This window comes from Leptospira sanjuanensis, assembly GCF_022267325.1.
In the GTDB taxonomy this organism is placed as follows: domain Bacteria; phylum Spirochaetota; class Leptospiria; order Leptospirales; family Leptospiraceae; genus Leptospira; species Leptospira sanjuanensis.
The window spans coordinates 3,339,751-3,396,490 of sequence record NZ_JAIZBG010000001.1 but is presented as its reverse complement, the minus strand read 5'-3'; the positions used below and the strand labels follow the sequence as shown (position 1 = coordinate 3,396,490).

The 56,740-nt window shown below is 46.6% G+C and carries 56 protein-coding genes and 1 pseudogene (2 of these 57 running past the window's edge); 22 read left to right on the top strand and 35 right to left on the bottom strand.

The window, feature by feature from the left end:
* Positions 1 to 4,682, bottom strand: partial view of a beta strand repeat-containing protein gene (locus LFX25_RS15415; RefSeq protein WP_238731624.1) — the 5' portion only. 997 nt of this gene lie to the left of the window's left edge; the window shows 4,682 of its 5,679 coding nt (coding positions 1–4,682); it begins with the start codon at positions 4,680 to 4,682; the stop codon falls past the left edge of the window.
* A 471-nt stretch (positions 4,683 to 5,153) separates the two neighbouring features.
* On the opposite strand from LFX25_RS15415, the gene ygiD reads away from it, so the two are divergent.
* A complete protein-coding gene (gene ygiD / locus LFX25_RS15410) occupies positions 5,154 to 5,924 on the top strand; it encodes a 4,5-DOPA-extradiol-dioxygenase (RefSeq protein ID WP_238730997.1) in 771 nt (256 codons plus the stop codon).
* 4 nt (positions 5,925 to 5,928) lie between these two features.
* Here ygiD and LFX25_RS15405 read toward each other — a convergent pair whose 3' ends face one another.
* The 4 genes and pseudogenes from LFX25_RS15405 to LFX25_RS15390 all read right to left on the bottom strand — a co-directional run bounded on the left by LFX25_RS15405 (position 5,929) and on the right by LFX25_RS15390 (position 9,777).
* The gene (locus LFX25_RS15405; protein ID WP_238730996.1) at positions 5,929 to 7,440 is read right to left on the bottom strand and encodes an HTTM domain-containing protein; all 1,512 of its coding nucleotides are present in this window, start codon (positions 7,438 to 7,440) and stop codon (positions 5,929 to 5,931) included.
* A complete protein-coding gene (dprA, locus tag LFX25_RS15400; protein ID WP_238730995.1) occupies positions 7,364 to 8,380 on the bottom strand; it encodes a DNA-processing protein DprA in 1,017 nt (338 codons plus the stop codon). Before dprA ends, LFX25_RS15405 begins: the two co-directional genes overlap by 77 nt.
* Positions 8,377 to 9,246: pseudogene (locus LFX25_RS15395) on the bottom strand (tetratricopeptide repeat protein); the annotation flags it as partial. The gene dprA and the pseudogene LFX25_RS15395, both read right to left, overlap by 4 nt.
* A gap of 183 nt (positions 9,247 to 9,429) precedes the next feature.
* Positions 9,430 to 9,777: a DoxX family protein gene (locus LFX25_RS15390; protein WP_238730993.1), complete on the bottom strand. Its 348-nt coding sequence runs from the start codon at positions 9,775 to 9,777 to the stop codon at positions 9,430 to 9,432.
* A gap of 141 nt (positions 9,778 to 9,918) precedes the next feature.
* Between LFX25_RS15390 and LFX25_RS15385 the strand changes: the two genes are divergently transcribed.
* From LFX25_RS15385 to LFX25_RS15375, 3 genes are all read left to right on the top strand, one after another.
* Entirely contained in the window at positions 9,919 to 10,365 is a 447-nt protein-coding gene (locus tag LFX25_RS15385) for a GNAT family N-acetyltransferase (RefSeq protein ID WP_238730992.1), read from the top strand.
* A 327-nt stretch (positions 10,366 to 10,692) separates the two neighbouring features.
* Positions 10,693 to 11,730 carry a cadherin-like beta sandwich domain-containing protein gene (locus tag LFX25_RS15380; protein WP_238730991.1) on the top strand — a complete coding sequence of 346 codons (1,038 nt, stop codon included), beginning with the start codon at positions 10,693 to 10,695 and terminating at the stop codon, positions 11,728 to 11,730.
* Between the two features lie 81 nt (positions 11,731 to 11,811).
* Positions 11,812 to 12,558: an LIC_13076 family protein gene (locus LFX25_RS15375; RefSeq protein ID WP_238730990.1), complete on the top strand. Its 747-nt coding sequence runs from the start codon at positions 11,812 to 11,814 to the stop codon at positions 12,556 to 12,558.
* Positions 12,559 to 12,634: 76 nt separating this feature from the next.
* Here LFX25_RS15375 and ispF read toward each other — a convergent pair whose 3' ends face one another.
* From ispF to LFX25_RS15355, 4 genes are all read right to left on the bottom strand, one after another.
* Positions 12,635 to 13,120 (bottom strand): 2-C-methyl-D-erythritol 2,4-cyclodiphosphate synthase, encoded by a 486-nt coding sequence (gene ispF / locus LFX25_RS15370; RefSeq protein ID WP_238730989.1) that lies wholly within the window; start codon positions 13,118 to 13,120, stop codon positions 12,635 to 12,637.
* A gap of 121 nt (positions 13,121 to 13,241) precedes the next feature.
* Complete coding sequence (locus LFX25_RS15365; RefSeq protein WP_238730988.1) at positions 13,242 to 14,135, bottom strand: hypothetical protein; 894 nt, start codon at positions 14,133 to 14,135, stop codon at positions 13,242 to 13,244.
* A 128-nt stretch (positions 14,136 to 14,263) separates the two neighbouring features.
* The gene (nadA, locus tag LFX25_RS15360; protein WP_135573879.1) at positions 14,264 to 15,238 is read right to left on the bottom strand and encodes a quinolinate synthase NadA; all 975 of its coding nucleotides are present in this window, start codon (positions 15,236 to 15,238) and stop codon (positions 14,264 to 14,266) included.
* Positions 15,235 to 15,750 (bottom strand): hypothetical protein, encoded by a 516-nt coding sequence (locus LFX25_RS15355; RefSeq protein ID WP_238730987.1) that lies wholly within the window; start codon positions 15,748 to 15,750, stop codon positions 15,235 to 15,237. Before LFX25_RS15355 ends, nadA begins: the two co-directional genes overlap by 4 nt.
* A 172-nt stretch (positions 15,751 to 15,922) precedes the next feature.
* Here LFX25_RS15355 and LFX25_RS15350 point away from each other — a divergent pair, with 172 nt between their 5' ends.
* The 4 genes from LFX25_RS15350 (at position 15,923) to LFX25_RS15335 (ending at position 17,841) form a co-directional block, all read left to right on the top strand.
* Entirely contained in the window at positions 15,923 to 16,990 is a 1,068-nt protein-coding gene (locus tag LFX25_RS15350) for a lipoprotein LipL41 (protein WP_238730986.1), read from the top strand.
* Positions 16,968 to 17,351, top strand: coding sequence for a LipL41-expression chaperone Lep (lep, locus tag LFX25_RS15345; RefSeq protein ID WP_238730985.1), 384 nt, complete (start codon positions 16,968 to 16,970; stop codon positions 17,349 to 17,351). The genes LFX25_RS15350 and lep overlap by 23 nt, the downstream gene beginning before the upstream one ends.
* 65 nt (positions 17,352 to 17,416) lie before the next feature.
* Positions 17,417 to 17,647, top strand: coding sequence for a hypothetical protein (locus LFX25_RS15340; RefSeq protein ID WP_319937424.1), 231 nt, complete (start codon positions 17,417 to 17,419; stop codon positions 17,645 to 17,647).
* Positions 17,644 to 17,841, top strand: a complete 198-nt coding sequence (locus tag LFX25_RS15335) for a DUF2283 domain-containing protein (RefSeq protein ID WP_238730983.1) — start codon at positions 17,644 to 17,646, stop codon at positions 17,839 to 17,841. The genes LFX25_RS15340 and LFX25_RS15335 overlap by 4 nt, the downstream gene beginning before the upstream one ends.
* Before the next feature lie 109 nt (positions 17,842 to 17,950).
* Here the strand turns inward: LFX25_RS15335 and ftsZ are convergent, their stop codons facing one another.
* From ftsZ to LFX25_RS15320, 3 genes are read right to left on the bottom strand one after another with little or no spacing between them, the layout of a single operon-like run.
* Complete coding sequence (gene ftsZ / locus LFX25_RS15330; RefSeq protein ID WP_238730982.1) at positions 17,951 to 19,162, bottom strand: cell division protein FtsZ; 1,212 nt, start codon at positions 19,160 to 19,162, stop codon at positions 17,951 to 17,953.
* Between the two features lie 26 nt (positions 19,163 to 19,188).
* Entirely contained in the window at positions 19,189 to 20,418 is a 1,230-nt protein-coding gene (gene ftsA, locus LFX25_RS15325) for a cell division protein FtsA (RefSeq protein ID WP_135573873.1), read from the bottom strand.
* Position 20,419: 1 nt separating this feature from the next.
* Positions 20,420 to 21,166 (bottom strand): cell division protein FtsQ/DivIB, encoded by a 747-nt coding sequence (locus LFX25_RS15320; RefSeq protein WP_118955043.1) that lies wholly within the window; start codon positions 21,164 to 21,166, stop codon positions 20,420 to 20,422.
* Between the two features lie 266 nt (positions 21,167 to 21,432).
* Between LFX25_RS15320 and LFX25_RS15315 the strand changes: the two genes are divergently transcribed.
* The 7 genes from LFX25_RS15315 (at position 21,433) to kdsB (ending at position 26,828) form a co-directional block, all read left to right on the top strand.
* Positions 21,433 to 22,233 (top strand): MlaD family protein, encoded by an 801-nt coding sequence (locus LFX25_RS15315; RefSeq protein ID WP_238730981.1) that lies wholly within the window; start codon positions 21,433 to 21,435, stop codon positions 22,231 to 22,233.
* A gap of 327 nt (positions 22,234 to 22,560) precedes the next feature.
* Positions 22,561 to 23,661 carry a glycosyltransferase gene (locus LFX25_RS15310; RefSeq protein ID WP_238730980.1) on the top strand — a complete coding sequence of 367 codons (1,101 nt, stop codon included), beginning with the start codon at positions 22,561 to 22,563 and terminating at the stop codon, positions 23,659 to 23,661.
* A gap of 5 nt (positions 23,662 to 23,666) precedes the next feature.
* Positions 23,667 to 23,891: a flagellar FlbD family protein gene (locus tag LFX25_RS15305; RefSeq protein WP_118964293.1), complete on the top strand. Its 225-nt coding sequence runs from the start codon at positions 23,667 to 23,669 to the stop codon at positions 23,889 to 23,891.
* A gap of 6 nt (positions 23,892 to 23,897) precedes the next feature.
* Entirely contained in the window at positions 23,898 to 24,680 is a 783-nt protein-coding gene (locus LFX25_RS15300) for a motility protein A (protein WP_017810132.1), read from the top strand.
* A 15-nt stretch (positions 24,681 to 24,695) separates the two neighbouring features.
* Positions 24,696 to 25,523: a flagellar motor protein MotB gene (gene motB, locus LFX25_RS15295; protein WP_118955051.1), complete on the top strand. Its 828-nt coding sequence runs from the start codon at positions 24,696 to 24,698 to the stop codon at positions 25,521 to 25,523.
* A gap of 40 nt (positions 25,524 to 25,563) precedes the next feature.
* Complete coding sequence (locus LFX25_RS15290) at positions 25,564 to 26,088, top strand: flagellar basal body-associated FliL family protein (RefSeq protein WP_010573664.1); 525 nt, start codon at positions 25,564 to 25,566, stop codon at positions 26,086 to 26,088.
* A complete protein-coding gene (gene kdsB / locus LFX25_RS15285) occupies positions 26,088 to 26,828 on the top strand; it encodes a 3-deoxy-manno-octulosonate cytidylyltransferase (protein ID WP_238730979.1) in 741 nt (246 codons plus the stop codon). The genes LFX25_RS15290 and kdsB overlap by 1 nt, the downstream gene beginning before the upstream one ends.
* Here the strand turns inward: kdsB and LFX25_RS15280 are convergent.
* The 4 genes from LFX25_RS15280 to LFX25_RS15265 form a co-directional block, all read right to left on the bottom strand.
* Positions 26,821 to 27,159 (bottom strand): STAS domain-containing protein, encoded by a 339-nt coding sequence (locus LFX25_RS15280; RefSeq protein ID WP_118955053.1) that lies wholly within the window; start codon positions 27,157 to 27,159, stop codon positions 26,821 to 26,823. The two genes, kdsB and LFX25_RS15280, sit on opposite strands and share 8 nt — an antisense overlap.
* 49 nt (positions 27,160 to 27,208) lie before the next feature.
* Entirely contained in the window at positions 27,209 to 27,424 is a 216-nt protein-coding gene (locus tag LFX25_RS15275) for a hypothetical protein (protein WP_238730978.1), read from the bottom strand.
* 90 nt (positions 27,425 to 27,514) lie between these two features.
* A complete protein-coding gene (locus LFX25_RS15270) occupies positions 27,515 to 27,931 on the bottom strand; it encodes a c-type cytochrome (protein ID WP_238730977.1) in 417 nt (138 codons plus the stop codon).
* 118 nt (positions 27,932 to 28,049) lie between these two features.
* Positions 28,050 to 28,406 carry a Zn-ribbon domain-containing OB-fold protein gene (locus tag LFX25_RS15265; protein ID WP_238731623.1) on the bottom strand — a complete coding sequence of 119 codons (357 nt, stop codon included), beginning with the start codon at positions 28,404 to 28,406 and terminating at the stop codon, positions 28,050 to 28,052.
* 152 nt (positions 28,407 to 28,558) lie between these two features.
* On the opposite strand from LFX25_RS15265, the gene LFX25_RS15260 reads away from it, so the two are divergent.
* On the top strand, positions 28,559 to 29,605 hold the full coding sequence (locus tag LFX25_RS15260) for an AraC family transcriptional regulator (protein ID WP_238730976.1): 1,047 nt from the start codon (positions 28,559 to 28,561) through the stop codon (positions 29,603 to 29,605).
* A 98-nt stretch (positions 29,606 to 29,703) separates the two neighbouring features.
* Here the strand turns inward: LFX25_RS15260 and LFX25_RS15255 are convergent, their stop codons facing one another.
* The 4 genes from LFX25_RS15255 to LFX25_RS15245 form a co-directional block, all read right to left on the bottom strand.
* Positions 29,704 to 30,213, bottom strand: coding sequence for a sterol desaturase family protein (locus LFX25_RS15255; protein ID WP_238730975.1), 510 nt, complete (start codon positions 30,211 to 30,213; stop codon positions 29,704 to 29,706).
* Between the two features lie 192 nt (positions 30,214 to 30,405).
* Positions 30,406 to 30,528, bottom strand: a complete 123-nt coding sequence (locus LFX25_RS20820) for a hypothetical protein (protein ID WP_255717830.1) — start codon at positions 30,526 to 30,528, stop codon at positions 30,406 to 30,408.
* A gap of 278 nt (positions 30,529 to 30,806) precedes the next feature.
* Positions 30,807 to 31,871, bottom strand: a complete 1,065-nt coding sequence (locus tag LFX25_RS15250) for an Lsa36 family surface (lipo)protein (RefSeq protein ID WP_238730974.1) — start codon at positions 31,869 to 31,871, stop codon at positions 30,807 to 30,809.
* Positions 31,872 to 32,064: 193 nt separating this feature from the next.
* On the bottom strand, positions 32,065 to 32,832 hold the full coding sequence (locus tag LFX25_RS15245) for a beta-ketoacyl-ACP reductase (RefSeq protein ID WP_238730973.1): 768 nt from the start codon (positions 32,830 to 32,832) through the stop codon (positions 32,065 to 32,067).
* A 160-nt stretch (positions 32,833 to 32,992) separates the two neighbouring features.
* On the opposite strand from LFX25_RS15245, the gene LFX25_RS15240 reads away from it, so the two are divergent.
* From LFX25_RS15240 to LFX25_RS15225, 4 genes are all read left to right on the top strand, one after another.
* Positions 32,993 to 33,700: an alpha/beta hydrolase gene (locus LFX25_RS15240; protein ID WP_238730972.1), complete on the top strand. Its 708-nt coding sequence runs from the start codon at positions 32,993 to 32,995 to the stop codon at positions 33,698 to 33,700.
* Positions 33,697 to 34,371, top strand: coding sequence for a hypothetical protein (locus LFX25_RS15235; protein WP_238730971.1), 675 nt, complete (start codon positions 33,697 to 33,699; stop codon positions 34,369 to 34,371). Before LFX25_RS15240 ends, LFX25_RS15235 begins: the two co-directional genes overlap by 4 nt.
* Positions 34,372 to 34,675: 304 nt before the next feature.
* Positions 34,676 to 35,101: an FxLYD domain-containing protein gene (locus LFX25_RS15230; RefSeq protein WP_238730970.1), complete on the top strand. Its 426-nt coding sequence runs from the start codon at positions 34,676 to 34,678 to the stop codon at positions 35,099 to 35,101.
* Between the two features lie 23 nt (positions 35,102 to 35,124).
* Positions 35,125 to 35,934 (top strand): prohibitin family protein, encoded by an 810-nt coding sequence (locus LFX25_RS15225; protein WP_238730969.1) that lies wholly within the window; start codon positions 35,125 to 35,127, stop codon positions 35,932 to 35,934.
* Between the two features lie 135 nt (positions 35,935 to 36,069).
* Here LFX25_RS15225 and LFX25_RS15220 read toward each other — a convergent pair whose 3' ends face one another.
* From LFX25_RS15220 to LFX25_RS15195, 6 genes are all read right to left on the bottom strand, one after another.
* On the bottom strand, positions 36,070 to 38,295 hold the full coding sequence (locus LFX25_RS15220; RefSeq protein WP_238730968.1) for a WGR domain-containing protein: 2,226 nt from the start codon (positions 38,293 to 38,295) through the stop codon (positions 36,070 to 36,072).
* A 174-nt stretch (positions 38,296 to 38,469) separates the two neighbouring features.
* Positions 38,470 to 39,186 carry a phosphate signaling complex PhoU family protein gene (locus tag LFX25_RS15215; protein WP_118955070.1) on the bottom strand — a complete coding sequence of 239 codons (717 nt, stop codon included), beginning with the start codon at positions 39,184 to 39,186 and terminating at the stop codon, positions 38,470 to 38,472.
* A 57-nt stretch (positions 39,187 to 39,243) separates the two neighbouring features.
* Positions 39,244 to 39,675, bottom strand: a complete 432-nt coding sequence (locus tag LFX25_RS15210) for a PRC-barrel domain-containing protein (RefSeq protein WP_238730967.1) — start codon at positions 39,673 to 39,675, stop codon at positions 39,244 to 39,246.
* Positions 39,659 to 40,114, bottom strand: coding sequence for a hypothetical protein (locus LFX25_RS15205; RefSeq protein WP_238730966.1), 456 nt, complete (start codon positions 40,112 to 40,114; stop codon positions 39,659 to 39,661). Before LFX25_RS15205 ends, LFX25_RS15210 begins: the two co-directional genes overlap by 17 nt.
* 70 nt (positions 40,115 to 40,184) lie before the next feature.
* Positions 40,185 to 40,607, bottom strand: coding sequence for an MAPEG family protein (locus LFX25_RS15200; RefSeq protein WP_238730965.1), 423 nt, complete (start codon positions 40,605 to 40,607; stop codon positions 40,185 to 40,187).
* 166 nt (positions 40,608 to 40,773) lie between these two features.
* Positions 40,774 to 41,322, bottom strand: coding sequence for a hypothetical protein (locus LFX25_RS15195; RefSeq protein WP_238730964.1), 549 nt, complete (start codon positions 41,320 to 41,322; stop codon positions 40,774 to 40,776).
* Positions 41,323 to 41,629: 307 nt separating this feature from the next.
* Here LFX25_RS15195 and LFX25_RS15190 point away from each other — a divergent pair, with 307 nt between their 5' ends.
* On the top strand, positions 41,630 to 42,718 hold the full coding sequence (locus tag LFX25_RS15190) for a WD40/YVTN/BNR-like repeat-containing protein (protein ID WP_238731622.1): 1,089 nt from the start codon (positions 41,630 to 41,632) through the stop codon (positions 42,716 to 42,718).
* A gap of 65 nt (positions 42,719 to 42,783) precedes the next feature.
* Here the strand turns inward: LFX25_RS15190 and LFX25_RS15185 are convergent, their stop codons facing one another.
* The 9 genes from LFX25_RS15185 to ppk1 all read right to left on the bottom strand — a co-directional run bounded on the left by LFX25_RS15185 (position 42,784) and on the right by ppk1 (position 56,068).
* Positions 42,784 to 44,013, bottom strand: coding sequence for an imelysin family protein (locus LFX25_RS15185; RefSeq protein WP_238730963.1), 1,230 nt, complete (start codon positions 44,011 to 44,013; stop codon positions 42,784 to 42,786).
* Complete coding sequence (locus LFX25_RS15180) at positions 44,010 to 45,533, bottom strand: di-heme oxidoreductase family protein (RefSeq protein WP_238730962.1); 1,524 nt, start codon at positions 45,531 to 45,533, stop codon at positions 44,010 to 44,012. Before LFX25_RS15180 ends, LFX25_RS15185 begins: the two co-directional genes overlap by 4 nt.
* Positions 45,534 to 45,568: 35 nt before the next feature.
* On the bottom strand, positions 45,569 to 46,882 hold the full coding sequence (locus tag LFX25_RS15175) for an imelysin family protein (RefSeq protein WP_238730961.1): 1,314 nt from the start codon (positions 46,880 to 46,882) through the stop codon (positions 45,569 to 45,571).
* A gap of 355 nt (positions 46,883 to 47,237) precedes the next feature.
* Positions 47,238 to 49,721, bottom strand: a complete 2,484-nt coding sequence (locus tag LFX25_RS15170; RefSeq protein WP_238730960.1) for a TonB-dependent receptor family protein — start codon at positions 49,719 to 49,721, stop codon at positions 47,238 to 47,240.
* Between the two features lie 240 nt (positions 49,722 to 49,961).
* Positions 49,962 to 50,591 carry a hypothetical protein gene (locus LFX25_RS15165; RefSeq protein ID WP_238730959.1) on the bottom strand — a complete coding sequence of 210 codons (630 nt, stop codon included), beginning with the start codon at positions 50,589 to 50,591 and terminating at the stop codon, positions 49,962 to 49,964.
* Positions 50,572 to 50,934 (bottom strand): transmembrane 220 family protein, encoded by a 363-nt coding sequence (locus tag LFX25_RS15160; RefSeq protein ID WP_238730958.1) that lies wholly within the window; start codon positions 50,932 to 50,934, stop codon positions 50,572 to 50,574. The genes LFX25_RS15165 and LFX25_RS15160 overlap by 20 nt, the downstream gene beginning before the upstream one ends.
* Entirely contained in the window at positions 50,916 to 52,499 is a 1,584-nt protein-coding gene (locus LFX25_RS15155; protein WP_238730957.1) for a bifunctional GNAT family N-acetyltransferase/carbon-nitrogen hydrolase family protein, read from the bottom strand. Before LFX25_RS15155 ends, LFX25_RS15160 begins: the two co-directional genes overlap by 19 nt.
* Positions 52,499 to 53,917, bottom strand: a complete 1,419-nt coding sequence (locus LFX25_RS15150) for an FAD-binding oxidoreductase (protein ID WP_238730956.1) — start codon at positions 53,915 to 53,917, stop codon at positions 52,499 to 52,501. The genes LFX25_RS15155 and LFX25_RS15150 overlap by 1 nt, the downstream gene beginning before the upstream one ends.
* A gap of 12 nt (positions 53,918 to 53,929) precedes the next feature.
* Complete coding sequence (gene ppk1, locus LFX25_RS15145) at positions 53,930 to 56,068, bottom strand: polyphosphate kinase 1 (RefSeq protein WP_238730955.1); 2,139 nt, start codon at positions 56,066 to 56,068, stop codon at positions 53,930 to 53,932.
* 441 nt (positions 56,069 to 56,509) lie between these two features.
* Here ppk1 and LFX25_RS15140 point away from each other — a divergent pair, with 441 nt between their 5' ends.
* A protein-coding gene (locus LFX25_RS15140) for an Rrf2 family transcriptional regulator (protein ID WP_238730954.1) crosses the window boundary here: on the top strand, positions 56,510 to 56,740 show its 5' portion. The gene runs 213 nt beyond the window's last position; 231 of the gene's 444 nt are visible here — the first part of the coding sequence; the start codon lies at positions 56,510 to 56,512; its stop codon lies beyond the right edge, outside the window.

Genomic DNA, 56,740 nt, shown 5'->3' with positions numbered 1-56,740 from the left:
ATCCGATCGTTCAAAACGGTGATCGACGAAGTTCCCGCAGTAACCGTTCCGGTGATCGTTCCCATATCGATGTATTTGAAGTCCAAGCCAGAATCGGTATCGGAAGAATAGTAGAGATAATTAAAGTTCTCCGCGGATCGGGAGCCCGCCATCAGGATGTGAGCCGTTCCACCGAGTGAACCGGTTGCGAATACTCCCCGGCCGTCTTCGTTATCCGGACCGCAGCCGTTCGCCTGATTCGCGTTATTGAGAGTGCAGCCCGTATGACCGATCGTCACGTATGGAGGAACTCCGATTCCTCCGTCCCTCGTTGAAGCGCTGTTAGACGATACGTTCGAAGTTCCGGAAGAGGAAGTCGTATCCTTGGTAAAGGAGAACGATACCGACTCCGGAGAAGTTCCGTCGTAATTAAAACGAACCGCTTGGTTTCCGTTCGTGTTCGGCCCGATATAAATCCGATTGTTGTATCCCGTGAGATAACCGAAGGAAGAATCGTCGGCAAACGGATTGGTCGCAACGGGGCCGTCCGTGAAGTTTACGGGAGAACTTCCGCAACCGATAAAGCTCGTTCTATCCTTCGGAGAAGATTGTAAATTCTCCGTATCGGATGAATTACGAATCGATCCCCAAGACGTGTTGTCGAATCCGTCTCCGTCCAAGTTGTTCGCGGCGATGATCGTATATTGACCGCCGGACTGAGACAAGGAATGCGTAATACAAACTTTGGAGGAATCCGCGGCAGCTCCGCCGCAAACGCTTCCGTCCAAAATTTTCGCGCTCGTGATGTTTCCTAAAGAGGAAACTCCCGTAAATTTATACCGAAGTGCGCACTGTGTTTGATTGGAACATTCCGCGGACTTAGCGACATCGGCTCCCGCGAACAACGGTTTGGAGAAGGACACGATCACTCTTCCCACCGTGTTGCAGACCGCGCCGGAGATTTTGAGTTGTTCCTGTCCCGTAAAATCGGCGTTATTCGGACAACCCAAAAGATTCGGAGCGAAGGAAAGATCGTGGACACCTGCTTTGTTTACGACAAGCGTATATGTTTTTCCGGAAAGCTGCGAAGTCGAAAGCGTAATCGTAAACGTGTTTCCGCTTCCGCTGATGCTGCTCGGCGCAAAATCTGCCGTTTGAGAATTTCCGGTAAAGTCCGTATTGTCCGAACAATTTCCGGTAAAGGAAGAACCGTTTACGATCTTATAGTTGGATAAGCTCAATGCTTCCGTGTTGTTTACGGATTCTGAATATACTACTCGGATCGTAGTCGGAGACAAGGAAACGGCGGATGTGATCGTAGGAGGTGTCGTGTCGATCGCATTCACGGTAAGAATCGTATTCCCCGAAACGGAATTGTAAGTCGCTGAAACGGTAGGGCTTCCCGCGGAAATTCCGGTAGCCAATCCTTGCGTTCCCGACGCGTTGCTTACGGTTGCCATCGACGTATTCGAACTAGCCCAGGTTGCGGTAGAAGTTAAGTCCGTAGTAGTTCCGTCCGAAAAGGTTCCCACCGCGGAGAATTGTCGAGTCGCGGTCGCGTTGATGGACGGATTGGTCGGCGACACGGCGATCGAAGAAAGAATGGCCGCGCTTACTGTGAAGTTTGTACTGCCCGTGATCGAACCGGAAGTGGCCGAGATCGTGCTGGTTCCGGTTTGAATCGCGGTCGCTCTTCCCACCGTGCCGACGGCGTTTGAGATCGTGGACGAAGTCGTGTTCGTGCTCGACCAAGTTACGGAAGAAGTCAAATCCTGCGTGGATGCGTCCGTATAAACTCCGAGCGCGTTGAATTGTTGTGTAAGACCTTTGGCAAGACTTCCGTTTACCGGAGAAAGTTGAAGAGAGACTAACGTTGCCAGTGTGACTCCGAAAGATACTGTATTGCTGTTCCTAGAATTATAAACCGCGTAAACATCGGATGAACCAGTGGTCAATGCGGTCGCCAAACCCGCCGAACCGATTGCGTTGCTGATGGACGCCACGCTCGTATCGGAAGAAACCCAAGTCGCAAGAGAAGTCAGATCCTGACTTGTGCTGTCCGTGAAAATACCGGTCGCGGTAAATTGTTGCGTAAGACCTTTCGCCTTGGAGGGAGAAGGCGGACTGACCACGATGCCGACTAATTCCGCGTCGGTGACGGTCATCGCAGCGGAGGCGCTCTGGATCGAATTGTAGATCGCTCGAATATTCGAATTTCCTAAAGTAGAAGCGAGCGCTAAACCTTCGGAGCCGGCCGCGTTCCCTATGATCACCTTGGAAGAATCGGAAGAAATCCAAGTGGCAAGCGCGGTCAGGTCTTGGGTGGAATTGTCCGAATAAATACCGGTCGCGGCAAATTGTATCGTAAGACCTTTGGCGACGGAAGCGATGCTTGGGGTAACTTGAATCGAAGTCAGCACGGCGGCGGTCACATTTAAGCCGGTGCTACCGGAAATAGAGCCGAGGGTCGCGGTCATATTCACGCTTCCCGCTCCGAGCGCGGTTGCAATACCTTGCGATCCTAACGCGTTGCTCACGATCGCTCTTGAGGAATTGGAAGAAGACCAAGAAACAAGATTCGTAAGATCTTCGGTCGAGTTATCGGTATACGTTCCCGTCGCGTTCAGTTGTCCCGTTAATCCTTTTGCAAGGGAAGAATTGCTCGGTGTAACGGCGATGGAGACGAGTTCCGCGGCCGATACAGTGAATGAAACGGAAGGACTGGTCACGGAACCGAGAGCCGCAGAGATATCGCTCGAACCGGAAACAAGAGCGTTTGTAAAACCTTTATTGCCCGCGACGTTGGAGATTTGCGCGATCACCGTATCGGACGAAGACCAAGTCACTTGCTCGGTTAAGTCCTGCGTAGAGTTGTCCGTAAAAATTCCGGTGGCTGAAAAATTCTCCGTAAGTCCTTTGGCTTTCGAGGAAGAGGCCGGTGTGATTCCGATCGAAACGAGTTCGGCGGCTGTTACGGATAACGTAGACGAAGAACTGGTCACGGTTCCTAAACTAGCGGTGATATTGGCGGAACCGATCGAATTCCCGAATGCGTATCCTTCGCTTCCCGTCGCGTTTGAAATCGTTGAAACCGTCGGATCGGAAGAAGCCCAAGTTACGGAAGTCGTGATATCCGCATTGGTAAGATCCGAATAGATCCCCGTGGCGAAAAAGGATCGGGTTAATCCTTTCGCCAAAGAAGGATTATTCGGGCTGACTTGAATCGAAGTAAGAATTGCGGAAGTAACCGTAAACGAAGTGTTCCCTGAAATCCCGTCAAACGCAGCCGTGATCACCGAACTCCCCGTAAACAAAGTCTGCGCAAGGCCTTCCGAACCGGAAACGTTAGACACGTTTACCGCTCCCGAGGACGAGGTCCAAGTCACTTGCTCGGTTAAGTCCTGCGCGGAGTTGTCCGTAAAGATTCCCGTTGCCGTAAATTGCTGCGTAAGTCCTTTCGCTTTGGAAGAAAACGCCGGAGTAACCGCAATGGAAACGAGGGTCGCTTGTGTTACCGTAAAATCGGTAAAACCTTCGATTCCTCCGATGGTTGCGGTGACGGAAACGGTTCCCTGGTTGAGCGTCGAAGCCAAGCCGTTGTTTCCGAATACATTCGAAATCGTTAATACGTTCGTATCGGAAGAAGTCCAGGAGACCTGATCGGTAATGTCTATACTCGTATTGTCGGAAAGGATTCCGGTTGCGGTAAAATGCTGCGTCAATCCCTTCGCACGGGAAGAATTCACCGGAGATACCGAAATTCCAACGAGCGTCGCGGATGTCACCGTGAGTCCGGTGGAGCCGATCACGGCGCCAATGGAAGCAAAGACGGTTGTGGAACCTGTATTCGAACTTTCTAATAAACCGTTCGACTGAACGGATGCGATGCTCGTGTCCAAAACGGTCCAAGTCACGGAAGCGGAAACGTCCTGTGTGGAATTGTCCGAAAAAACTCCGGTCGCAGTCAGCTGCTGATTGGCGCCTAAAGGAAGGCTTGGATTGGCCGGAGTGACTTGAATGGAAGATAAAATCGCCGGGCTTATGTTCACGGATGCGAAACCTTGCCTGGAACCCCAAACGGCCTGAACATTCGCAGTGCCGACATTGCGACCCGTAACCGAACCGGAAGCGTTGACGCTTAATAAAGAAGAATTGCTCGTAGACCAAACGAGCAAAGGATCCGTGGAAAGATCTTGATTGGAACCGTCCGAAAAGATTCCGATCGCGGAAAATGAACGACTCGTACCTTTCGGAAGAGAACCGGAGTCGGAGCTTGACACTTGAATTGAATTTAAAACGGCGGACGTAACCGTGATCTTAAGCTTCGCGCTCGAACTTTGGTATTCCGCCTGTAGAGTCGTTTCACCGGCGGAAATTCCGCGAACGGCATTTCCCTGCACCGCCGCGATGGATTCGGAAGCCGAAACGATCGTAGAAGAACTCGTAACGTCCTTGTTCGTTCCGTTATCGAAGATCGCCGTGACGTGAAGAGTGGTGTTTGTTCCTTTAGCGATGGAAGCATTTTCGGAACTCAACTCGATGCGAGTCAGGACCGGATCGGAAGAACCTCCGGGAAGAAAGAACAACGGAGAACTTCCTTTTTTGCCGGCCGCTAAACCTACGGCGCCGGTGAGCATCGGCCAAGCCATACAACGTTGAAAAAAAACCGAAAGAAAAATAAGAACGAAAAATTTAAACTTCATCAAAGGGGCTTGGCGTATCTTGTTTGTTGTCTTTTTCGACGTTTGCATTCGTGTAAATCCGGCAATCGGTTTATTTTTTTAGCTTTAAGGGATTAGTTTGAAAACGATAAGAGACTAAGTGTTTGTCCCGGCAAAGTAAAGAACGCAAATTTGCTTCAAAATGCCATAACTTTGAATTAGAGTCCATTGTGCGCCTCCGTTTTGAATCGCTTTCGGATCTATGTCCCGAAGCAATGACCGAATAACGGACCGATTCTCCTAAGGATAACGCAAAAATTGAATATTCAAAAAAAATAATATATTCGGTTTCTGCGAACGCCGGAAAAGCCCGTAAATTAAATCTCGGATTTTAAAAGGCGAACATGAGAGCCGCGGAAAAAAATTTCAAAGCCGGGATCAAGGTCGGGAAGTTATGGAGAATTTTGACAAAAGTACGTTTCTTTTTAGGATGGGTTATGTCTAAGTAAAAGAATGAATCCCGTAGTATTTTTCGGTCACGGTTCCCCGATGAACCTCGTAATCCGGTCTGACTTCACTCGAAATCTGGAAGAATTCGGTTCCACTCTTAAGGATGTGAAAAACGTTCTCGTCGTATCCGCGCATTGGAAAACTAGGGGAACGTATGTGACTGTTTCCGATCCGCCCGAACAAATTTACGACTTTTACGGATTCCCTCAAGAGTTGTACGAGGTAAAATACCGTCCTTCCGGATCGCCAAAACTTGCACAACGAGTAAAGAATCTTCTGAAGAGCGTAGACGTGCAGACAACGACCGAATGGGGGATCGATCACGGAAGTTGGGGAGTTCTTTATTTTCTTTTTCAAAGGGCAAATCTTCCCGTGGTTCAACTGAGCATCGACGCGAATCTGAGCCCGGAACAACAATACGAGATCGGACGCGAGCTGCAGCCTCTTCGGGAAGAAGGAACCTTGATCTTGGGAAGCGGAAACATCGTGCACAATCTCAGAGCCGCCGACTTCCACAACATGAACGCGGTGCCGTCCGATTGGGCGATCGAGTTCGACGAGTTTGTACGTCAGTCATTGGAATCCAGAAACGACAAGGCGATCCTCGAGTTTCAAAAGAAGGGCGAGATCGCGAAGTTATCCGCGCCGAGCACGGAACATTTAGAGCCGATCTTTTACGTGTTGGGAGCGATGAAACCTGAGGAAAAAGTGAGGTTCATACATCACAGTTTTCAGAATCGATCCGTATCGATGCGATCCTTCACTTCGGTTTAAAAAATCATTCTTCGTCGCCCGAAAGAATCCATTCTTTGTTCGCAAGAGAATTGGAAACCTTCATCAGATCCCGATCGGGATCGATGAGGATCTGGCTTTTTCTTCCGTTTAACGAAACCATAACGTCCGCATAAACCGAAACGTCCTGACCGGTTCTTTCCTTTTCCGTCTTACCGATCCAGTGCGCAAATTGAAGAATTAAATCCGGCTGATAACTCATCATCAACCTTTGAATTTCGTTGAGATGCGATTCCGGGAGAATCACGTTCGTTTCCCCGGTTTGCTGATTTACGACCCGAAAGGAGGCGATCCCGTTTTTTTGAACGAGCATGATCTGCCAGGAAAAACGAAATCCCTGTTCCGTCCAAAGATGATTTCCAGGATATAAAAAATGCCGTAGAGGAAACGCGCATTGAAAGAACACGTAAAAAATCCAAAAGTATCGCAGCGACCGATCGGATAAAAGAATCCCGAATTTGCCGCGGATCGTTTTCGCTTTCGCAAAAAGAAAGGACTCGGAAGCGTTCGACTTGGATTCTAAAAGCGTAAGAAAGGATTCGATGAAAGCGAAAAACGATTTTCTAAAGTGAATCGGAAAACGAGTCCATAAGAAATGCAGAATGTTCTCCCGATCGGGAAGCATCCGTTTCGACTTGAGAAATTGGAACAGATCCACGGGCCACTTGGGCGAAAAAAACAAAGTCGCGTTTAAAACCATCACCCAAGGGAACATTCCGATCGGAAACAACTTCCAAGTCAAAAAATGGAATATTAAGACTAATGAATATCCGAAGGCTCTCGTTCTTTTGTTCAACAGAAGAAACGGAACGCTCAGGTCGAAGATCAATCCGGCGTAACTGAAAAAATATCCGGTGGCAGGCATGGAAAGCGTAGGTCCGAAAATCGGAATATCCGAATTCCGCAAAAGCCAAATCCGGACGGGTTGCGCGTCGAACAACCAATCGGGGACGAGTTTTCCGATTCCTCCGAAAAAATAAACGACTCCGACTTGAAATCGGAGGATATGAAGATTCCATGCGGGAATCGGATCGATCTCTTGAATCGTGCGACTTTTGAATATTCTAAAAATATGAAATACGTTCAGCGCCTTATCCGCCGGAATCCAGATCAAAAGAAACAAAAGAAGACAGATCAGATAATAATGATTCAGGTAAACGGCGACTTCCAGAAGATTGACGTAGGAGAAAATCAGAAAGAAACAAAGTACCGAGACGCGGTAAAAGATTCCCAACGAGATAAAAACCGCGAAAAAGAGAAGCGAAACGAAAAGGGGGTATAAAATCCATGCCGGAAGAACCCCGATCCACGAAAGACCGTAGAATTTAAAATGAAACGCCGGATCCAAAAAATACCGGGAGATCCATCCGTTTGAAAAATAACGAAATGCTAATATAAAAAGAAGGGCGCCGAGGATGATTCTATAAAACCCCAGGGACCAAGCCGGGACCGGTTTCAAATCCCGGGAGAAGAGGTTGGAAAAAAGTTTTTCTCGCATAATAACCGGAACCGATCGGTTTCCACTCGCCAGAAAAGCGCTTCTTTGAAAGTTCTGCAAGCATTCCCGGGATTTTCGATTGAGAATCGGGTAAAAGATCGTTGATATGAAAGACTTCGCGCATCCCCAAGGAGATGATTTGCAGATCGAGACGTTCGGCTCCGTCTTCGATCAAAATTTCTCCGCCTTGATTCTGAGATTGGAGCGGATCGGAAAACACGAAGATCCTCCGGTTTTGTTCGAGGGCATTGTGCGCGGAGGAAATCGCTCCCGATTTCTGCGGAGCTTCCACGATAAACACGTCGACGCAAAGACCGGTCACGATTCGGTTTCGTTTTGGAAACGAATATTTCATCGTTTTATGACCCGGAGGATATTCGGTGAGAAGCAAGGATCGATCGGATGACTTCATTCTTTGATAAAGCTTTTTGTTTTCAAAAGGATATTCTGTTTCCGGTCCGGTTCCCATAACCCCAATGACGTCTAACGTATTGTCTAAGGAAGCGTGCATGACCGCGGCGTCGATTCCTTTGGCAAGTCCGGATACGACTCCCGAAAAACCTTGTCGCTTTAAATGAGAGGGAAACAACTCGCAAGCATATACGGAAATCGGAGAAGGATTTCTCGTTCCGACAACCGCGGCGAAGTTTCCCTGCAAAACGTCCAAGTTTCCTTTGTAAAACAAAAGCAAAGGAGGATCGTAAATTTCCTTTAAAAGTGCAGGATATTGCGGATCAAAGATCGTAAGGACGGAAAAACCGGTTCGTTCCAAGGCGCGCGGAATCGTTTCCGAAGCGGCAAACGCTCGATCCAAAACCGTTGCGGGAAGAAGCCGTTCCAGATACGGAATCGATTCTTCCCAGGAATTCATAATTTCGAATATTCTATTTTTATGACAAACTCTTGCAACGGCGGAATCCGAAAGGACGAACGGGTTCATTCTTCCTTGGACGCGCTTTCGATTTTTTTCAGGTTTTGCAGAACGTTCTGATACGAGTCGTTCTTTTCGAGGCCGCCCCGAACAAGACCCGCGTCGTTCAGTTCTTCGATCGTCTTTTTGACCTTGAGATATTCTTCCTTGGAATCCTCGACCTTTCCGAGTCTGTAAAGAAAGTTCGCCTTCGCAAAACGCGCGGGGACGTTTCTATATTCTTTTTTTATAATATCATCGATGATGCGCAGCGCCCTGTCCTGGTCGTGAAAGCCAGCGGAAACGCCTTCCCAAGAGGAATCCGGCATGGAAGAATCGAAGTAGATCAACGCGAGCTGATACGGGAACCGCGAATCCCGCGGATCTTGGATTGCGAGGTGCGTAAACAAATCGATCGCGATCTGTCTTCGAGTCGTTTCCCAGCCCCTATCCCTCGAAGCGTTCGCGTATGCGAGCGCGGTTTCGAAAAGAAGTTGTTGATCGACCGGTTTTAACAATAGCGCTTTTTCGAAATACGGAATCGCGGGCTCGAAAAAATGAAGTTCGGCTCCGACGATCTCTACCTTCTTCCCTTCGTTGTTTTCTTTGAGCGCGCGGTTGTAGAATTTCACGCCCATATCGTAGTCGCCGATCTTCATATAACCCTGCGCGATCTTCCAACTCAAGGCTCCCGCCGATCGTGTCTTCTGCGCCATCGAGGAAATTTTCTTTTCCAGTTCAATGATCTCGGCTTCTTCCATCGCGAGCCTTTCCTTCCACGCTTCCAAGTCTTCGACCGTGGGAGGTCGATCGCCTCGGTTTTGAAATCCGAAATTTTTGGATCGTTCGCAGGAGACGAACCCGAACACAAACAAACAAAGTAGGGTAAGAATGCGGAGAATTTTCTGAATCATAAAACTTCCTCGAAACGAATACAAAGTCCTAATGAGAATATCGGTTGAACGAAAAATTCTCATCTTCTTAAATGATGCGGTTTCGGAAATCGAATCTGCGGTTTGAATTTTAGGGAAAAAAGGAAGAAAAGCGGAGCCGAAACTCCGCTTTGATGAAGAAAAAAATCAATCTTTGGTCGAGCCTGCGATCAAAAGAGCGGCTCCTAAAAGCGAAACGTCCTTCAAAAGAGAAACCGTGGACGCTTGATTGCCTGCGGCCGCACCGGGAAGATGCACCAATACCACGAAAATTCCCAAAAGCACCGCGAGAAGAATCGTCGCGAGATGCGTTTTGATTCCGGTGATGATGGAAACGGAAGCGGCAATCAATGCCAAACCGGTGATGTAAACCCAGATGATCGGAAATGGAATGTAAGAAGGAACGATTCCGGACATCGCCGGACCGGAGATAAAATGGAACAATCCGAAAATCGCGAAAGGGACCGCATAAACGATTTTACCTATTTTTTTCATAGAGACTCCTTGATTCAGTTCTTTCGGCGGGAATTTTTTTTTCGAAATTCCGGTTCCTCCGAAAGGTAAGTGTTGAATCCTGATTGAATATTGGACTTCTGCAACTAGAATTTGACTTAAAAACGAGAACGGTTTTCCGAAGTGGAAGCGAGAATTCTGAATAAAACGGATCTGGATTGGCTCAATGTCCTGGAAGTCGAGTGTTTTGGAAGCGGCGCTTGGACAACGGAAATGTTATATTCTCATCTTGACGAAGCGTCCGCGATCGGAGCGACTGATCTCTGTTATATTCTTTACAAACTCTCCGGCGAAGAGATCGAAATCTATCGTGTCGCCGTTGATCCTCGTCATCGAAAGAAGGGAATCGCGAAAAAACTTTTGGAATATCTTTTAAATTCCGAACGGGAAAAGAGTTTTTTCCTGGAAGTGAGTTCCCTCAATCTTCCCGCGATCGGTTTGTATGAAGCCTGCGGCTTTCAAAGAATCCACGTGCGAAAACGTTATTACGAAGACGGTTCCGATGCGTTGATCTACAAAAAAGCCCCTCCGGATGTTTCCGAAATCTTCAACTTCGAAGTGCCGGATTAGAAACCGAATCCGCGTTCCGACGCCGATCGGCGATCACTAAAACGAGGGATTTCCACCTTCTTTTGCTTTATTCAAAAATTCTAAATAATCGGTTCTTGTCGCATTAACGGAAGAATCGGAAATTTTTTTCGTCAAGCGTCCGTTAGAACCCCTTTTTTAGCTGAAAGTTATTTCCGATCGGTATACACTTGCACCTATTGGAAAATTATAAGAACCTGTCCCGAAGAAAACGCAATGACACCGCTCTCTATGAATCGCGGAGTCCGGGACGGAAACTTGCCGCTTAATCTTTCTGATAAAATATAGTATGCTTGGATACGCTGTAAAATGAAAAGAATCGCGTGTACAGTTTTTCTTTTGCTATCTTGTTCCTTCTTTACGAATTGTTTTTTAAATCCTCTTTCTCAGGCGGTTTCCGAAACGTTCTTTCCCACAAAGGAAGAATGTAAGAATTGCGATCAGCAGAGAGCGATCGCGTTGGCCGCGGTGTTTCAACCCCGTGCGAACGGAATTCAAGCTTTCGGTTTCGACTTATCTGCTTCGTTTCCGTTGTTTTGTATTTCGGGAAAATGCGCAGGAGGGATTACGGAGAATCAGCCGAATTCCGCCGTTACCGTGGCGGTCCCGAACGCAACTAACGTAAGTTCCTTAAAGGCGACTTTTTTGATTCCCGAAAATTCCAAATTGGAGGTCGGAGGCGTTCAACAGGTTTCGGGAACCACGTCGCTGGATTTTTCGAATCCGGTGATTTATAAATTCACGGATGAAAACGGAAATTCTCAGAATTATACCGTAACCGTTGTGCGTGCGTCCGCCGGAGATAAAGTCAACGGCACGGTCGTTCTTTCGTCACTGATTTGGACGAAATGTTCTTACGGCCAGGTCTGGAGACCGGGTTTTAACGATTGTCAAGGAAAGGGAAGCGAGGCCGACAACTACGGAGCGAATCTCGATGTCGCATTTTGTGGTACGGATGACGGTTCTTGTGATCCTTATGGTATGTCCGAATTTCAAAACGCATGTTACGACATGCAGACTACGTTAGCGCCTCCCGAACTCGTTTCTCTTCCGTTCGTGATGCGATCCCCTACTTTCGACAATTTGAATACGTTGATTTCCTGCTCCTCTTTTTCGCAAGGGTCTTCTTGCGGCACCTCCGATCAGTGTCCGGGTAACACGGGTTCGACGATCAATACGACCTTATTTCCTCAGACCGTAAACGGATACTACTGGACATTTTCTCCAGGAGGTTGTACTTCCGCGACGATGCAAGTCATTCAATTCGGCGGTGCGAGCAACACGACCACGCATACGAAGAGCAGCAAGGGAAAAGCGATTCGATGTGTGTATAATCTCGCTTCTTAATCGAAGCGTACGGTCTTATGATAACTCCTCCGCTTACGGAGAAACGAAAAAGTTCTATTGAATTCCGAGGTCGATTCTTTCATGAAAAATAAAATTCACGTTCTTCTTTTCATCCTGTTTTGCGTGTTTCTATTCGATTGCAAAATCGATCAGCGCATCAGTTCCGATAAAACTCACAGAACCGTTCTCGCTTCCGAGGACGCGGCGAGTTGCAAGGTCGCCGCGGCGCAACCTCTCTACGCGTTCTTGTTCGGTTTGGTTCCCGTGTTTCGAAATCCGGAACCGATTCCCGCGCCCGGACAAACGTTACGCGTCACCGAGATCACCAATTGGAAAGACTATGCGGTAACCGCGATCGGAGGATGGGCGATCACGTTGGTCCGTAGAACCAGAACGATCGAGTTCTGCGAAGAGAATTTATTCGCGAACAACTGGAATCCCGAAAAGGTTTCGATCGATCAAACCCTTTATCAAATGGCGGTGACCGGAAAAGCAGTCGTTCATCTGAGATCGGGAGATCCTTTGATTCAGGTGAAAATTCTCGGGTTCGACGATGCTTCCATCGAAGTCGAAACCATGGTTCCCGATCCTAAGGGAGGTTTTACCGATCGCGCGTATTTACGCGACGGAACAACCATCGACGGAAAACAGATCGGACAGGACGACAAGGAAGTGACGATCGAAAATCTGGAAGGTAAAAAAATCACGATCCAAAAGTCCACCCTTCATAAGATCGATATGCGCGTTCCGAAAACCATAAAAGAAAAGAAGAATATTCCAAAAACGGAAATCGCCCGGATCGCGTTCGAAGATTCGGCGAAGAAGTAACGGACCGTGCTCCGGTGATTTTCGGTTGTAATGGGCCGGATGAGTTCGATCGCAAACGGATTGCGATCGAAGGATATTAGGTTTTTTTTCCCAAAAGGATCGTGCAGAACGTCCCGATTCCTTCCTGTCTTCCCAAGGCACCCATCTTTTCGGTCGTGGTCGCTTTCACGGAAACACAATCCGCGGAAAGATCCAGAAGGCTACTTAAGGATTTCGTAATTCTTTCCTTGAGAGGAGCGATTTTCGGCCGTTCTCCGATCACGGTGCAATCCACGTTGACGAGCGCGAAATTTCTTTCCTTCATCAATTCCAGACATTTGAAAAGAATGATCTTGCTGTCCATATTCTTGAGTTTTTGATCCGTATCGGGAAAGTATTGTCCGATGTCGCCTAATGCAAGCGCCCCCAGGATCGCGTCCGAAAGCGCATGAAGAATGATGTCCGCGTCCGAATGACCCACGAGCGCAAATTCGGATTCGCACTCGATCCCGCCGAGCATGAGAGGACGTCCCGGATTGATCTCTAATTTATGAAAGTCGATTCCGTTTCCGATTCTATACATGCGATTTCCGTCCGTTCTCGTTTCAAGAACTCCGAGTTCTCTGTCATTTACAAGCTGAATTTATCCACACATTTTGATTCCCGATTATATACGATTTGAGTTTCGATTCGTTTCGGGTTTTTCAAGGACGTGTTTCATAATAGAAATATTGATTTCTTAATTCTCGAACCTTTTGGATCGTAGAATCGTAATTATTTTGATTTACATCCTCGTCCGAAGATTTCGCTTTCAAGAAACATTCTTCCGCGCTTTTGAAATCTCCGATCGATACGAAATGGTAGCCGAGAAGATTTTGAACCGATTCGGAACTCCGATCGGTGCCGACTTTCTTTTTGGCTTTGTCTAAAAAGAATTTTACCCTTCCCGGATTTCGCGTATGATCTAAAAGATCGGAACAGGCTCGGACCAGCAATGCGTTTATGGATTTGTCCGGGTCATAACAGAAAAATTCTCCGATCGTAAGCGAATCCTCCGAGGGAAAAAAATCCTTTTTCCAGTTTATTATGAAATTCTTAAGTTCTTTCGGATTTGCGGAGGATGGCGGCTGCGAAACGAATCGTTTTCCGCCCGCATCCCTGCGGATCAATTCGATGAAAACGCCGATTTCTGCGAGTTCGCTTTCGTCGCTTTTCGATTCTTTACGATCCAAGGTAACTTTCATCAGAATTTTTTCGGTTTCGATTCGTCGCTTTTTGTCTGAATCCCTTCCGGCGTTTCGTTGTTTTTGTTTTGAACGCGCCGTATTCCGGACTTCGATAAAGCGAAAGTAAGATTCTTTTTCGAACGCTTCTAAGATCGATTCTTTGATTTTCTTTTTCTGTTCGGATGAAAATCCGACGAGTTTATCTAAGTCGATTCGAATCGCTATTCTTTGAACATCTTTGCTGAAACGTCTCAATTCCATCGCCTTTTCGTTGTTCGGATAATTCGCGAAAAGGATTTCGCTATTGTCCGGAGTCGCCGACAAAGACGCTAAAATATTATAAAAAAAGAATATTGTAACGAAAAGGAACATGAACGCCGATGATTTCCGTTTTTCGGATTCTTCCGAATCCAGATCGATGGTTTTCGTTCGAGTGAAAGGCGACACATTCGGTCCAAACGCAAATTTCGATTAACGACCGATAAACGATTTTTTCTTGATCACTTTTTAAAAGAAAGATCCAACATTCTTTGCACGGACATTCTTCCCTTTTCGATCACTTCCGGGTCGAGATGAATCTCGTACTGATCGTATAAAAGCGCGTCCCTGATTTTTTCGAGCGTGATCCGTTTCATGTGAGGGCAAACCTGACAAGTGGAAACGAAATGTCTGTCCGGAAACTCGGAACGAAGATTGTCTCCCATCGAACATTCGGTGATCAGGAAGATGTTCTTCGCTCCGGACTTCTTAATAAATTCGCTCATCTGCGAAGTGGAACCGGAATAATCCGAATGATCGACGACTTCCGTTTTACATTCGGGATGCGAAATCACCGTAACGCCGGGAAATTGTCTTCTCGTAAGTTCGATATCTTCCGCGGAATACATCTCGTGAACCATACAGCTTCCGGGATGAGTGATGATTTTTTTCTTGGTAAGATTTTGAACGTTCGCCGCAAGATAACGATCGGGTAAAAAAATCACTGTATCGCTTTCCAAAGATTCCACGACTTGCAACGCATTCGCGGAAGTGCAGCAAATATCCGTTTCCGCTTTCACGTCTGCGGTGCAGTTGACGTAGGTAACGACCGGAACTCCGGGATATTTTTGTTTTAGGTCGATGACGTCTTGTCTCGTGATGCTTTCGGCGAGAGAACAACCCGCTTTGAGATCCGCGATGAGAACCTTCTTTTGCGGAGACATAAGCTTTGCGGTTTCCGCCATGAAGTGAACTCCGTTGAAAAGAATGATATCGGCGTCGGTATCGGCCGCGACCTTGCTTAAATAAAGAGAATCGCCCGTAATATCGGATACGCCGTGAAAGACGTCCGGAGTCATATAATTGTGACCGAGAAGAACCGCATTCTTCTCCTTTTTCAATCTTTGAATTTCTTGGATGAGAGGAAGTTTCGCTTCCACCTCATGTTCCATATAGGTGCTCTTCAGAGCTTTTGTTACTTCGTCGAGGGTTTTCATGGGTAAGGCCAATAGGTCGTAGTAGTCGAAATTCCTTTTAACTTCGGATAGGAAGAATCAATCCCCGTGTTACAATTAGACTGGCACTGCCTCCAAAGATTCCCGCTATTTGAGGAACCGGAACGTTTTGCGGTGACGTAATCCGCCTCGGTTTCAAAGGAACAGGGAGAGCCCGAGGAATAACTCAAAAAGAACGTGGAATTGCACTTGCTCCAGCAGCGGAGAAGTTCCTCTAAAATTTCTCTTTTCTGCAGACTCGCAGGCTGAATTCCGTTTTGGAACCGATCCAATTCATTACTCGAGCATTTCTCGCTGATCGTAACGGGGGATTTCAAACAAAGATTTTCCTGAGAATAATAGTCCACGCAAACCGGGTTGGAACCCGAAGCGAGAAGCCAGCTCAGAAGTTGTTGATTCCGACTGTTATCTTCTTTTTTGGAAGCGATACAACCCATTGTGAATCCGACCCAAACTAGAATCCAAACGGCTTGTTTGTGCGAAGCAAAATCCATTCCGTTTCAATTTCTTTCGCGAGAAGTCTCGATACAATCAAAAAAAAACGAGGCAGGGAATGAACGAAATGTAAATCTGAACCTTCAATTCTAAAATATATTGACACGATTCTTTTCGAGTTTTAAATGAGCCCTTATCCCCAAAATCAAACAGGATTGGTGTTACTTTACCATGAGAAAATTATCTTCTCTAATTGCTGTGCTAGTTCTCCTTATGTTCTTAGGAAATTGCGCAGATACAGTCGATGTAGAATATCCGGTATTCCCGAAAGATAAAGAAGGCCGCGCTCTTCAAAAATTCCTCGGTACGATTCGTAACGTAGGTTTGGCGGTTGAGCCTCCTAAAAAAAGTCTTTGGGAAGCGATCTTCGGAGAAGGATCCAGCTTCATCGACCAAATGCCTTCTAAAGTATTCGAGGCATTCGACAAAGAATCCTATTACAAGCTTACGGACCTTAGCAAACGCGCCGACATCTTGAACGAAGCGACTCTTTCCCTTACTGGAATCACTAAGTCTAAAGCGAAGATCGGAAACCTGATCGGAGCGGAAGCGATTCTTTACATCGGTTATCAAAAGCCTTACACCGAGTGCGGTAGCGAAAACAAAATCGACGCAGTTGCGGCCGGTTTGAAAGTTGCAGGTTTCGCAGCTTCTATGGCGACCGGTAGAGAAGTGAACACAGGAAACGATCCTGTTTCTAAACCGACAGGCGTTCGTTACATGCTGATTCCTCTCGATGCTACTTTGATTAAAGTTGATACCGGCGAAGTGAAGAAAGCGGTCGTTTCTAACCCTGCGAAAATCTTCAACAGCGTTGGAAACTTAGCATGTCCTTCCGTTCTCGATTCTTTCGGACAAGGTCTGGACGAAGCGGCTGCTTACATTAAGAGCAGACTTTCTCCTTTAGTTAAAACCGAGAAGATCGAAATTTTCGTAAAAGACGAAGATGAAGAAGTGAAAGAACTTCTGACTGAAGGTTACGAAGAAATCCAAGGTGAGACTCCAAGCTTCAAAAAAGCAAAAGAAGCGTGGGAAAAAGCCGATAAAAAAGCGAAAGGTCAGTCTTGGGGAGCGAAAGCAAACCTCGGAACTTACTACTTCTCAACCGGTGATTTTGAAAAGGCAATCAAACTCTACGAAGAAGCTATGAAGATCAACGGAGCTAAAAAAAGCTACCTGAGAGAACTTAGAAAAAGAGTAGAAGCTACTTACGCTGTTGACGAAAGCAACGCGAAATAAGCCGATCCTTTTGAATTGGTTCAATTTCCGGAAAAGCGGGCGTAAGTCCGCTTTTCTTATTTCAATATCCGTCCTATCTTTTCTGTTTCTCGCCGATTGCAGAAAAACTCCCAAAGAAGAAGAATGTGTGCAGAATCAAATGCACAACGTAAAACTGATCGCGCAGGCATCGGAGGATGAAATTCCTTCGGGTATGCAGCAACTTATGTTAAAACAAATTCTTCAGCCGGACATGTCTCGTGCGATCGTCTTGCGTTGTATGTCCGAAAAAACTTTGAAGCAGGTTCAATGCGAGCTGGAAAAGGAAAAGTTTTCCGATCTCAAAGAATGCAAGAAATTCGGAAAGGAAGAAGTTCAATAACCGAAATTTCCTTCGTCTTTTTCAAATTTTGAAATGAAATAGTTCTTAGAAAATGTTATAGAATTATGAAATGCACTCGTTGTTTCGAAAACGAAGTTCTAAGAAAACGCTTGGAACTTCGTTTGGAATGGATTGAAGAAACGATCTTAAATCCTCTTGAAAAAAAAGTGCAAGACGACGGAAGAATCCGGCATTGGAAATGGATCGAGGAAGCCGAAAAATATCTGAGAGTAATAACACTTGAGGACGGCGAAACGATTCACAATACCTTTTTCGACAGAGGGTTTAAAGAATGAAAATCACTCACTATCCAGAAACCGATTCCATATATATCGATTTATCCAATCGTCCTTCCGTTGAAACGAGAGAGATTAATTCCGACTTAAACGTTGATCTGGATGAAAATGGAAAGCCCGTTGGAATCGATATTCACGGACATGCTTCCAAGTATGTCGATATCACTACGATACTTTTTGAGATCGCAAAATAGGATGCAAAGTTACTAATAAAGAAAAATTGAATCTCATTTAGCTGCTCGTTTGGCTCGAAATCGATTCGGTCAAAATCGTAATTCAAAGAAGTAAATACTTAAAAAACGATCAAGGTCCGGAACTGTTTCTTCTTAAATACGCCGGAATATCGTAGTCTTCCGCTTTTGGAGAAGAAGTGTTCGAAGAACGGTATCGCAACGAACCCGGATTCCGATTGGATTCTCCGAGATCGTCTTGAAAATAATCCTTCTTTTCCGGAGCCGCGTTATCCGTCATACCCACGGCCTTTTTCTGAAAGCCGTAATTCTCCTGAACGCGCGTGGCAAGATCCTGATTTTGAATCAGTTTTCCGGAAGAAGAGCGTTTGTTGAATCCGGTCGCGATCACGGTCACGCGGATTTTGTTCGAAAGATTTTCGTCTTCGTGAAGGCCGATGATGATGTTTGCGTTCGGATCGACTTGAGAAGTGATGATTCCGGAAACCTCGTTCCAATCCGAGATCGTAAGATCCTTTCCGCCGGAAACATTGATGAGAAGCGAAGAAGCTCCCGCAATCGAAGTGGAGTCTAACAGCGAATTGTTGATCGCGAATTCCACCGCTTCCTTTACCTTTCCCTCTCCGCTTCCTTCGCCCACGCCCATCACCGCGTCGCCCGTGTCGCGCATGATCGCCTTGACGTCCGCAAAGTCCACGTTGATGAGTCCGGGATTGTTGATGATGTCGCTGATCCCCCGTACCGCGTTCAAAAGAATATCGTCGATGACTTGAAACGCAAGGTCGATCGGCGTATTTTTATCCACGACGCGGAAAATGGAATCGTTATTGATAAGAATCAAAGTGTCCACGTGTGAACGAAGTTGTTCGATTCCTTTGCGGGCAAGTTCCATTCTTCTTCTACCTTCAAACGAGAAGGGAAGAGTGACGACGCCTACGACGAGACATTTCATTTCTTTCGCGATCTTTGCGATCACGGGTGCGGCTCCGGTTCCGGTTCCGCCTCCCATTCCCGCGGTGACAAAAACCATATCCGCTCCGCGAACCGCGGACTGGATTCTTTCCTTATCCTCTTCCGCGGCTTTATAACCCAATTCGGGATCGCCGCCCGCGCCCATTCCTCGTGTCGCTTTGGTTCCCAGGATGATTTTGTTTTCCACAGGAGAACGAAGAAGCACTTGTTCGTCCGTATTGAGAATCGCGAACTCCACTCCTTTCAAAGTGGAATTGGACATTCTCGTGACAGCGTTCATACCGCCGCCGCCCACTCCGAATACCTTGATGACTGCCGGGCTTGTTTTTGATTCTTCTTCGAAACGGATCATATTCAATTTTCCTTATAAAGAACGGGTCAAAGATTGTCTTCAATCCATCTTCTGATTTTTTTCGTCCAACCTTCCGAACGATCCACGGATTTCTGATCCATGTCCGTCATTCTATCTGCGTATTTGATCATTCCGATCACCGTCGAAAATTCGGGAGAAGACGCTTTTTCCGCAAGTCCGCTGATTCCGCCCGGTCTTGCCCTGGATGCCGTTAGACGAAACACGTCCTCGGCGAGAGTGTCGATTCCTTCCAGAAGGCTTCCTCCTCCGGTAAGAATCACTCCTCCCGCGAGAAGTCCTTTTTTGCCGGACTTTTCCAGCTCACGATCCGCCATTTCGAAGATTTCCCGCATTCTCGGTTCGATTATGGAAACGAGTTCTTCTCTAAGAACTTGTCTTGCGGGTCTTCCGCTGATCGGAGGGATTTCGATCGTTTCGGTTGGATCGATTTCCGAAAGGACGGTATGACCGTATCTTTTTTTGAGAAGTTCCGCGGTTTCCAATGTCGTTTTGAGTCCGATGGAAATGTCGCTTGTGACGTTGATTCCTCCGAACGGAATCACGGAAGAATACGAAATTCCACCGTCCACGTAAACGATCAGATCGCAGATTCCCGCGCCTATGTCTAGAACAGCGGTTCCTAAATCCTTTTCTCCCGAAGTTAAGACGGCTTCGGAAGAGGCAAGGCTGGAAAGAATCATGACCTCGCAGGCGAGCCCCGATGATTCAACACATTTTTCTAAATTATGAATTGCTGTTATACCCGCGGTTACTATGTGAACTTCGGCTTCGAGTCGAACTCCTGTCATTCCGATCGGATCGCGGATGCTCGTTTGATCGTCCACCGAGAATTCCTTGGAAAGGACGTGCAGGATCTGCTGATCGGCCGGAACGCGGATCGCCTGTGCGGCTTCGATCACTCGAACGACGTCCGGTTCCGTTACGGTTCGATCTCGGTTCGTGATAGCGACCACACCTTTGGAATTGTCCGCTTTTACCGTTTTGCCGGTGATGTTCACCGCAACGGAAGAAATTTCCTGACCGGACATGAGTTCCGCTTCGCTCACCGCTTCGATGATGGAGCGTGTAGTGGATTCTATATTGATGATGGATCCGTTTTTAACGCCTGAGGAAGGATACGCTCCGGTTCCGATGATTTCGACTTCGTATTCGGAAATAGGACGGGCAACGACCACTTTCGTCAAAGAGGTTCCTAAGTCCAACGCGGCGATGATTCTATCTCTCGGTTCCAACATATCAGTGATAGACCGCGTCTTCTCCTCTGATGTCTACAAGCTCGGATTGGATCTTGTCTTTTTCAAAATATGCTAATATAGCGTAGAGCTTTCGTACTTGGTCCCTGTGAAGAAGGGTTCCGATTTGGATTCTTAATTGAATCGGTTCGTCCGCGAAAAAGAAAATTTCTCCGTCTTCCTGCAGAAGAACCTCGGAGATTCTCGGCTTTAAAGCCGGATACATGCGGAAGGCTTGTTCGACGGAATTGTAAAGATCGCGGAAACTCGCGTCTTGGATAAAGCCGTTTTTGATCGGGAAGTTTCCGGAAAGCACACAAAGATCTTTTTCGCGCACGTCGTCTTTGGAAAGAAGTCGTAACTCCGAATCGATTTCGTAAAGATGTCCGTCCGAGTTTACGATATAGGAAGCCTTGCGTTCCGTAAGTTCGATGAGAAGTTGATCTTCCGACTTTTTGGTGATTCGGGCGGAGTTCACTCGGGGAAGTCTGGAAAGTCTTTTTTCCAGAAGATCCAAGTCCAGCGTATCAAAGGAGGTTCCGGGTTGAATTTCCAGCATTCTTACGATTTCTTCCGTTTTGAGCTTTTCGTGCCCCGTTATGATCAACTTATTCAATTCCCGGGGAATTCCTTGAAAGCCGAACCCGAGAATCATTCCAATGCTCAAAATACCGATGAGTAGAGCTAAAAGGAGAATATTTCTCCTTTTCTGTACGAATTCTCTTAGAAAGTCAATCAGATTATGTCTCATCGTAATTTCTACGTGGAAATTTCTTCCTGGTTCCAATATCGGGATCTGCGGTCGGAAGTACAGCCCGTTTTTTGATCCTTGGTTTTACGGAGTAGGTTTCGCTTTAGAAAAGATTTGCCGGTTTTACGATGGGGTTCCATTCTCAGAGGAAGAAACGGGTCGTAAGTACGAATCGGAATTTTGAGAAATGCAGGAGTTCCTACATTTTTCCTAAAAGGACGGAACAACGACGTTTTGAAATCCGATCTTAATAAAGTCCACAGATTATGAATCTTACCAAACACACGGCGGTCCTAACGGGCGTTACCTTCTTTCTCGCTTTTTCGATGGCGATGTATATGTCCGTGATTGAAAAGGCCGGAACGAAGGACCAATATCCCTACACGATGAAAATTTATTATCCCCGTTTGGAAGGAATTCATCCCGGAGCGCCGGTGCGGATCTTGGGAGTGGAACAGGGAATCGTGTTGAGTCTCGATGTGGTTCCGATCGACGAGGTCGGAGATCAAAGATTCCTGAACAAGGATCAGACGAAGGCAATCGAAATCGTGATTCGCCTCAAAGAACCGATCACTCTTTGGGACAATTATAAGATTACATTTCAAACCAATACGATTCTTTCGGGAAGAACCATCGACATCGATCCGGGTTCGTCGGAAAAGGAAGACACGACTTTCTTTCAACCGACATATCTGGAGGAGGAACAACGACCTCCCGACTTTCTTCCTTCGGCCGATTACTTTGAGGATTTCTTTGCGGCTTCCACCGGTGTGATCCGAGAAAATCGGGAAGACATCCGCACTTCTTTCAATAACTTTTATGAGATTTCGGAAAAGCTGAAATCGAACCGAGGAACGATTCCTCAGTTGATCCATTCTCCCGAAACCTACGATAATGTGTTGGAACTCCTCACCGACGCGAGAATTTTCGGCAACGACGCGCGTCGTTATACGGAAGGTTATCGTAAGTTGGAACGTTCCGCGCCGACTCCGTTTACGATCAATTTGTATCGTCGGACCACTTTGATCGGCAGCGTCGGAAACGATTATTACTTCGGGAAGTTGTAAGAGTTCCCACACTTTCATGAGTCGCCGGACGACGAACGGAATCCCGGGGAAAACGAAGGAGTTCCCACACTCCCGTTGCACGGCAAAATCAACGGACCACGACCCGCAAGCGATACGAAAGGCTTGGTCCGAAAGAAACCCCGTTTCGTTTTTGAGAATGCCGTCAGAATCTACTTTTTGCGGGCCGCCCTTTCGGACCGAGCGGGACTCCGCGAGCCTGGAGTAGCGCGACGGCGAAGCCGATGCGGCCGCCGATCAACTTCTTATCGTATGAGTTCCCACACTTTCCCGCCGAGGAGAATCTCCGATCCTGCCGATACATCCAATATGAAAGTTGCCATCATTCATGACTGGTTGAACGGAATGCGGGGTGGAGAATTGGTCCTCGATTCTCTCTTAAAAATTTATCCGACAGCCGACTTGTTCACGTTATTCTACACGCCCGGAAAGTTGAACGCTCGCATCGAACAAAGAAAGATCACAACCGCGTTTACCAACAACCTTCCGTTTAAGGATTCCAAGTATCGATGGTATCTGCCCTTATTTCCCACGGCGATCGAGTCTCTCGATCTGAAGGGATACGATCTCGTGATTTCTTCTTCGCATTGTGTCGCTAAGGGAGTGATCACCGATCCGGACTCGATCCATTTCAGTTATGTGCATTCTCCGATGCGTTATGTTTGGGATTTGTATTACGATTATTTTCCCGCCCGCAAAGGACTGAAGTTTTTCGCGTTTGAAGCGATCTCCAATTATCTCCGAACCTGGGACGTGGCCTCCGCTTCGAGAGTGGATTCGTTCTGGTCCAACTCCGAGTTCGTCGCAAGAAGAATCCAAAAGTTTTATAGAAGAGATGCGAAGGTCATCTTTCCTCCTTGTCTTCCCGAAAAATGGAAGGTCGTTTCGGAAAACAAAGACGACTTCTATCTCATCGTATCCGCATTCGCTCCCTACAAAAGAATCGACCTTGCGATCGAAACATTCCGTAAAAACGGCAAACGTCTCGTTCTAATCGGAGGCGGACAAGAATTTAAAAAACTCACTTCGGATCTTCCTAAGAATATCGAAGTGCTTCCGCATCTCAAACGCGACGAGGTTTTGGAATATTACAAAAAGGCAAAGGCCTTCCTCTTTCCGGGAATGGAAGATTTCGGTATTGCCCCCGTGGAAGCGCAGGCGTATTCGACTCCGGTCATCGCTTACGGAAAGGGCGGCGCTCTGGAAACCGTCGTCGACGGAAAAACGGGAATCTTTTTCAAAGAACAAACGGTGGATTCTTTTCAGGCGGCAATCGATCGGGCGGATCGGATTTCCTGGAAAACCGCCGATTTTCAAAAGAACGTAAGCCGTTTTACCGAGGAAAAATTCATTATCGAAATCCGCAAGCAGGTCGAGAATAGAATCAGAACTCCAAGGAAAAAAGGATAAACGTTTTGATTTTGCTCCACAGACTGAAAGGGGATGAGTTCGTATTAAACGCTTCGCATATCGAAAGCTTAGAAGCGAATCCGGATACTACGATCACTCTTTCCAACGATAGAAAATATGTGGTCAAGGAATCCGTGCCCGAAGTTATCGAAAAAATTTTAGAATATAAGAAGCGGATTCTCGTTTTTCCTTTGGGATCTTCTCCGGATCAGTTCAAAAGGGTGGAATAAAATATCATGGATTTTGGAACAGTAGTCGGTTTAGGTGCGGCGTGTGTCCTGATGATTTTCGGGATTATCTCCGCGGGTTTAACTCCGTTAGACCTTTTTGACGTTCCTTCGATTTTGATTACCTTCGGCGGTGCGACAGCCGGAACGATCATGGCCGTACCTTGGGAATCCACTCTTGCGGTCGGAAAGGTAACACAAAAGGTGTTTAGAACCGAAAAACACGATTTGATCGAACTCATCAAAACGTTAGTCTCCTTCTCCGAAAAAGCGAGAAGGGAAGGTCTTCTCGCGCTCGAAGACGACGTAAACGAACTTCCCGACGAATTCTTACGCAAAGGAATCACTCTCGTCGTGGACGGAACGGACCCCGAACTCGTTCGTAACATCATGGAAACCGAAATGGGCAACATCGCTTCCCGTCACAATAACGGAAAGGCTTGGTGGGAAAACTGGGGCGCCTTGGCTCCGGCCTTCGGGATGATCGGGACTTTGATCGGTCTCGTTCAGATGTTGAAGAACCTCGGTTCCGGCGACCCTTCGGCGATCGGAACGGGGATGGCGGCGGCTTTGATTACGACGTTGTACGGATCGATGGGCGCCAACATGTTCGCGATTCCCGTGATGAAAAAACTCATGCGTAAATCCGAAGACGAACTTACGATCAAACAAATCATGATCGAAGGAACTCTTTCGATTCAATCCGGGGACAACCCGAGAATCGTAAAGGATAAACTGTCATCGTTCCTTCCTCCTTCGGAAAGAGACGTTCTCAAGGACGACAGCGAGTAAACTCGGGCTTTCACTATGGCAAAAGCAAAATGTCCGGAATGTATTCAGAATATCCCCGAGTATATGCTCACATACGGGGATATGGTGACGTTGCTTCTTTGCTTCTTCATCATGCTTTATACCACCGGTAAAACGAACGCGATCGAAATGCAGATCATTCTTTCCGCATTCAAGACCACGACCGGATTTTTCGACGGAGGTCAGACTCTTTCGAAAGGACGTCTCGAAGAGATGGGAATGAACATCGAAAGTCTCCCTTCTCAAACCACCGGAAAGGCGTTATCAAAATCCAAAAAGTTAGCGACCGAAATTTTCAAACCGGAAGTGGAGGCGGGCAAGGTGAAGATCACCGAGGACGAACGAGGATTGATCATCTCTCTCGTAAGTGCGGATTATTTCAATCCTGGTTCGGCGGTTTTAACCGATTCGATCAAGATCGCGCTTCGAAAAGCGAGTTCGCTTATCAAAGAATTGGATCGTTTCGTTCGCGTGGAAGGACATTGCGACGCGGACGCGGTCAACCCGGGAGTTCCGCCGGGAAAAGAAGAACGGGCTTATATCAACAACTGGGATCTCGCGGGAGCGAGAGCGATCAACTCCACCGATTATATCATCAATGTGGAGAAGCTCGATCCTTCCTGGTTTCAAGCCGTGAGTTTCGGAGCGTTCCGGCCTTTGGTCGTGGAATATACGGGAACTCCCGAAGCGAAAGCGTACAATCGTAGAATCGATATCGTAATTATGACCGATAAGTCAACCAAGAGAAGTCCTTACGAAACCAACTTCGGGCTTCCAAAAACGAAAATACCCGGCTCCGAGTCCAGCGTTCCTGGCAAAGAGTGATCGGAAGAACAACTAACGTCAAGATTCAGGAGGCAGACCCATGGGTGATGCGGAAATAGACGAGGAAGAAGGCGGGCTACCCGCGGCCGAGGGGGGCGGTGGTACGTCTCCCATTATCAAATGGCTTCTTTATGTGGCGGGAGCCATTTTCGGAATTATCATCGTCGCGATCATAGCGATGGTAGTCGCGAAACAAACGGCGACGAGCACTTTCAAACAGATGAAGAACGTCGCTTTGGTAAAACCTCCTCCGCCGCTCGCGAACTACAACTTCACGGAAGAATTTCGGATTAACACTTCGGACAAAGGCGAGGCGCACTTCGTAAAGATGAAACTCGCGTTCGGAATCGCGAAGGAAGATCAGACCTTATCCGCGGAACTCGCGGAAAGAAACGCGCAGATGCGCGACTTGATCAACCTGATCGTGGGAAGAAAGTCCAAGGACGAACTCATCAACATCGAGGATCAATTGGATCTTCGGGAAGAGATCAAGGCTCAGGTGAATCACATTCTTACCGAAGGAAAAATTCAGGAAGTTTACTTCACGGAATTTATCGTCAACTGATGAGAAAAATTCTCGGTGTGATTCCGGCGCGTTATGCGAGCTCCCGTTTTCCGGGTAAACCTCTCGCTAAGATCGGAGATAAAACGATGATAGAATGGACGTATCGGAACGCCTCCCGGTCGACCACTCTATCCGAGTTGGTCGTCGCGACGGACGACGAAAGAATCCACGATGTCGTATTAGCATTCGGCGGTAAAAGCGTCATGACGAGCGCGGATCATCCTTCCGGAACCGATCGAATCATCGAAGTTGCCGAAAAGTTTCCCGAATTTAGCGTGATCGTAAATATCCAAGGAGACGAGCCCGGAATCGAGCCCGAGTTGATCGACGGGGTGGCAAGCCTCAAAGCTTCTCATCCGGAATGGACGATGAGTACGGCGGCTGTTCCGATGTTGGACCCTTTTCATGGAACCGATCACCATCGGGTCAAAGTCATTTTTGATCAGAACGGAAAGGCCATCTACTTTTCCAGATCTCTCATTCCGAGTCAGTTCAAAGCGACCGTTCCTCTCTATCGTCATATAGGAATTTACGGATACGATCGGGATTTTCTGTTGAAATACAATTCTTTGCCGAAGAGCAATTTGGAAGAATCCGAATCTCTCGAACAACTGAGGGCGATCGAAGCGGGTTACGGGATCGGCGTATTTCTGGCAAAAGAAGCGGGACTTTCCGTGGACACGCCCGCGGATTTGGAGATCGTAATCGAGGATTTTAAAAAACGAAAGTGGGTTACTTAAGAGCTTCTTGCAGAGAATTGTGGATTAACACGAAGTCGGTTAATCCGACGATGTCCATCACCTTTCTGAAATGTTCGTTCAGACCGGCGAACTCGATTTTTCCTTTTGTTTCCGACGCTCTTGTAATGAGACTGATGAGAGTCGCGATTCCCGCCGAATTGATGTATGAAGTTCCCTGAAAGTTGAGAATCACTCTATTTCTTTTTTCTGCGGGAATGGATTCGTATTTTCCAACGATTTCCTCATCCGCTTCCGAAGTGATTTCTCCTTCGATATGGATGATGGGAACTGACACGGAAAGATCTACGAAAATTTTGAAGTCGTCGGACATAAGAAATCTATCAACTAAAAATCGCTAAATTCCATTAAAGTCAATCGAATTACGCATAATTTCCGAGTTCGATTTCGGACAATTGGTCAAATTGTCGCCCGCATTTTTTACAATAAAATTTAACTGCTCGGGGTTTGGAGGAAATCCCAAAAAGGATTAAAAAGATTCCGAGTTTGGTATATGTTTTTTCTTCGCGAGAGTTGGGAGAGGTTCTGCTGATTCCGCAGTCTTCGCCGCAAGGCGGCAGTGTTTTGGATTGATTCACAAGAATAACATGGATTGAAGGTTTAAAAAATTCCAGTCGAAAAAGGGAAGAAGGGCCGGAAAACGAACGCTTCCCGACCCGAAGAAAATCTTAGTTTTGAGAAAGGTGAACTACGTATTTTGCAAGTAGTTTCAGATTCTCATCACCTAAGAACTTGTAAGCGACCATCGGACTTCCGGCAATCCCGTTGTTCAGAGTTTTTAGAACTCCGGCTTCCGTATTTCCGTTTTTCCACTGTCCGGCCGGAGCCTTATAGTTACGAGGTTTCGGATTGAGACTTGCCGCAGCGGCTCCGTCCCCAGCTCCTTTTTCACCGTGACAGGAAGCGCAGTTTTGTAAAAAGATTTCCTGTCCTTTTTGAAGTTCGGGGCTGAGAGCGGAAGCGGTTTCGGTCGCGGCAGGTGCGGAAGTTTCGGCCGGTTTTTCGGACTTATCTCCACAGTTCAAAAACAGAACCAGAGAGGTAAGAGCGATCACGATGGAAATGATCATATTTTTGGAGTTCATCGAAAATCACCTCTATTTATTGCGAACCAGCTTATCGTACGAGGAAATTTCACGATAGGATTTTTTTGTCAGGCAAATGTCACGGGACTTGATTTTTCTCAAGTTCCGAAAAATCCAATTACGCCGGGTGGAAGATGAAACCCGTTCCGGATTCTTCTTTTTGAAAGCGTACGGGAAGATCGATCTTTACGGATTCGGTTACAGGAACACCGGAAACTTCTCCCTCCAAGATTCCCATCGTTTTGATTCCTTCCTCAAGTTCCACAACCGCTAATACGTACGGCGCTCTTTTTGCAAGATGACCGAAACCTACGTGAACCACGGTATAGGTGTAGATTTTTCCGAGTCCGCTGAACCGGGTTTCGGAAATCTTGGAACTCCCGCACTGCGTACAGGCGACCAAAGGTTCGGTCATTTGAAAACCGCAGGAATCGCACTTCTTTCCTTTCAAAATTTCTAATATAGTTCCGGACATTTTAAACCCTCTGAAGAATGGGAATACGGCCCGCTTTTGATTGCACTTCTTTTTTTGATTTGTCTTTTCAGGCAAATCCGGTTTCGTAAGGTAAGAATTCACGGCGAGGTCTAAAAAAGACAGGACGTAGGATCGGATTTATCGGGTGCGAAATGTTTGAAATGACGAATTTGATTCTTTTCTGTAAGGCGATTACGATCGCACAACTGAGTTTTTTGATTCTTAACTTTTTAGTGAGAATGAAGGCGACAACCCAAGGGATTTTCGGAAGTTTATTTTTATCCAGTTTGATCGCGTATTTTATCTGTCCGATGCTACGTCACTCGGAGGCGAATCCGGCCGTATTTCTACTCGTTCACGTCGGCTGCTATTCGGTTTCCTTCTTTTTTTACCTTTTCGTTTCGAGTTTGTTTGTGGATCGCTTTCGTCCGAGTTTTCTGCACGGAGTATCGTTTCTTTTGATCAATGCGTTCTGTTTTTACGTGTTCGTTTTTTCGAAAACGTATTATGAAACTTCGATTTTTTCCAAAATTCTTTTTAGCGCGCCTCAGTTGATATTTTTGACGCTTCTTCTATTGGCGTTGGGAAACGTATTAAAAGATAAGAATATTGATTTGATCGAATCCAGAAGGGAATTCCGGGTTCTTTTCGTTTTCGTAACCGGCGCGTACGCGATCTCCGTCGTTTTGATCGAATTGATTCTCAAATACTCCGACTATTCCGCGGAGCTGGATTTAGTGAATTCGTTCTTGATCATGATCCTTGTTTTTTTCTTTTCCTTTAAACTTTTCGAATTTCGGGAAAATACGTTTTTGATTCCGGATCGAAAAAAAGAAGAACCTTTGGACGAGGTTTTATTCAAAAAATTGAATTCACTTTTGGAAGAGGAAAAGATATATCTCATGGAGAATCTGACGATTTTGAAGCTGGCTCAAAAAATCGGAGTTTCCGAAAAGAAAATCCGCAGGTTGATCAACCAAGGTCTCGACTATAGAAATTTCAACGAATTCTTAAATCATTATCGAATCCGGGAAGCGAAGGCGATCTTATCGGACCAGACAAAGAACGACATTCCCGTTTTACGGATCGCGATGGATCTCGGTTACGGTTCTTTGGCGCCTTTCAATCGCGCGTTTAAGGAAATTGCCGGAACCACACCTTCCGATTTTAGAAAGCAGGTTCCGCAACTGAAACGATAAGAAAGAAACCGAAGAAGCGCAGATCCGCTCGGAATCCGATTTCGTTCTTAACGTTCGTTTTATCGAAACACGTTTTTCGATCGATCGGATCGGCGTTTTTAATTCGCTCCGAGTTCGATTTCCTCCGAAACACCCGCATCTTTTTCTTCCGTGATCTTGTTAAAGGTTTTCTCATATTCCGGATGAATCGTTCCGAATATCTCGTCCCAGATCGTCGTATAGAGTCCGAAATTGTAACGAAAGAATTGGTGATGCATATCGTGATTCGTGTTCGTGTTGATATATTTCAGGATTCGATTGGAAAGAAACCAGCGGGGAAACATTTCGTAACCGCTGTGTCCCAATACGTTTCTGACGATCTGAAACGTCATCGAAATCAATAAAGCCAACGTATGAACGGGAAACAGCGAAACGACGATCGGCAGAATCAGCGCGTGTATGAACGCTTCTCCCGGACTAAACGAATAAGCGGTCCAAGGAGAAGGCGTAACCGATTCGTGATGAACTTTATGAAATGCCTTGAAGAGCAGACGAGTGTGCATCAAACGGTGAGTCCAGTAAAAGTAAAAGTCTTGGATCACCAAAATGAGAAGAGCGCTGAAAAACAAATAACTCCATCCGTGTTCTTGGATGTCGTCATAAAATCGGAAATAACCGAATTTTCGAAAAAATAAAACGGTAAGAGTTACCGCCGTATAAACCGTAACTGAGGAAATCGAATAGAGGAATTCTTTTCGAAACTGAGACGGTTGCGCTTGTTTAGCCTGAATCTTTCTGTTTTGAAAGGGATGTTTCCATACCTACAGAACTACGAAGGCGACGCCCGCAAACACGAAGTAGCGGAGAAAATCGATGAGAAAGACTTTCGGTATGTGTGGAAGTAACTCGACCGCGGTTTGAATCCATTGAGATTGTTCGTTCATTGTTTTTTCCTTTCGTTCGGGTTTTTCTCCGAACTTTCGGAAATAGTAAAACGCATTTCCGGCTTCTTTTCTTATCGAATCTTGACAAAAGCCGATCGAAGCCGGATTCGATCAGTCTTTTTGGATTAAAAAGCCGTAGTGAAAGGGAGTTAAACCGATCGGCGTTGGGGAATCGATTCGGAAGCGCGCCGATTTTGCCCAGAGAACCATATCTTCCGGTTCGGGACTTTAAGAACCGAAAGAAAATCCAAAAGAAGATTTGCGAAAACCGAGAACATTCAAAAACGATAGAATACGCCCGCGCTGACCGATTCCGAATTTTTATTTTTCAGAACTTCGATTAGAAAGTTCGCTCTTCCGAAGGTAAATTCCATACCGAAGGTTCCGTACCAGTTTGTATGATCGATGGAAAGATTCCGTTCCAAGCTTAGGAAAGCGAGAGTAGGGTTGGTTAAAAAATCGTCCCGATTGTTTGCGGAAGAAAGAGCGACGTTTCGATCCACTTGAATGTTCAACGTTCCGCGGTTGTACATCGCGCCCAAACCGCCGTAAAGAGTGAAAAAGCCGATCGACTCCGCGTAACGAACGTCCAAGGTCGCCGAATAAATATTAGAATTGTATGTTAGATCGTTGATTCCGATCCACTTTCTTCTTTGACCGCCGAGATTGATATTTGTCGGTTTACGATCGTAAGAATGAAGACTTACCGTCTGCAACGATTGATACAAACCGAACCCGAACGAAAGTCCGCCCTTTGTTTCCTCTCCGAAAGAATTCTTCGCTTCCGCAAACGGGAAAAAACGAAGATTCAGACCGGAGTTCGCCACTTTGCCGTGCAGATCCGTTTTTCTGAGTTTTAAAAAAGGAACGTTTTGTTCGGAAAGTTGATACGGAAAATAATGAAAGTGAAGATCCCATTTGGATAAAAACGGACTCGGTTTGTCAAAGAGCGAGCCCAGGTTGACTCCGAAACTGATCGAAGGAGAAGCCGCGATTCCCTGCTTCGGGAGCTCCCGAAGTTCCGAGTTCTCAAACAGATAATTCCGCGGACTTAGGTTGGTTCTCGCGATCGAATAACCGATTCCGATTCTCCCTTGATCGAGTTTGTTCCCGCCTAACAAAGATGAGTTGATGTTCTGCAGGACGGCCGCTTCTCCCATCGAAAGAAGGAATTCCTTCGTATAAACCGCGTCCAAGGCCGGATCGACGAGATTTGCTCCCAACGCGATTTCCGCCGGGATGGAAGCGCATTCGACGCCGACACAAACCGCCTCGGAAAATACGGATTTTGCGGACGAGAATACGATCAAAGATAGCAGTATTAAGAATGCGTAACGTTTCAAGTTAGGAACAGCTTGTAAAAACCGGATTCTTAGGAAAGCGTTTTACGTTAAGAAGAATAAACGGAATTGTTTGGAAAAAGAAAGAACTAGATTTCGTGATACAAAAGCGTTCGAAATGCGCAGCGAGCCGTTCAAACAACGCGGAGAACAAAATCAGGATTGCTCGAGATTCTTCTCTCCGCGTGTTTCCATCTTACATTCCGATCGCGGCGCCGCCGTCGACTCTCAAATAAGTTCCGGTAATGTAATTGGACTGATCGCTTAGGAAAAATTTCACCGCGTTTGCGATCTCTTGTTGTGTTCCCGGTCTACGAAGAGGAATGAACATCGGATCGGTGAGTTTCTTTTGAACTTCTTCCGGAAGGGAGGCGGTCATATCGGTTTGAACGTAACCCGGACAAACCGCGTTTACGAGAACGTTTCTTCCCGCAAATTCTCTCGCGGCAACTTTCGTAAGAGCGATCACTCCCGCTTTGGAAGAGGAGTAGTTCGCTTGTCCCGGTTGTCCCGTAAGTCCCGAAACGGAGGAGATGTTTACGATTCTTCCGGACTCGGCTTTGAGAAGAAGTTTGGACGCATACTTGGTCATCAAGAAAACTCCCTTCAAGTTTACGTCGAGAACGAAGTCGAATTCCTGCTCGGACATTCTCATGAAAAGATTGTCCTTCAATACTCCGGCGTTGTTCACGAGAAAGTCGAGTTTTCCGAATTTATCTTTTACACCGGCGATGACCGCGTCGCAGTCGTCCGGTTTGGTGACGTTGCAGGGAATTCCCAACGTTTTTACGCCGAATTCTTTCGCGATATCGGCGGCCGCTTGTTCGATATGTTCTTTGTTTAAGTCGACGACTACTATGTCGCCTCCTTCTTTTGCGATTGTATTTGCGATCGCTCTTCCGAGACCGCGCGGAGACGCCGCTCCGGTAACGAGTGCTACTTTCCCTTCGAATTGTTTAGACATGATTTCCCTCGCGTCGAGTTTCTAATTGGCTTTCCATTTCCGCGGGAGAAATAGAATTGCCAAGTAAAAACTTTCTCTCGAATTTCCTTTGCCTTTTCAAATTGCAACGGTAGACTCGTTAGATGAACATTCTTTCATTTCGTTTTTGGAGAATTTAGACATGCAATCTTCTTACAATCGCCCTTTGGAGATGGTCGGCCCGATCGAAGCAGTTCATTTGCCCGGTAATCCGGACGCTTTCACTGTGATTTTGTTTCACGGTTACGGAGCGAACGCGTACGATCTTTCTCCTCTCAGCGCCTATTTGGATCTTCCCGACGGAACGAATTGGCTTTTCCCCAACGGCGTGTTGGAGATTCCTGTTATGCCCGGTTATAACGGAAGGGCTTGGTTCCCGATCGACATGGAAGCTTTACAACGAGCGATGATGACCGGCGGGTATCGCGATTTTTCGGATCGTTATCCGGCAGGTTTGGAAAGCGCTCGCGAGAAGGCCGTCGAGATGATCCGCAGTTTAGGAGTCTCTATGGACAAGGTGATCCTTGGAGGTTTCAGTCAAGGCGCGATGCTCGCAACGGACATAGCGCTTCATTCCGAAATTTCTCCGGCAGGTTTGCTGATTCTTTCGGGGACGTTGATCAGTGAAACGGATTGGAAGCGCCTTGCGGAAAAAAAGAAGGACTATAAGTTTTTTCAAAGTCACGGAAGAATGGATCCGGTCCTCGGTTATCCCGCCGCAAAAAAACTCGAACAACTGTTAATCGGAGCCGGATGGAAAGGGGAAATGATCGCTTTTCCGGGTGGACATGAAATTCCAGAGATCGTACTTAGGGGTATGAACCTGTATCTCAGGAACATCACCGGATGACGAAACTTGTAGAGAAATACATCGCTTTAAAAAACAAATATCGAAATTACGATACCAAAGAAGCCCTCAAACGAATGCAGGCCTTTCGCATTGCGCTGAAAGAACTCGAAGACAAGGGCTTTCATACGGGCGTGGAAATCTTGGGATCGATCAATTTCGGAATCGTGGAAACCGCTTCCGATATCGATTGTATTCTCCTTCATTTTTGCGATCTTCATAAAGAAACGGAATGTCCCGAATATTGTCCGAATTTTCTCTACGAAACCGAAGAAATCAAAGCCTCTCTTTGCAAACGTCTGAAAGACGATCACCTCAAAGTCGAATTCTTGGATTGTATCAATCTAAGAATGGTGGAGAAGGCGATGGAACAGAAGGACACGTTGAAGGACAGCGATCTTCTCAAACGCCTGATGTTCTACAGAACGATCGGAAGACCGGTCAATCGTCCTTTGTTTATACCGTATTGCGAAAAGCTGGAAGAAAACGAAGAATACATCCAAGACATTTTGGATTGGGGTTCGGAAGCGCTCGCGGATTATCTGAGAACTTCGCGTCATCGATTTTCGTTCAGCAAATACAACGAACGGATCGAGAGTTCCGGCCTTCAACTTCCTCCCGGACTCAAAGAAGAATTGAAAAGTTATCTCGACGAGGTTCCGGAAAGCGGATGAGAATCGGACTGAGGGGAATCCTCGCGAATTTCTTATGGGAAGTACTATGTCGGACGTACGACGATTCCGTCGTAAAATTTTTCGAACCCTGCTGCGCGAGCGACGTGCTGAGTTTTTCCCGGATTTTTGGCGGCGGGAAAAACTCAATCTCGGTCTCTACGGATCGCGAGCGTTATCGGAGAATCATATTTTTTGCAAGTAAAAAGCCTCATTCTTGTCGGAACATTCGGAAAAATTTGGAAACGGTTCGGAATACGGTTTCCGTTTTTTGAATAGAATGATACGCTTTTAAGTCGAGTATCTTATGAATCATCCACCCGATCACACCGACTTATCCGGCAAAAGAACTTCCTTACTCAATCCGCAACGAATCGTCTTCGATGTTTTCTCCCGTCTCGTTCTTCTTGTATTGGTTCCGGTTCTTCTCTGGAGCAAACCGCAGGGAGAATTCACCTTGGACGGAAAATTCAAATATTATAACGTCGGATTACAGGATCAGTTCACCTATCTTGAGATCAACGGACAAATCGAAAACCTTTCCGGCAAGGATTATTCCGAAGCGTTCTTTACGATGAACATTTACGATAAGGAAGACAATCTTTTGGAATCTTGTCAGTTTGCGATCCAAGGTTTGCCTGCCGGACACAAACGGGATTTTTACGCGAGCGCCAAGTTCGTGGATATGAAGCTGATCAAACGTTTTACGATCGAATTCGAAGGCAGTAACTAAAAAAGGGATATAAGAGTTTACTTATGAACAAGAATCAATTTTTTCTCGCGTTACTTTTGGTTTTCACCTTAAACTGCGGTTCCACCGTTCATCCGGGACAGATCGGATTATTCTGGAAGCCGTTCGGAATCACGGACGTTGGACTCAGCAAAGATCCCGTGTTGAACGGATTTTACTGGCTTCTTCCCTGGAACGATATTTATACCTATTCCACGCAATGGGATTCTCATAAGGAGAAGGTCGACGTTTTGACGAACGACGACTTGAAGATAGACGTCCAGGCTGTGATCATTCTCCGTCCGATCCGCGATGAAATCTATCAGCTTCACGTGGAAGTGGGACCGGAATATTATAGAAGTATTGTGCAGCCAGAGTTCCGCGCTTCCATTCGGAACGTGGTTTCGCATCATCAGATGATTCAGATTTCTAAGAACAGCGCGGTGTTGGCCCGCGACATTAAAACCGCGGTTGTGGAACGGACCAAAGGAAAACATATCGAAGTGTTCGACGTGATTCTGGACGACATCGAATATTCACCGAATATGCTGCACGCGATCGAGGCGAAGCTGACCAAACAACAGGAACTCGAACAACAGAAATACGAACTTGAGATCGCGGAAAAAAATATCGAGATCGCCAAAAAAAAAGCGAGAGCCGATGCGGAGGCACAGTTGATCCGCGCCGACGCACAGGCGAAATCTCAGGCGATCATCAACGACAAACTGACGACCAAATATCTTCAGTACAAATCTTTTGAAAGTCCCAATTCTAAATTGATATTCGTTCCGCAAGGAAAAGACAATCTTCCGATCGTGGTCAATCCGAAGGAGTGACGATCGCAGTCGGCACGAAATTCATTTTTAAACGATCTCGTCGCAGCCGATCCAAAATGAAAGAAATTTCTCCGATCATCTTGGATCGCGTTGAACCCTCGCCACGCAGCGATTTTTTTAGGCGGGTTTCCTGTTTCAGTGTAGCGCAACCAAAGAATGGAATTCGGCGTCGTCTCGAAAGTTGTCGAAGTCGCTGTCTTGAAAATCCTTTTTGGGTTTTCCTAAACTGAGCGCCAATTTCGTATAACGCAGAAGATTGTCCTTCTTCTTCTCCAGAGAATTCAAACACGCGAGATTGAATGCGAGTCTCGCGTCTTGAATGTCCGAAGGCAAAAGATCCTCCAGCAAAGGAAGATATTTTCCTCCGCCGTATTTCGCGATAAAGACGATGATGTCGCCGGAAAAGTATTCGGCGGTGTTATACGAAGTTCCGGTTTCGTTTCCTTTCAACGTGGAATTACGGCTGATTCCGAGAGTCTGATAAATTTCGTTGTAGCAATGAAGCACCCATCCCGCGAGGTCCGGTTTGTTTTCGCGTAAAAAACGGTTCAATGCGGCGGAACTCATCTGCATCCCGAGGTTCATCAAAGTCATTTCCTCCTCGTCGCTGGAGGCTTTATCCTTATATTCAAGAATCTTGTTGAATTCCCTTTGATACCGTTCCTTGTTTTCCTGAAAGTTCGCCGCGAGCCGATTGATGCTTTTTTCGATCGAACTTTTCCAAACCCAAGGATAATCTTCTAAAACGTCGCCTGTGATGTCGTCGAGAATCTCCTGTTCGCTTTCCGAAATCTCCTCGACCGGTTTTCCTTTTTCGTCCGCGGAAAAAAGACTTTTGATAAACTCGCTTTTAATCTCTTTTTCGGAAGAATGATAAGCGACTTCCGCTTCCTCGTCGTGATAATGCGAATAAGCGACGTATAACCCTTCTTCGTCGCGGGGAAGTTTTTGAAACTCTTTTCCGTTGACGATCGAGATCAGATTTTCGACCGAAAGATACGCTAAGATGTCACGGGTGATCGCGTAGTCGTCCTCTAAGATTCCGATAACTTCGTCTCCGTTCAATTCCTCGATAAAGGTCGTTCCTAAAACGGTCTTATAAAAGGAAGTGAAGTCTAAAATGTATTCGATTTCGTTCGCGCCTTCCGACATCGCTTCGTCGTAGTCGATCCCCGAATGCCAGTCGAAACCGAGAAAGATGATTTCTCCCGCGTCGTCCCAATACGTATCGATGACGAGAATATTTTCTTTGACGGAATTTTGGAGAGACTTGACCCAATCGGAAATCGTATTATGAATCCAGGACGAGAGGGAATGCCAATCATACTCTAACAAACGTTTGGCGATGATCGGGTGATTTTCGGAAAGGGCCACGGCTTTTTTCGCCATGAACTCTTGAAACTTCTTCGTGAGAACCGGTCCGCCGGAAAGAGAAAGATCTTTTTCGAGATCGTATCCTCGGATGTTCAAGATCCAGGAACCGATCTCCCGCAGAATAAAACCGCCCATTCCGAAACGGACGATTTCCCCTTCCATCTCGCAGGATCCGTGATAGACGCTCGCGATCGCGGGTTCTCCGAGTTTATTTTTGATAAAGGGATGAAAGACATACCAATTTTGGCTTTCGTCGAATGCCCCGAAACTCTGAACGTCTCCGTAATCTTTTTCCACGACGACCAAGGGATTGATCCACCAATCGTCTCCTTCTTCTAAAATCTCTTCTTCCCAACCCCCGTCTCCGACGATGCGGGCAGGTCTGTTTTCTCCGTAAGCGCTGACTCCTTGTATGGAAAGGGTTGCAAAGTCGTCGTTGTCATGATGAAAGCCTACGCCGTTGAAGTTGGAAACGAACTTCGCCAAAGAATACGGAACGGAAGAATGAATATTTCCGAGATACGGCGCGTTCCATCGGATATGAACGGCGGTTTCCTCGTCGTGATGCCAAGGAAGAGTAAACACGAACTGATCGTTTTCGATGTAGATTTGATCGATCTTGGAAACGATCTTATCCAGAAGTTCTTTGCATTCTTCCGTTTCCGTTAAGAATTGAAAGTGGGAACGGAGCGCTTCTTTGGGTTCGGAGGCGTTTACGATAGACTTCCAGGTTTCGAGATAATTCGCTTTTCCGGTCAGAGTTTTAAAGGAAGGAATTTGATCCGACTCTTGGAATCCGAGTTTCGTTTTTTGATCGATGAGTTTTTGAAATTCTTTCAGACATTGGTCTCGCGTGTTGAAATTGCGGATGGAACGTTTACCCACAAAGCCGGTTTTACCGGAGGAAAGAACCAGAGAAAGACCGGAGACTTCGATTTGCCAGAAAACGGACGAACCGTTTTCGGTATGAAGAAAGTGTTTTTTCATGATAGAACCAAATTCTTTTTATGATAAGAGTGACTGAAACAGTATAACTCATTCGCTTGAAAATGCCTTAGCAGGTTATATTCTGAAATGAAGTGAATTATATTTCCAGAATATTCTTAAAGGAACGATAGATTCTTAGATTGCCGAAAGCGTCTCCGCCTAAATGGAAACCGATCAGCTTGCGGTTTTTGCGATCGCTTGCACCGGATCGGAAACGTGTCGAATGTCCATGCCTGTGTTGAGACGAACCAACTCTTCCGCGATGTTGACTGCGTAGTCTCCGGTTCGTTCCAAACAAAGAATCAATCGATAAACGTCCGCGAATTGATTCTTATCCAGTCTAGGGTCCATTACGAACTTTAAGAACGCGGATTGACAGAGATTGTTGATCTCTTCTTCCACGGAATGAACGCTTCCGTAAAAACGGTTTTTTTCCTCAACCAAGGATTCCACCGCCATTCCTACGATCGTAATGACTCTGGATAAGAGTTTGTTGAGAATTTCCTCGTCGCAGAAGAAACGTTTCGGGATCAGACCTCTTCGAAAACATTTGGCGCAGTTTACGATCTGATCTCCCATTCTTTCCAAGTTTCTCGTGATCCGAATTGCGGAAAGAGCAAAGCGGAGAGGGTCCCGTTTTAAAACGACTTCTCCGTCCACTTGATCCATTCCCATGGAATTGCGGTTTGCAACGGCTTCCAAGATCGCGTTCTGGGAAAGGTTGTCGTTTTGTTTTTCGAGGTTGTCGATCAGGTCGTCCCGGTCGATTAGCTTTCTTGCAAGTTCTCCGTCGTCTTGTTCCAATGCGTCGTCCAGCAGCAACACCTGTTCCAGACATAGCTCGGCCATGCTGTAGAGGTTTTTACGAAGGAAGTCGAACTTGGAGGACATAAGGACTCGTGAACAAAAGATTAAGTAAAAAGAATCGTTCTTAAAAAACCGCTTTGGTCAAGAAGATTTTCTTTTGAGCAAAATCTTGTCTCCGATTTCCTGAATCTTGGAAGCGGGGATCTTGTTTCGTTCTTTGGAAAGTGGATTGAGGGAAGTTTTTACGATGATGAATTCGAGTTTTCCGTTTTTGGAAATCACTTCCTCCACGATTCCGTTTTCGGAACCGTCGCTGTTCAACACTTTGAGTCCTTTGTATTTTTCGAACGGAATCGTGTTGAGTAGAATCGCGTCCACACCGAGGGTTTTGACGTAATCGATTCCGATAAACAGATCTGGTTTCATGAAACCCTGATCGATCGTAATCCCGGTGATCTTTTTTTCCGTACGATCGATGTGAAGTTTGACGACGACTCCGAGGACTTGGCCTTCGGGATCGAGAGCTTCCTTCCCGAGAATATCGTCCGAAGTGATGTTATCTTCGTTTTGCATGATCTTTTTTTAATATGATATTCTTGACCGAAGTTTCGATGTCTTCGGGATAAAATTCCGTTTTGGAGGAGAATGGAAATTTCCGAACCCAGAAGCGGATCAGTTTGACCGTTCCAGGAGCGACTTGTACGGAAGAAACCGAGCCGAGAAAGCGCGCGTTCTTATCGTAGACTCGTTTTCCCAAAAGATTGCTCGGCGGATCGATCTTGAGCAGAAGTCTTTCTTTGGAATCGGATTTGAGATGTTCCCGGGAAAAATAAACTCTGCGAAAACCCTTGAGTACTATGATGCCGGAAAGATTTCCGGAGAGAAAACGAAGGTCGATCAGTCTTCCCGAGTTTTCTCCCGATTTTGAAATTACGTTCCTTCCGAGACAGGCCCAAAAACTTTTCGAGTCCTTGAGCTCCTTCTCCTTCTCCTTGTCCGCAAATATGATCATTGATTCCAGAATTTTAGGGAATTCTAAAGAATCCAATTCTTTTTGCGTCGGTTTAAAGCGACATCGCGTTTCAGATGACGCCGGATTTATGGAGAATCTGCCAGAGTAGACAAGCGAAACTTCCGTATTGTACGATAAATCCCGTAAAACGAACGTTGACCGCAAGCGCTGAACCGGAACTGAGATGTGCGAGAGTTTGAACGATTCTTGCTCCTAAAACGATTTTGCTGACGAGTATGAACATTTCGTCGATCATTCCCGCAAAAACTCCGATCAAAACCAACACTCCGAATATGGGAAGATTTTCGATACAATTCACGTGAGCCCGATTGAGTCTCCAATAGAAATCGCTTCCGTGTTGGATTCCCGAAGGAAACTCGTTCGATTTTTTTTCTCCCATTAAGACCTTGATCGATCGTATGCTTACGACCCAAATTCCGAGGATCAGCGTCCAAGCGACAAAACCCAATAATGCGATGACTGCAGGATTCATTCCATTCTCCATTGGTTGTTTTTCCGGTGAATGGAATCAGTATGCGTTCGGAAGGCAAGCCGATTTCTAAAGAGATCCTATCGATTCCTCCGTAAATCTCCAGTGTTCGGGAAGGCGCGAAAGCGGTTTGCCTGCGAATAGAGATTTCGCAGAGCCGATTTTCGGTTTAGCGTTTTTCGATTTTATTTAAGATTTCCTCTTTTTTATCCGCAGATTCGATTCCGCCGATCGCGCTCATTTCGAATTCTCCGGTGCGATGGAAAACGCTTAAGAATAGTATAAAATTCTGATTTTCCGGATCGGGTTCCTCCGAGAGAGAGGATCGATAGGCGGGGTAAATCGGGGATTTGGAAAGTCCGATTCCGTAATAGAGAATATGAAGTTCCAAAGAATCTTCGTAGTTTGCCGGTAGGACTTCGATCGTTTTCGTTTCCACGTTTCCTTTATACGTTTCCAAAACCTCGTAACGATAGATTCTTCTTTCGAAATCGGGGATTTTGTTTTTCGGTTTGGTTTGGATTCCGAGTTCCTTTAAGAGACGGGAATCGATTTTGACCTTTCGCACGGAGTAAGGAGGATCGGAGACGCGAACCAAAACGATATGCGAAGAGCCGCGGATCAATTCGTCAAGGTCGATCGTTTCGTAGTGAACTTGGCTCATACAAAAAAAAGGCAACGGGAGATAGATTAGAATTTTAGAAAGAATCCGTTTCATATCGATCCGTCCGCCGTATATTCGAAAGTCTTAAATCTGATTTTGCATAAAAGTCCTTATTTTAAAAGAAAAATATGGTTTGAAACCTTCGTTTTTCGGATATTATTGTTAAGCGAAGTTCTGTCGATTTAGATGGAATCTTTTTTTGAGCTTTGTCGGGAAGAACGAAAGGAAGGATTTGAAAATGGATCGTTTGCAATCGAAGTCCGCTTCTTATAAGAAGTTCTATCTCATTCTTTTGTGCGGTATTATACTGTTCGCTACGGGTTGTAAAAAAGAAGAAGCGTTTGACCAGACACAGCTCTTAATGATGACTTGGTGCGCGCAAACGGCGTATGCTCCTCCCCAACCGGTGACCGCGAACGAAATCAAACTCTTTCCCTCCGGTTCGATTGTCGCCGCTTATAGCCGATCCGCCTCTTACGAAACCAACTCCAAGGAAGAAGTGACGCTCGCGTTCAGCGCGAACGGTTCTAATTTTTCGAACCGAACTCCCGCTTCTCCGCTTAAGGGCGGTTATACGTTCGGTTATTCGTTTCAATCCGAAGCCGCGATGTATGCGACAAACGGTGAAACCGTGACGTATAAAACTTCGGACTCGGGAGCGAGTTGGTCTCCGATGAAATTCGAATCTTCCTATTTCGGTCCTATTTATCTCGGTCCAAAATTGACCGGATATTATAGAGCGGTTTTGTTTGCCGATTCTTTGAACGGAATTCGAAGAGGCTCTTTTTATACCGCGAGTTACGGCTCGGAGAATTTTCTGGATCGGACTACGGACGGCGGAGAATCCTGGATTCGGTATTCGATCGATCAGCAAACCGCCGTCTACGATCTTGTTATGTTTTCCGCTTCGAATATTTTATACACCGCTTCGAATTCTGGTTCGAAAATGAGCGTGTATCGTTCGACCGACGGCGGCGCGAATTTTAATGCGACAAACGCTCCGACTTCGTATCGATCCAAACTTTTCTTTTTGGATTCTTTGAACGGTTGGGTGGCCGCCGCGAACTCTTTGGGAAAAACGACGGACGGCGGGGCTACTTGGACGACGGTGACGCATAACTTGACCGGCGGAAGTTTTTTGAAAGTAAAGTTTTTGAGCTCGAACGACGGTTACGCTCTATACGGTTTGGATTATTCTCTCACGAAACTGTATAAAACGACCGACGGCGGCGCGAATTGGACTTTGATTCCTCTTTCGTTCGCTATCTCCGGTGTCGACGGAACGTTTGACGCGGTTATCGGAAAAATCGCGGTTTCTCATCAAAACAAATTATACGTTTCCGCAAACGAGTCCGGCACATTCTCCGCGCTTGATCCAGGACTTACGAAACATTCATACGCGTATTCGAACGCGGTCGGGAATATGGCTTGTATACCGTATTCTCTTTAGGATAACGGAATATTCCAAGTTTTGAATCTATTTCGGATTCTTTTCTTGGAATCCCGCTTCGAGTTTTAGTCTCCGTCCGCGTTGGATGGGAGGGCGTTCGCTCCTAAGATTCCGATGATTTCGGTCGCGGTCGTCGTTCTGAGATCGCGGAATCTCTGATAGATTTCCGTATTCACAAAACTTAAATTTCCCGTAAGATCAGCTTTGAGCGTGGAAGATGCGTTGATTCTTCCTTGAATGGCGGCTTTGAGCGCGGCGATCTTCGTTTTCACGCGTGCGTCCAACGCGCTGCTTTGAAATTGAACGAGATAACTGAGAGATCTCGCGTCGTTGTCGCCCGTGTTTCCGTAATATACGAGTTCGAAACCTTCCACGGAAGAAAGCAAATCCTGATAGGAAGTATCGCTGTAGATCGATTCCAGCTTTGCGGGGAATTGGGTCGTGCCGGTCAAAGTCAATCCGGCCGGAACGCCGACGCGAACGTCCTGATTCACGTATTCCAATTGAACGATTCCGTTGATAAACGAATCGACCGCGTCTTTGATTCCGCCGAACGATCCGGTTCCGGTCGCTAATTCTCCCGCAAAGTTTCCCGAAGCAGTGTTCCAAGAATTGTAGAGACGTTGTGCGTCCATTTGAATGACGCTTGCGAGAGATACGATGTAAGCTCTTCTTCCCGCGCTTCCCGTATTCGCTGTGTTGATGTTCGCGATCGTATCGGTCGCGTCGTGAACTCCGTCACCGTTATCAAAGATGAAGTATTCCAATGCGGGAAATCCTTTTCTTGTCAAGGGATACGAATCCACGGTGCTCGTACTCGGAATAGTTCCCGCCGCCGTGTTCAGATCGTTGGCGACGGGGCGATTCGTTTCTCCCAAGATATAACCGTCCAATCGATGAAAGTAATTGGATGCAAGGTAGGAACGGTTGATGTAAAAGATCTCGTTTTGTTTGAAGATTCTCCGTGCGGCGAGCCACTTGGTTTGCAAATCCGCGAGAGTCGTTGTGCTTGGCGCTAAATCGTAAGCTAACGCACTCGCCTTCAACTGATTGGCCGCAGCCAAAAGTTTGCCGAACTGCGGCACCGCGACTTGATTGGCCGTATAATTGAGAAATTCTCCCGTGCTTGCATTGGAGAATAAGGCGATCAATAGCGTTTCGGTGCCGGTGATTTTGCCCAGGTCTTCGCAACGGATTCCGGGAAGAACGATCGATACAGAAAGGACAAGAATTTTGAATTTTCGAGCGAGTTTGGCTTTTGATGCAAAAATATCAGTATATTCTAAAATTCTCATAAAGACTCCAGGAACAGAATCAGTTTGTCCCGATCCGATTTCGGAAGATTTCTGAATTTATTTCTGGAGGAAAGCGCTTCTCCCCCGTGCCAGAGGATCGCTTCCTTATGACCTCGCGCGCGTCCGTCGTGCAGAAGGTTGTTGTGCCCGTTTACCTTTTGAACGAGTCCCGTTCCCCAAAGAGGAGGAGTTCTCCATTCGGTTCCGGTCGCTTCGAAATCTTCGCGGTTATCCGCTAAGTCCGTTCCCATATCGTGAAGCAGAAGATCCGTATACGGTTTGATGTGTTGGAAGGAAATTTCGGGGAACCCTTCCACATATCCGGTGAGGATATAAGGTTTATGACAAGAGTTGCATCCGATTTCGGAAAATATTTCTTTCCCGCGAACGACATCGGCGTGGGTCCAGTTTCTTCTTCCGGGAACGCTTACGAGTTTCGTATAAAGAGTCACGAGATTCGCCGTTCTTGTGGAAATCTCCGTTCCTTCCGCGGTTCCGTTATTGCCGGGCGTGGACGCCGCGCAGTTCGTCTGCGTTGCCGCGCAGTTTTGGTTCGGAAAGAGGGGACTTGTGATTCCTATATCTCCGAGAAACGCGCCTTGGTTTTGCTGAAAGAGGTTCGGCTCGTTCGCTTTCCATCCGAATCTTCCGAGAGTTTTTGTCTGCAGTTTCGCGTCCCAGACAATATTCGGTTTTCCTGATATACCGTCTCCGTCCGAATCGTTTTCATCCGCGAAAGAACGAATCGTAGATTCGGGGATCGCTTCCAAAAGTCCGAGTCCTGGAATCATGGGAGAAGTTCGCGGGGATTGGTTTACGACGGGAGGAGTTCCGAAGTTCCAAGCGGAGATTGTGAACGTAGGTCTTCTTAGAGAATACGCTTCTCCATCGGGGAAGGTTCCGGGTTCTTCGGCAAACGTTACGGTCGTTGTCGCTTCGCCCGGTACGAGGGGCGGGCCCGCGACTCCGCGGTCGTTGATCTGCAAACCGTAATTATCGAGTCCGACCGGACCGCCCGTGATCGGATCTTTTCCGTTTTTGCTGACTCGGATCAACATCGTCGCGAACGTACTGCTTCCGCTTGCGGGCGGAGTTCCTCTTCCGTCTTTCACGTGACAACCGTTGCAGGAGGTGCTGTTGAAGACCGGGCCGAGTCCGTCGGATGCGGAGTTGCCGCCTTGTACCCAAATACGATTGAAGAACGAATTCCCGCCTTGAAAATCGATGTTCCCGCCGTCGCGCAGATTGGCCGCTACGAGATCGAATGCGTTTACGGTCGTATCGAACGTGGTGGTTAATCCGCCCGAGTATTGTTCGCCCGGATCCGCGTTCTGAAGATACAATAGGATCGCCGCCATCTCCAGATCGTGATTCTTTTTTTTCTGATCGAAGATTCCGTTGTTACACTGCGCGAATAAACCGAATAGGATTCCGATCAGGAATCCTATTTTTATTTTAGAAACGATTGAAACCCGAAAAGAAGAAACTTCTTCCTTTCTTATTAAATTTTTGTTTTTCATAACCATTCATCATCTTTATATTTTATTTTTTCGGCTTAGATAGAAAAGTCCGTAATCGAAACGCCGACTGCGTTTGCCGCGGAGGTGATCGTTTTTTTCAGAGTGTCTCCGATCAGCTTCTGAGTATTGAAAAGAATGTTGTATTCGGAGTCCACGTTTCGAATGATCTGATCGTAACGTCCCGTCAAAGAACCGGATGGACAGGAAGTCGTGTAGTTCGGGTCGGAGGTTTGTTCCGGAAGATTCAAACAGAACGCGTCTCTGGAAGCGGTCGCTTGTGCGACGATCGGAGGAGCGGTTAACGTTCCGAATAAACTTCCGAGTCCGGGTCCTCTGGAAACCACGGTACCTTTTTTCAGTTCGTAAGAACCGTTCCATACGTTCAACACTCCTTGAGCGTCGTAGTAGAAGTCGGCTTTTGTAGTATCGCTAAAGCAGGAATGTTCCTCTTCTTGTTGTCCGTCGAAGGTTCCGGTAAGTCTTTGTCCGCCCCATTCTCCCGCGATGAACTTTCCGAGTCCTTGGAAAATTTTCGTGATCGCAGCGTCCGGATTCGACTTTAGAGAAGTTGAATACGCGCTTCCGCTGGAATATTGGTCCCGGATCAATTTGATTTGAGCGACCATTGCGTCCATCGCGACTTTCATGTAAGTCTTTCTTTTCAACTGAACGCCTGCCGCCCCGTTGAAATCGTTCGCGACGCGTTGACCGGAGATTTGGTTGACTCCGCCGTTGGACAAATCTTGCCCCCAGAGAAGATATTCGATCGCGTGCCAACCGACTGTGATCGCTTTTTCATCGTTACCTTCCGTTGCTCCACCGTTTGCCGCGGCGTCTCCGTTTGCTAAGAGAAGGTTCGCGTATGTTGCAGCCGTGCCGCCGTTGACGAAGTTATCGATCGCGCTTTCGTCCAACGGCCATGCATTGATGAGACCTTCGCATTCTTGAGTTCCCGATCCGTCCGCGTTGCTTCCGCAACCTAAAACGTCGGAGTTGTCGACGGGGCCGGAGGAGAATCGGAACGCTTCCGTAACTAAGTAAGAAGCTCTTGCGATTACAAAAAGATTCTTTAAATTCGTGTGATCCGCCGCCGTGGGAGTTGTCGTCGCAGCGAAGGTGTTGATCGCGGTTTGAAGAGTTACCGCATCTTTATAACTCTGATCATAGGATTCGTATCCGAGTTGGAGGTAGCGATCGACGACCTGCGCTTTGGTCGCGGTTGGAACGGCGCCTAACGCGATGATTCCGGTTAACATTGTCGTATCGTTGGATTTGTCTTCGGGTTTGCAATTCGAGAAAAGAATCGCAACGGAAACGCAGAGGAGAGAAACGATTTTTTTTAGATTCATAAGATTTTCCTGAATGTCTTTGAAAAAAGAGCCCGGAAGAGGGCGTATCGCCCACAACCGGGGAATTTTCGATGAACTGGTTGTTATGATATTGATACTAATTCTCAATATCATTAAAATCGTCAACCGAAAATTCTGGGTTGGGTTGAATTTGCGGGAACTCCCGCGAAAAATTCCGGATTGGGAGGAGTTCCCACACGTTTTCCGGGAAAATCCCCGACTGAAGTGGAGAATTCTTCGTAAAATGTGGGAACTCATACGGTTCCCAAAAAGTTTTACCGTAAAATCAGTGTTGGAACTCCTGCAACTTCCGAATCTTACGGCAGATTTCGATCGAATACGGTCCCGAAAAAGCTTAGAGTTCAAAGGTAACTCCTACGTTGATTTGGCGAAACGGCCCGACTTGAATCCCCTCGGGGAGGCGGCCGGAAACGTATCGAACGTCGGCTAAATTCTTACCCGTAACGAAAACGCTCCAGCGTTTGACGGGGTGTTTGTAACCGAAGGAAGCGTTGATCAGGCCGTAGGCCGGAATGACTCCGGTTTCGCCCGAACTATTCGAAGAAATATTCAAATATTGTAATACTTTTTTACCCAAAGGGTCCGTGATCGAATCCGCCCAATATACGGTGCGGGTGTTCGCGTCGTCGTGATACTGCGCGGAGAAGTATTGATATTCTCCCCTTGCATAAAAACCTTTCGGATGAACAAATCCCAATGCAAGAGTCGCCGTATCGCGGGAAACATACGGCACGTAGTTTCCATTCTTGTCTTTCTGCGTGACGACGAAGTCGAGCAGGGATTGATTCGCGGTAACTTTGGAAGCGTCGATGGAATATTGGTTCATTCTCGCGTCGGCCCTGGTGTAAATCAGATCGATCGGAAGTTTAAAGGAGGCGTCGAACAGCTTTGCGGGATCGAAGGTGAAGTTCGTTTCCACTCCTCGGCTGTAAGTTCTTCCTCCGTTCTTAGCGGAAGAAGCGGAGTCGTTTCCGGAAGTCGAAGAAGTGATGATGATCTGATTGACGTAATTCAAATCGAAATACGTGACTTGGGCGTTTAAATAATTCGTAATATCTCCGCGGATTCCGGTTTCGTAATTATACGAATATTCGGGATCGATTCGATTGACGACTCCTGAGTTGTTCATCGCATCTTGATAGCGGGGAGGAGAAAACCCTTTGTGCGCTCCCGCAAACCAAGTCAGATCCTTTCTTATGTCGTAGGTCAGACCCAAACCGGGGATCACGACGTGATAGACGTGTCTGCTTCCTTTATCCACTTCTTGAGAGGGAGAATTCGGATCGGGTTGGTTGGTGACAGGATCCACCGCTTGTTGACGGAGAATCGTTCTGTTCTGTGTGAACGTTTCGTATCGAACGCCGGGGATCACGGAAAACTTATCGAAAAATTTGAAACTGTTCTGCGCAAAACCCGCGATCGATTTCGTATGATTGACTTCGTGATCTCTCAGAGTTCCGGATTTAGCGAGAGAATATTCGGAAGAAGCGGTTCCGGTCGCGGGGTTGTTGAAGCCGTTTCCGAAGATCGCATAATCGGGAGTAGACGGCCCGTCCAAGTATTTGATATCCGCGGTTTCATAGTGATACCGAAGACCGGCGTCGAGCTGATTCTTAATTCCTAAAAATTGATAATCGAGTTGATAGCGGGATTCCGCGCCGACGAAACGATACGTACGATTTCGATGGCCGACGCCGTCCAACATGTAAACCGTATCTCCCGGTCTATTCACCAAAGGTTCCGTATCGTACGTTTTGATTACGTTTCCCGGATAAGAAGTAAAATACGAGCCAGTGTTTCGGACGTAATTCTGCCTCGCCCAGTTTCTTTCCGTATAAGCCGAATAAACTTTCGTGACGAGTTTGGAATGATCGGTGAGCTTCCATTCGTGACCTATGTCTCCGGAATATCGTTGAAGCTGACGATTGTCCTGTTCCGCAAAATTGGAGGAAGAATTGTTCCAGAGCTGAGCGGTGGTCAAACCCAGATACGTCATATTCGCGTCTTGGACGGTTCCCAAGAACTTGGTAGTCAACGTATGTTTTTCGTTGAGATCGGTGACCGATTTGAAAGAGAGTTCGTGCAGACGAAAGTCTTGGTGTTCGCGAAAACCGTTCCCTTGTTTTCTCAAGAGAGTAATGTCGATCCCCGTGTTTCCGAACGTTCCCCCATAGGAAATTTGAGAAGAGAAAAAACCGTAAGAGCCTCCTTGTGCGGAAACGGAAAGAACCGGTTCTTTCGGAGGACGTTTTGTGATGAAGTTGATCACGCCCCCGATGGTGGAAGGCCCGAAGAGAATCGCCCCCGAACCTTTGACGACTTCGATTCGTTCCATACGATCGATGTTCGGAGTATAATATTGTTCCGGTGCTGAATACGGATTGAGGGAAGTAAAGATTCCGTCTTCTAAGATGAGAACTTTACGGCCGAGGTCGTTGTTCACTCCTCGAAATCCGACGTTCAAAATCAGTCCCGTGTCCTGATAACGGATCGAAGCTCCGGGAACTCTACGTAGGACTTCCATGGAATCGACGGGTTTGGTCTGTTCTAAGAATTCTTTTTCGATGACGGTTGCAGAACCGGGGATTCGTTTCAGATCGGTTTTGCGTTTCCCGATTACCGAGATGGTTCCTTTTCCCCATTTTTCCTTTTCCGCGTCTTCTCCATTGGAATTAGAAGGCGAGGGTTGTGATGTCGGAGGTTGTTTGTCGGATGTCGGCTGATTTGAATTTTCTTCCGACTGCGGTTGTGCGGGAACTCCCCAAGAAAATAAGAATAAGATCAGGATAGAAAGGGACAGAATTGATTTTTGTTTCATTTTTATATTTTCGATTTTGAAAATGATTCTCAATATTTTTTCGGAGACATTCAGAGTCAAGGGAGAATGCGGAGAAAACATTTTTGCTGTCGGAAAAAATTTTGGAAATCAGGACTTAGGGAATGATAAGGCTATGACACTTCCCTGACAATTGACTCGTAAAAGAAATGTTGGAACTACTACTTCTTACCAACTCATCAAAGAATTTCTGCTTCAAATGAATGTAGGAACTACTACGTTCTAAAAAATCTTACCGGTAAATACGAAACGAACAAAGAAAAGAATCGCCACGCACTGCGCCGACTGACCCGCGATAAACACCGGATAAAAAATTTTTTTCTTATAACGGATCACGCCTAACACGGCGCTCAAGATCGGCGCGGGCAAAGGCAACGCGTTGAATGCGAAGATGGCAAGAACTCCGTAACGATTTAAGAAACCCTTCATTCGATAGAATTTTTTCGGACTGATCAGTTTGATACAAGCGCGGGCCGCGATTCTTCCCAGAAAGTAATTGATCGTGAACGATATCGCCAACCCGAGAATATGCAGAATTACTAAATCGCTTCCGTCAAGTTTGGAATATGCGGCGCGTATGTATAAGAATTCGATCGGAAGATAAAAGAAGAACAGACCGCCAAAGAGGGTCGTAAAGAAAACTCCGAGCAGGCTCGGTTTGCGGATTTCCTTGCTTATGTAAAGAACGAGTTTTTGAATCGCTTCCAAACCCGGAATTTCCAGTTTTAAAAGACCGGATGCGGTTAAACTCAAAAGAATGACGGCGAAAAAAACGGAACCGAGAAAGATCAGGCCGGAATAGAAATTCCTCTTCTTGTGATAGGAAAAGATTTCATCCTTTCGAAATTGCACTCGTGTCCCTCTTGCGGATCCAAAAGCCGGGAATTCTGGACCAGATCGCTGACAAAATCAGACCCCCCGTTTCTCTCGTGACCTCGTCGTCAAAGGAAAGGTTTTCGATCTGCATCGCCGCCAAAACCGTTCCCGCCGAAAAGAGCGCGGAAAGAATCAAGGATGTCCTCAGCCAGAGTTTCGATTTTTCGGGATACATTAAGAATCCTGCATATAAAATCGCAACGCTTAAATACAAAGGAATCCAAAGCCACGGATCGGGATCGTTCCACTGAAGCCCCGCAAATACGAGCCAAATAAAAATCGTAACGATGGAAAAAATTTTCATGATTCGTGAATCCATTTGAGTTCGTAGAGATCTTTTCTTCGGTTGGAAAGATTCCGAACCGAACCTTTTTTACGGAGTTCTTTTAATAAGTCCAGATCCAAATCCGCGATCAAGGTCATTTCCGTATTAGGAACGGATTCCGCCGCGACGCAGTCGTGCGGAAAGGCGAAATCCGACGGAGTAAATACGGCGGATTGAGCGTATTGAATGTCCATGTTCTCCACGTAAGGAAGCGCGCCGACCGATCCGGAGATGACCACATAACATTCGTTTTCGATCGCTCTCGCCATCGCACAATGTCTTACGCGGTTGTACCCGTTTTTCGTGTCCGTGTAAAACGGAACGAACAAAACGTCCATTCCCTGTTCGGCTAAGAATCTCGGAAGCTCTGGAAATTCCACGTCGAAACAGATAAGAATTCCGATCTTGCACGCGTCCGTGTTGAATACGGAAAGATTATAGCCGCCCTTGACGCCCCAATAAAAATCCTCGTCCGGAGTTACGTGAAGTTTGTACTGCTCTTCGTAGGTTCCGTCCCTTCTGCAAAGATACGAAACGTTGTGAAGAGTGTTATCCCTGTATTCGGGCATACTTCCCGAAATGATGTTCACGTTGTATGAAACAGCGAGTTCCACCATCTTTTCGATGATGCTTTCCGTATGACTGGAAAGCGCTCGCATCGCGTCGGAAGGGCTTCTGTCGTTGTAGCGGGCAAGTAAAGACGCATTAAAAAATTCGGGGAATAATACGAAGTCGACGTTGTAACCCGCGACCGTATCCACGAAGAATTCCACCTGACGCATCAATTCTTCGATCCCTGTTACGGGACGCATCTGCATCTGAACGACGCCTACGCGGACGACGGTTTTTTGTCCTCCGATCAGGGTAGTTTCTTCCTTTTCGTAATAAATATTCAACCATTCTAATAGAACCGCGTAAGAACTGAAACCCTTGGTATTTCCGAAATATCCGCGTTTGAGTTTGCGGACGTGGAATCCGTTTGCGAGTTGAAAGGAAAGAACCGGATCGTAGATTTCTTTGTCCCTTACCTTTTCGATGTATTGTGCGGGAGTCATCGTGTCTTCGTAGTTTTCATAACCGGGCATCCACGCGCCGACCACGATCCGTTTGAGATTCAATTTCTCGCAGAGTTCTTTCCGGGCGTCGTATAATCTTCGACCGAGACGCAATCCTCTGTATTCAGGGTGAACGAATATGTCTACCCCGTAGAGCGTGTCTCCGTTCTCGTTATGATTTTTCAGATCGCCCTTTCCGACGATCTCCTCGTAGGTGTGATTGTCTCCGTAATCGGACCACTTGATGATCTGACTGATCGCCGCGCCCACGACCTTTCCGTTGTCTTCGATACAGATCTGACCTTCCGGAAATTTCGTGATTTGAGATTCGAACTGATTCTTCTTCCAAGCACCGTCGAATTCCGGAAAGACGATGTCCATGATCTCTTTAACGTCCGCGTAATCGTCCAGAGTAAGACTTCGCATAACAATCCGGTGATCGGATTGTATTTTCTTCTTTTTTTTACTCGGCTTTTTTCCGCCGGACCCGTTGGTCGAAATCATCAGAACAATTTGCCCGGGTTCATGATGTTTTTAGGGTCCATGGATTTTTTGATCTCCTTCATTAGAAGAATTTCGGCTTGGGTTCTTGAAAAGTGGAGAAAGTCTTTTTTCAAAAGTCCGATTCCGTGTTCGGCGCTGATCGATCCATGATATTTTTGTAATAAACGGAACATGTCGGGATCGACGTCCTTGCACTTTTTGAAGAATTCTTCGTTGGGAAGATCCTTCGGTTTAACGATGTTTAGGTGAAGATTTCCGTCTCCGATATGCCCGAAGAGCGCGATTTCGAAACCCGGATATTTGCCGTTTAACAGCGCTTCCATGTCTACGAGAAACGGTTCCATATTCCGTAGAGGAAGGGATATGTCGTTTTTGTGGACCGTGTACTCGATCGAAATACTTTCGCTGATTCCTTCTCTGTATTTCCAAAATGTTTCGGATTGTCTTGAATTTTGCGCGAGGCTTCCGTCGCTGATCAGACCTTTTTCGGTGATCGTTTCCAAAAAGCCGAACAGTTTTTCCTCGTCCGATTCTTCCGCGATTTCGAATTCCATCAAAACGTAATACGGACTCGGAGCCTGAAACGGGTCGGGAACTCCGAGGTGCGCTTTCACTTTTCCGAGACAATATTCGGTGAAGAATTCGAAAGCGAGCAAAGGAACTTTGACCCGATGTGTTTCCTTGAACAAGGAAAGAATGGAGGAAAAGTCGGGAACGGATACGAGCAGAACCCGGTTGTCCAAAGGTTTTGTCGTCAGTTTGAGGGTTGCCTCCGTAATGACGCCTAACGTTCCTTCCGAACCGATAAAAAGTTGTTTGAGATCGTAGCCCGTGTTGTTTTTGAGAACCTCTCCGTTGAATTCCAGAATTTCGCCGGTTCCCGTTACGACCGTAAGACCTAAAACCCACTGACGAATTAAACCGTAATGAACGACTCTTACGCCGCCCGCATTCGTTGCGATGTTTCCCCCGATATGAGAGGAGCCGGTGGCCGCGAAGTCCACTGGAAAATAGAATTCTCTTTCCTCGACTTCCTTATGGAGATTTTTGGTGATCATTCCGGCTTGAACCTTGATGCTTCCGAAAAACGGATCGAAGTCGACAACCTTGTCCATCTTCGCAAGCGAAAGAACTAATTCTCCGTTCTTTGCGATCGCTCCACCCGCGTAACCCGTGCGTCCGCCGGAAGGAACGATCGCGATATCGTTGTCGTATGCGTATTTTACGATTTTTGCAACTTCTTCGGTGGTCGTTGGAAACGCGAGAATGTCGAAGTCCGGTTTGTAAACTTTGGTTCTATCCGTTCCAAAGGAAAGAAAGGTCGCTTCGTCGAAGTCGGGATCGTTTTTAAAAAAGATTTTTCCGGTTCCGATCAGGGATTTGAGTTCTGTTTTATTGATTGTCGAAGTCGTAGTCATATATTAAAATTTTTAATCCGCGAAACTCATTCTTTCGATTTGGGAGTCGACGGGTTTTTCGTCTTTTTGTAATATTCTTTTTTTATAATGTCCGTCGTGATGCAGGAATCTCGCTTTTACGTTGTCCCGGAGTTGGACGTCGAGAATCTTTTTGATTCTCTCCTTATTCTTGCCTTCGATGATCGGAAATAAAACCTCGATCCTTCTTTCAAAGTTTCTAGGCATACAATCCGCGGACGCGAGAAAAACGGATTCAGCTCCTCCAGAGTGGAAGTAGTAGATTCTCGTGTGTTCCAAAAATCTTCCGACGATCGAAAGGACGGTGATGTTTTCGGAGATTCCTTTAAGTCCCGGTTTGAGACAACAAATTCCCCGGATGATCAAGTCGACTTTGACGCCGGCCTGGCTCGCCTTATATAAGGAAAGAATAATATGCGGGTCCACGAGGGAGTTCATTTTGAAGATGATCCGGGCCGGTTTTCCCGCGAGGGCATTCTCCCTTTCCTTGTCGATCAAAGTCATGAAAGTCGATTTCAGGTTATGCGGAGAAGCGGACAGAAGATTCAGAGTCGGCATCTTTGCGTAACTCGTGATCGTGTTGAAGATCGTCGCGACGTCTTCGGTGATCTGTTTGTTGACCGTAAAAAAACTGAGGTCGGTGTAATATTTGGAAGTGGTCGAGTTGTAGTTTCCGGTTCCAAGATGCACATAACGCACCATGTGATCGTCCTCTTTGCGGACCACTAAAAGCATCTTGCAGTGGATTTTTAAACCGACAACGCCGTAAACGACGTGAACGCCCCTCGCTTCGAGTTTCTGTGCCCACTTGATGTTTCTTTCCTCGTCGAAACGGGCCTTGAGTTCCACGAGAACGGTCACTTGTTTTCCGTTCTCCGCCGCTTGTCCGAGATATTGAATGATCGGAGAATCCCCGCTCGTGCGATACAAGGTCATCTTGATTCCGAGAACCTTCGGATCTTCGGATGAAATCCGAAGCAGATCTTCGATCGCCGAAAAGGATTGATACGGATGATGCAGAAGTCGGTCCTTCTTTTTGATCGCTTCGAAAATCTTTTCGGGCGTATCGAACTTCAACGTCATTTTCTGTTGAAAGAACGGATATTTGAGCTTGGAAGTATGATCGAGTCCGTAAAAGAACATCGCGTCGCTGATGTTCAAAATCGAAGCGACGTCAAACACTTCGTGATCCTGAAGTTCGAGCAGTTCGCGCAGAGTGTTTTTGATGAACGGAGAAGTTCCTTGATGAATGTCCATACGAACCGCGTCGCCCCAGATTCGGTTGCGGAGTTCGTCCTTCATCGTGATGAGAAGATCCTTTACGGATTTTTCCTCGTCGATGGAAATGTCCGCGTCTCGGATGATTCGGAAGGGATAGATTTCCTTAACGGTCATTCCGTAAAAAAGATCGTCTACGTGCAGTTTGATGATCTCTTCCAAAGGAAAGAATCTTCTTTCTTCTCCCTTTCCTTTGAGCTGTAAAAATCGAGGGAGAACGGAAGGCACTTGAACGACCGCGAATAAATCTTTTTTTCCGCCGGTCTTTTCGTCTTCGGTGCTCAGCACCATCGCGAGGTTCAACGACTTGTTGAGGATATGAGGGAACGGGTGTGCGGTGTCGATCGCGAGAGGTGTTAGGATCGGAGAAACGTCCTCTTTGTAATAGGATTGAATTTGTTTGATTTCGTCTATCGTCAATTCTTCCGGATTGAGAATCAGATGAATTCCGGCTACTTTCAATTCTTCTAATGTTTTGGAGAACGTTTCGTATTCTTCGCGTACGAAGGCGCGGACCTTGTCCGATAAGTCGGAAAGGATTTCGGAGGCGCTGTCTCCGTTCAAACTTCTTTCGTCGTTTCCTTCCTTAACGAGGTTGCGTAGTCCGGCGACGCGAACCATATAAAATTCGTCGAGGTTCGTTTCGGTGATGCTCAAGAATTTCAAACGTTCCAACAGAGGATTTTCGGGATCATTCGCTTCTTCCAATACGCGTCGGTTGAAATCGATCCAGGAAAGTTCCCGGTCGAAAAATATATTCGGATTATTCAGATGAATTTCCGTTAGATTCCCGTTGGAAGATCCGTTTTGTCCCGACGTCGTCGGGGATTGTTCTTGTACTCTTGGTTTCGACACGTATATATCCTAAAATTCTGGAAGATCCTCAGATTCCCCGGATTCAAAATCCGCTTGGGAGTTGTCGGTGGATTCTATTCCTGTTTAAACCTGCTTTACCGGGAGTCAATGATTCTAAGGGGGATTTTGATGACAGGTTTGTGATTCCCTCCTAGTTTTTGGACGAAAGGAAGAATGGTGTTCGGGTATTTTTCAGTGCACTTCCGAAAGTGCAGGAGTTCCCACACTTTTTTGTCAGCAAACGGGAAACCTCCGGATGAAAAGTGGGAGTTCCCACACCCATTGGAACTACGGAGAATTTCCAACTCCCTAAGAAGGAGTTCCCACTTTTTAAAAAGAGAAAAACCCGAATGAAAACCGATAATATTCCCGAGAAAAACCCGAATTCTTCTTGGCAGGGCGCTGTCTAACCCAATGAATACTGTGTAAAGGATCAAAATCTTGGCTATTCCTAGTCGTTACGCCGTCGCAATTCACATTCTAACGTTTCTGGAAGATGGAAAAGGGAAGGACACAACCTCCGACACAATCGCAGAATCGGTCGGAACAAACCCGGCGATCGTAAGAACCCTGATCGGGAAATTGAGAAAGGCCGGATTAGTCTATACAAGACAAGGGGTTCCCGGCGCCTCTCTTACCAAACCCGCATCGGAGATCCGACTTTCCGACATT

What these genes read in the sequence shown, in the direction of transcription:
- LFX25_RS15155 (WP_238730957.1), bottom strand. Translation starts at nt 52,499, where the DNA reads ATGATTTCGACCAACGGGTCCGGCGGAAAAAAGCCGAGTAAAAAAAAG.
- LFX25_RS15215 (WP_118955070.1), bottom strand. Translation starts at nt 39,186, where the DNA reads ATGTCCTCCAAGTTCGACTTCCTTCGTAAAAACCTCTACAGCATGGCC.
- LFX25_RS15185 (WP_238730963.1), bottom strand. Translation starts at nt 44,013, where the DNA reads ATGAGAATTTTAGAATATACTGATATTTTTGCATCAAAAGCCAAACTC.
- LFX25_RS15180 (WP_238730962.1), bottom strand. Translation starts at nt 45,533, where the DNA reads ATGAAAAACAAAAATTTAATAAGAAAGGAAGAAGTTTCTTCTTTTCGG.
- LFX25_RS15230 (WP_238730970.1), top strand. Translation starts at nt 34,676, where the DNA reads ATGAATCATCCACCCGATCACACCGACTTATCCGGCAAAAGAACTTCC.
- LFX25_RS15195 (WP_238730964.1), bottom strand. Translation starts at nt 41,322, where the DNA reads ATGAAACGGATTCTTTCTAAAATTCTAATCTATCTCCCGTTGCCTTTT.
- LFX25_RS15260 (WP_238730976.1), top strand. Translation starts at nt 28,559, where the DNA reads ATGTTTGAAATGACGAATTTGATTCTTTTCTGTAAGGCGATTACGATC.
- LFX25_RS15280 (WP_118955053.1), bottom strand. Translation starts at nt 27,159, where the DNA reads ATGTCCGACGACTTCAAAATTTTCGTAGATCTTTCCGTGTCAGTTCCC.
- motB (WP_118955051.1), top strand. Translation starts at nt 24,696, where the DNA reads ATGGCAAAAGCAAAATGTCCGGAATGTATTCAGAATATCCCCGAGTAT.
- ftsZ (WP_238730982.1), bottom strand. Translation starts at nt 19,162, where the DNA reads ATGATCCGTTTCGAAGAAGAATCAAAAACAAGCCCGGCAGTCATCAAG.
- LFX25_RS15210 (WP_238730967.1), bottom strand. Translation starts at nt 39,675, where the DNA reads ATGCAAAACGAAGATAACATCACTTCGGACGATATTCTCGGGAAGGAA.
- LFX25_RS15300 (WP_017810132.1), top strand. Translation starts at nt 23,898, where the DNA reads ATGGATTTTGGAACAGTAGTCGGTTTAGGTGCGGCGTGTGTCCTGATG.
- dprA (WP_238730995.1), bottom strand. Translation starts at nt 8,380, where the DNA reads ATGAACCCGTTCGTCCTTTCGGATTCCGCCGTTGCAAGAGTTTGTCAT.
- ftsA (WP_135573873.1), bottom strand. Translation starts at nt 20,418, where the DNA reads ATGTTGGAACCGAGAGATAGAATCATCGCCGCGTTGGACTTAGGAACC.
- LFX25_RS15205 (WP_238730966.1), bottom strand. Translation starts at nt 40,114, where the DNA reads ATGATCATATTTGCGGACAAGGAGAAGGAGAAGGAGCTCAAGGACTCG.
- LFX25_RS15265 (WP_238731623.1), bottom strand. Translation starts at nt 28,406, where the DNA reads ATGTCCGGAACTATATTAGAAATTTTGAAAGGAAAGAAGTGCGATTCC.
- LFX25_RS15150 (WP_238730956.1), bottom strand. Translation starts at nt 53,917, where the DNA reads ATGACTACGACTTCGACAATCAATAAAACAGAACTCAAATCCCTGATC.
- LFX25_RS15270 (WP_238730977.1), bottom strand. Translation starts at nt 27,931, where the DNA reads ATGAACTCCAAAAATATGATCATTTCCATCGTGATCGCTCTTACCTCT.
- LFX25_RS15175 (WP_238730961.1), bottom strand. Translation starts at nt 46,882, where the DNA reads ATGAATCTAAAAAAAATCGTTTCTCTCCTCTGCGTTTCCGTTGCGATT.
- LFX25_RS15235 (WP_238730971.1), top strand. Translation starts at nt 33,697, where the DNA reads ATGACGAAACTTGTAGAGAAATACATCGCTTTAAAAAACAAATATCGA.
- LFX25_RS15220 (WP_238730968.1), bottom strand. Translation starts at nt 38,295, where the DNA reads ATGAAAAAACACTTTCTTCATACCGAAAACGGTTCGTCCGTTTTCTGG.
- ispF (WP_238730989.1), bottom strand. Translation starts at nt 13,120, where the DNA reads ATGTATAGAATCGGAAACGGAATCGACTTTCATAAATTAGAGATCAAT.
- LFX25_RS15335 (WP_238730983.1), top strand. Translation starts at nt 17,644, where the DNA reads ATGAAAATCACTCACTATCCAGAAACCGATTCCATATATATCGATTTA.
- LFX25_RS15320 (WP_118955043.1), bottom strand. Translation starts at nt 21,166, where the DNA reads ATGAGACATAATCTGATTGACTTTCTAAGAGAATTCGTACAGAAAAGG.
- ygiD (WP_238730997.1), top strand. Translation starts at nt 5,154, where the DNA reads ATGAATCCCGTAGTATTTTTCGGTCACGGTTCCCCGATGAACCTCGTA.
- LFX25_RS15365 (WP_238730988.1), bottom strand. Translation starts at nt 14,135, where the DNA reads ATGTTCCTTTTCGTTACAATATTCTTTTTTTATAATATTTTAGCGTCT.
- nadA (WP_135573879.1), bottom strand. Translation starts at nt 15,238, where the DNA reads ATGAAAACCCTCGACGAAGTAACAAAAGCTCTGAAGAGCACCTATATG.
- LFX25_RS20820 (WP_255717830.1), bottom strand. Translation starts at nt 30,528, where the DNA reads ATGAACGAACAATCTCAATGGATTCAAACCGCGGTCGAGTTACTTCCA.
- kdsB (WP_238730979.1), top strand. Translation starts at nt 26,088, where the DNA reads ATGAGAAAAATTCTCGGTGTGATTCCGGCGCGTTATGCGAGCTCCCGT.
- LFX25_RS15200 (WP_238730965.1), bottom strand. Translation starts at nt 40,607, where the DNA reads ATGAATCCTGCAGTCATCGCATTATTGGGTTTTGTCGCTTGGACGCTG.
- LFX25_RS15290 (WP_010573664.1), top strand. Translation starts at nt 25,564, where the DNA reads ATGGGTGATGCGGAAATAGACGAGGAAGAAGGCGGGCTACCCGCGGCC.
- LFX25_RS15315 (WP_238730981.1), top strand. Translation starts at nt 21,433, where the DNA reads ATGAATCTTACCAAACACACGGCGGTCCTAACGGGCGTTACCTTCTTT.
- LFX25_RS15340 (WP_319937424.1), top strand. Translation starts at nt 17,417, where the DNA reads ATGAAATGCACTCGTTGTTTCGAAAACGAAGTTCTAAGAAAACGCTTG.
- LFX25_RS15310 (WP_238730980.1), top strand. Translation starts at nt 22,561, where the DNA reads ATGAAAGTTGCCATCATTCATGACTGGTTGAACGGAATGCGGGGTGGA.
- LFX25_RS15225 (WP_238730969.1), top strand. Translation starts at nt 35,125, where the DNA reads ATGAACAAGAATCAATTTTTTCTCGCGTTACTTTTGGTTTTCACCTTA.
- LFX25_RS15160 (WP_238730958.1), bottom strand. Translation starts at nt 50,934, where the DNA reads ATGGATTCACGAATCATGAAAATTTTTTCCATCGTTACGATTTTTATT.
- LFX25_RS15380 (WP_238730991.1), top strand. Translation starts at nt 10,693, where the DNA reads ATGAAAAGAATCGCGTGTACAGTTTTTCTTTTGCTATCTTGTTCCTTC.
- LFX25_RS15350 (WP_238730986.1), top strand. Translation starts at nt 15,923, where the DNA reads ATGAGAAAATTATCTTCTCTAATTGCTGTGCTAGTTCTCCTTATGTTC.
- LFX25_RS15245 (WP_238730973.1), bottom strand. Translation starts at nt 32,832, where the DNA reads ATGTCTAAACAATTCGAAGGGAAAGTAGCACTCGTTACCGGAGCGGCG.
- LFX25_RS15405 (WP_238730996.1), bottom strand. Translation starts at nt 7,440, where the DNA reads ATGCGAGAAAAACTTTTTTCCAACCTCTTCTCCCGGGATTTGAAACCG.
- LFX25_RS15390 (WP_238730993.1), bottom strand. Translation starts at nt 9,777, where the DNA reads ATGAAAAAAATAGGTAAAATCGTTTATGCGGTCCCTTTCGCGATTTTC.
- LFX25_RS15170 (WP_238730960.1), bottom strand. Translation starts at nt 49,721, where the DNA reads ATGAAACAAAAATCAATTCTGTCCCTTTCTATCCTGATCTTATTCTTA.
- LFX25_RS15240 (WP_238730972.1), top strand. Translation starts at nt 32,993, where the DNA reads ATGCAATCTTCTTACAATCGCCCTTTGGAGATGGTCGGCCCGATCGAA.
- LFX25_RS15355 (WP_238730987.1), bottom strand. Translation starts at nt 15,750, where the DNA reads ATGGATTTTGCTTCGCACAAACAAGCCGTTTGGATTCTAGTTTGGGTC.
- LFX25_RS15190 (WP_238731622.1), top strand. Translation starts at nt 41,630, where the DNA reads ATGATGACTTGGTGCGCGCAAACGGCGTATGCTCCTCCCCAACCGGTG.
- LFX25_RS15375 (WP_238730990.1), top strand. Translation starts at nt 11,812, where the DNA reads ATGAAAAATAAAATTCACGTTCTTCTTTTCATCCTGTTTTGCGTGTTT.